General features: G+C 52.7%; 45 protein-coding genes and 1 pseudogene (1 of these 46 only partly in view). 22 read left to right on the top strand and 24 right to left on the bottom strand.

All coding sequences use genetic code 11. The features are described 5' to 3' along the window. Window positions 1–338: 338 nt before the first annotated feature. The 4 genes and pseudogenes from HF894_RS09750 to HF894_RS09735 all read right to left on the bottom strand — a co-directional run. A pseudogene (locus tag HF894_RS09750) lies at window positions 339–676 on the bottom strand (3-hydroxyacyl-CoA dehydrogenase NAD-binding domain-containing protein); the annotation flags it as partial. A gap of 74 nt (window positions 677–750) precedes the next feature. Then, entirely contained in the window at window positions 751–1,728 is a 978-nt protein-coding gene (locus tag HF894_RS09745) for a ComEC/Rec2 family competence protein (RefSeq protein WP_204971947.1), read from the bottom strand. Between the two features lie 178 nt (window positions 1,729–1,906). After that, window positions 1,907–2,557 (bottom strand): hypothetical protein, encoded by a 651-nt coding sequence (locus HF894_RS09740; RefSeq protein ID WP_204971945.1) that lies wholly within the window; start codon window positions 2,555–2,557, stop codon window positions 1,907–1,909. Between the two features lie 261 nt (window positions 2,558–2,818). Next, complete coding sequence (locus HF894_RS09735) at window positions 2,819–3,277, bottom strand: hypothetical protein (RefSeq protein WP_204971943.1); 459 nt, start codon at window positions 3,275–3,277, stop codon at window positions 2,819–2,821. Window positions 3,278–3,427: 150 nt separating this feature from the next. On the opposite strand from HF894_RS09735, the gene HF894_RS09730 reads away from it, so the two are divergent. From HF894_RS09730 to HF894_RS09705, 6 genes are all read left to right on the top strand, one after another. Continuing rightward, complete coding sequence (locus HF894_RS09730) at window positions 3,428–4,006, top strand: BT4734/BF3469 family protein (RefSeq protein ID WP_204971941.1); 579 nt, start codon at window positions 3,428–3,430, stop codon at window positions 4,004–4,006. Window positions 4,007–4,061: 55 nt separating this feature from the next. Further along, a complete protein-coding gene (locus HF894_RS09725; protein WP_204971939.1) occupies window positions 4,062–5,903 on the top strand; it encodes a DUF3987 domain-containing protein in 1,842 nt (613 codons plus the stop codon). A 144-nt stretch (window positions 5,904–6,047) separates the two neighbouring features. After that, the gene (locus HF894_RS09720) at window positions 6,048–6,260 is read left to right on the top strand and encodes a DUF4248 domain-containing protein (RefSeq protein WP_317196545.1); all 213 of its coding nucleotides are present in this window, start codon (window positions 6,048–6,050) and stop codon (window positions 6,258–6,260) included. A gap of 101 nt (window positions 6,261–6,361) precedes the next feature. Further along, on the top strand, window positions 6,362–6,874 hold the full coding sequence (locus tag HF894_RS09715) for an HU family DNA-binding protein (RefSeq protein WP_204971937.1): 513 nt from the start codon (window positions 6,362–6,364) through the stop codon (window positions 6,872–6,874). 42 nt (window positions 6,875–6,916) lie between these two features. Further along, window positions 6,917–7,027: a smalltalk protein gene (locus tag HF894_RS09710; protein ID WP_204971935.1), complete on the top strand. Its 111-nt coding sequence runs from the start codon at window positions 6,917–6,919 to the stop codon at window positions 7,025–7,027. A 13-nt stretch (window positions 7,028–7,040) separates the two neighbouring features. Beyond that, window positions 7,041–7,553 carry an N-acetylmuramoyl-L-alanine amidase gene (locus HF894_RS09705; RefSeq protein ID WP_204971933.1) on the top strand — a complete coding sequence of 171 codons (513 nt, stop codon included), beginning with the start codon at window positions 7,041–7,043 and terminating at the stop codon, window positions 7,551–7,553. A 20-nt stretch (window positions 7,554–7,573) separates the two neighbouring features. On the opposite strand, the gene HF894_RS09700 is transcribed toward HF894_RS09705, so the two are convergent. The 5 genes from HF894_RS09700 to HF894_RS09680 are packed head-to-tail and all read right to left on the bottom strand — an operon-like array spanning window position 7,574 to window position 13,179. Next, entirely contained in the window at window positions 7,574–8,263 is a 690-nt protein-coding gene (locus tag HF894_RS09700) for a tyrosine-protein phosphatase (protein WP_204971931.1), read from the bottom strand. Window positions 8,264–8,280: 17 nt separating this feature from the next. Continuing rightward, on the bottom strand, window positions 8,281–10,659 hold the full coding sequence (locus HF894_RS09695) for a GumC family protein (protein WP_204971929.1): 2,379 nt from the start codon (window positions 10,657–10,659) through the stop codon (window positions 8,281–8,283). Window positions 10,660–10,699: 40 nt separating this feature from the next. Next, window positions 10,700–11,485 carry a polysaccharide biosynthesis/export family protein gene (locus HF894_RS09690; protein WP_204971927.1) on the bottom strand — a complete coding sequence of 262 codons (786 nt, stop codon included), beginning with the start codon at window positions 11,483–11,485 and terminating at the stop codon, window positions 10,700–10,702. A 3-nt stretch (window positions 11,486–11,488) separates the two neighbouring features. Further along, a complete protein-coding gene (locus HF894_RS09685) occupies window positions 11,489–12,607 on the bottom strand; it encodes an MraY family glycosyltransferase (protein WP_204971925.1) in 1,119 nt (372 codons plus the stop codon). A 23-nt stretch (window positions 12,608–12,630) separates the two neighbouring features. Then, the gene (locus tag HF894_RS09680; RefSeq protein WP_204971923.1) at window positions 12,631–13,179 is read right to left on the bottom strand and encodes a UpxY family transcription antiterminator; all 549 of its coding nucleotides are present in this window, start codon (window positions 13,177–13,179) and stop codon (window positions 12,631–12,633) included. A gap of 476 nt (window positions 13,180–13,655) precedes the next feature. Between HF894_RS09680 and HF894_RS09675 the strand changes: the two genes are divergently transcribed. The 3 genes from HF894_RS09675 (at window position 13,656) to trxB (ending at window position 17,912) form a co-directional block, all read left to right on the top strand. Beyond that, window positions 13,656–16,193: a DNA translocase FtsK gene (locus tag HF894_RS09675; protein ID WP_204971921.1), complete on the top strand. Its 2,538-nt coding sequence runs from the start codon at window positions 13,656–13,658 to the stop codon at window positions 16,191–16,193. Window positions 16,194–16,308: 115 nt separating this feature from the next. Beyond that, window positions 16,309–16,932: a LolA-like putative outer membrane lipoprotein chaperone gene (locus HF894_RS09670; protein ID WP_204971919.1), complete on the top strand. Its 624-nt coding sequence runs from the start codon at window positions 16,309–16,311 to the stop codon at window positions 16,930–16,932. Window positions 16,933–16,976: 44 nt separating this feature from the next. Beyond that, on the top strand, window positions 16,977–17,912 hold the full coding sequence (gene trxB, locus HF894_RS09665) for a thioredoxin-disulfide reductase (RefSeq protein WP_021847397.1): 936 nt from the start codon (window positions 16,977–16,979) through the stop codon (window positions 17,910–17,912). 45 nt (window positions 17,913–17,957) lie between these two features. Here trxB and HF894_RS09660 read toward each other — a convergent pair whose 3' ends face one another. After that, on the bottom strand, window positions 17,958–18,659 hold the full coding sequence (locus HF894_RS09660; protein ID WP_204971916.1) for a Crp/Fnr family transcriptional regulator: 702 nt from the start codon (window positions 18,657–18,659) through the stop codon (window positions 17,958–17,960). A 164-nt stretch (window positions 18,660–18,823) separates the two neighbouring features. Then, window positions 18,824–21,013, bottom strand: coding sequence for a glutamine synthetase III family protein (locus HF894_RS09655; RefSeq protein ID WP_204971914.1), 2,190 nt, complete (start codon window positions 21,011–21,013; stop codon window positions 18,824–18,826). 205 nt (window positions 21,014–21,218) lie between these two features. Here HF894_RS09655 and HF894_RS09650 point away from each other — a divergent pair, with 205 nt between their 5' ends. The 7 genes from HF894_RS09650 to HF894_RS09620 all read left to right on the top strand — a co-directional run bounded on the left by HF894_RS09650 (window position 21,219) and on the right by HF894_RS09620 (window position 28,734). Next, window positions 21,219–23,375 (top strand): DUF5686 family protein, encoded by a 2,157-nt coding sequence (locus HF894_RS09650; RefSeq protein ID WP_394369842.1) that lies wholly within the window; start codon window positions 21,219–21,221, stop codon window positions 23,373–23,375. Window positions 23,376–23,469: 94 nt separating this feature from the next. Then, a complete protein-coding gene (locus tag HF894_RS09645; RefSeq protein ID WP_021847401.1) occupies window positions 23,470–24,171 on the top strand; it encodes an SIMPL domain-containing protein in 702 nt (233 codons plus the stop codon). 227 nt (window positions 24,172–24,398) lie between these two features. Continuing rightward, window positions 24,399–26,189: a 30S ribosomal protein S1 gene (rpsA, locus tag HF894_RS09640; RefSeq protein ID WP_204971912.1), complete on the top strand. Its 1,791-nt coding sequence runs from the start codon at window positions 24,399–24,401 to the stop codon at window positions 26,187–26,189. Window positions 26,190–26,298: 109 nt separating this feature from the next. Next, window positions 26,299–27,213, top strand: a complete 915-nt coding sequence (locus HF894_RS09635; protein ID WP_204971910.1) for a ribonuclease Z — start codon at window positions 26,299–26,301, stop codon at window positions 27,211–27,213. Window positions 27,214–27,267: 54 nt separating this feature from the next. After that, window positions 27,268–27,822, top strand: coding sequence for an RNA polymerase sigma factor (locus HF894_RS09630; protein WP_204971908.1), 555 nt, complete (start codon window positions 27,268–27,270; stop codon window positions 27,820–27,822). A gap of 48 nt (window positions 27,823–27,870) precedes the next feature. Further along, a complete protein-coding gene (locus HF894_RS09625; RefSeq protein WP_075318941.1) occupies window positions 27,871–28,245 on the top strand; it encodes a hypothetical protein in 375 nt (124 codons plus the stop codon). 21 nt (window positions 28,246–28,266) lie between these two features. Further along, on the top strand, window positions 28,267–28,734 hold the full coding sequence (locus HF894_RS09620) for a hypothetical protein (protein ID WP_075317230.1): 468 nt from the start codon (window positions 28,267–28,269) through the stop codon (window positions 28,732–28,734). Between the two features lie 86 nt (window positions 28,735–28,820). Here HF894_RS09620 and mazG read toward each other — a convergent pair whose 3' ends face one another. Next, window positions 28,821–29,615: a nucleoside triphosphate pyrophosphohydrolase gene (gene mazG / locus HF894_RS09615; protein ID WP_204971906.1), complete on the bottom strand. Its 795-nt coding sequence runs from the start codon at window positions 29,613–29,615 to the stop codon at window positions 28,821–28,823. A 224-nt stretch (window positions 29,616–29,839) separates the two neighbouring features. On the opposite strand from mazG, the gene HF894_RS09610 reads away from it, so the two are divergent. Continuing rightward, on the top strand, window positions 29,840–30,379 hold the full coding sequence (locus tag HF894_RS09610; RefSeq protein WP_021847409.1) for a transposase: 540 nt from the start codon (window positions 29,840–29,842) through the stop codon (window positions 30,377–30,379). 46 nt (window positions 30,380–30,425) lie between these two features. Here HF894_RS09610 and HF894_RS09605 read toward each other — a convergent pair whose 3' ends face one another. Beyond that, complete coding sequence (locus tag HF894_RS09605) at window positions 30,426–31,451, bottom strand: DUF3810 domain-containing protein (protein WP_246593198.1); 1,026 nt, start codon at window positions 31,449–31,451, stop codon at window positions 30,426–30,428. Between the two features lie 370 nt (window positions 31,452–31,821). Here HF894_RS09605 and HF894_RS09600 point away from each other — a divergent pair, with 370 nt between their 5' ends. The 3 genes from HF894_RS09600 to HF894_RS09590 all read left to right on the top strand — a co-directional run bounded on the left by HF894_RS09600 (window position 31,822) and on the right by HF894_RS09590 (window position 38,082). Continuing rightward, window positions 31,822–34,506, top strand: a complete 2,685-nt coding sequence (locus HF894_RS09600; RefSeq protein WP_204971901.1) for a valine--tRNA ligase — start codon at window positions 31,822–31,824, stop codon at window positions 34,504–34,506. A 142-nt stretch (window positions 34,507–34,648) separates the two neighbouring features. Then, complete coding sequence (locus HF894_RS09595; RefSeq protein WP_204971891.1) at window positions 34,649–36,295, top strand: sialidase family protein; 1,647 nt, start codon at window positions 34,649–34,651, stop codon at window positions 36,293–36,295. 5 nt (window positions 36,296–36,300) lie between these two features. After that, window positions 36,301–38,082: a DUF4091 domain-containing protein gene (locus tag HF894_RS09590; RefSeq protein ID WP_204971889.1), complete on the top strand. Its 1,782-nt coding sequence runs from the start codon at window positions 36,301–36,303 to the stop codon at window positions 38,080–38,082. Window positions 38,083–38,186: 104 nt separating this feature from the next. On the opposite strand, the gene HF894_RS09585 is transcribed toward HF894_RS09590, so the two are convergent. The 11 genes from HF894_RS09585 to cdd form a co-directional block, all read right to left on the bottom strand. Then, window positions 38,187–38,630 carry a hypothetical protein gene (locus HF894_RS09585; RefSeq protein ID WP_021847414.1) on the bottom strand — a complete coding sequence of 148 codons (444 nt, stop codon included), beginning with the start codon at window positions 38,628–38,630 and terminating at the stop codon, window positions 38,187–38,189. Between the two features lie 65 nt (window positions 38,631–38,695). Next, window positions 38,696–39,811: a DUF6340 family protein gene (locus HF894_RS09580; RefSeq protein ID WP_021847415.1), complete on the bottom strand. Its 1,116-nt coding sequence runs from the start codon at window positions 39,809–39,811 to the stop codon at window positions 38,696–38,698. A gap of 149 nt (window positions 39,812–39,960) precedes the next feature. Further along, entirely contained in the window at window positions 39,961–43,290 is a 3,330-nt protein-coding gene (secA, locus tag HF894_RS09575) for a preprotein translocase subunit SecA (RefSeq protein WP_021847416.1), read from the bottom strand. A 188-nt stretch (window positions 43,291–43,478) separates the two neighbouring features. Further along, window positions 43,479–45,047, bottom strand: coding sequence for an alkaline phosphatase family protein (locus tag HF894_RS09570; protein ID WP_075317220.1), 1,569 nt, complete (start codon window positions 45,045–45,047; stop codon window positions 43,479–43,481). Further along, window positions 45,044–46,285 (bottom strand): lipoprotein N-acyltransferase Lnb, encoded by a 1,242-nt coding sequence (gene lnb / locus HF894_RS09565; protein WP_021847418.1) that lies wholly within the window; start codon window positions 46,283–46,285, stop codon window positions 45,044–45,046. Before lnb ends, HF894_RS09570 begins: the two co-directional genes overlap by 4 nt. Before the next feature lie 171 nt (window positions 46,286–46,456). Then, window positions 46,457–47,266 (bottom strand): NAD(+) diphosphatase, encoded by an 810-nt coding sequence (gene nudC, locus HF894_RS09560; RefSeq protein WP_204971887.1) that lies wholly within the window; start codon window positions 47,264–47,266, stop codon window positions 46,457–46,459. A gap of 24 nt (window positions 47,267–47,290) precedes the next feature. Continuing rightward, a complete protein-coding gene (locus tag HF894_RS09555; protein WP_204971885.1) occupies window positions 47,291–49,174 on the bottom strand; it encodes a TonB-dependent receptor in 1,884 nt (627 codons plus the stop codon). Next, entirely contained in the window at window positions 49,171–49,590 is a 420-nt protein-coding gene (locus HF894_RS09550; RefSeq protein ID WP_204971883.1) for a DUF1893 domain-containing protein, read from the bottom strand. Before HF894_RS09550 ends, HF894_RS09555 begins: the two co-directional genes overlap by 4 nt. A gap of 16 nt (window positions 49,591–49,606) precedes the next feature. Continuing rightward, entirely contained in the window at window positions 49,607–50,995 is a 1,389-nt protein-coding gene (locus HF894_RS09545) for an aldo/keto reductase (protein ID WP_204971874.1), read from the bottom strand. A gap of 52 nt (window positions 50,996–51,047) precedes the next feature. Further along, the gene (locus tag HF894_RS09540) at window positions 51,048–52,532 is read right to left on the bottom strand and encodes a 4Fe-4S binding protein (protein WP_204971872.1); all 1,485 of its coding nucleotides are present in this window, start codon (window positions 52,530–52,532) and stop codon (window positions 51,048–51,050) included. Between the two features lie 340 nt (window positions 52,533–52,872). Next, window positions 52,873–53,355 (bottom strand): cytidine deaminase, encoded by a 483-nt coding sequence (gene cdd / locus HF894_RS09535; protein ID WP_204971870.1) that lies wholly within the window; start codon window positions 53,353–53,355, stop codon window positions 52,873–52,875. A 97-nt stretch (window positions 53,356–53,452) separates the two neighbouring features. On the opposite strand from cdd, the gene HF894_RS09530 reads away from it, so the two are divergent. Beyond that, complete coding sequence (locus tag HF894_RS09530; RefSeq protein ID WP_204971868.1) at window positions 53,453–54,373, top strand: glucosaminidase domain-containing protein; 921 nt, start codon at window positions 53,453–53,455, stop codon at window positions 54,371–54,373. A 157-nt stretch (window positions 54,374–54,530) separates the two neighbouring features. Then, window positions 54,531–55,319: the 5' portion of a sugar MFS transporter gene (locus HF894_RS09525; RefSeq protein ID WP_204971867.1), read on the top strand. Its footprint extends 441 nt past the window's final position; 789 of the gene's 1,230 nt are visible here — the first part of the coding sequence; it begins with the start codon at window positions 54,531–54,533; its stop codon lies beyond the right edge, outside the window.

Genomic DNA, 55,319 nt, shown 5'->3' with positions numbered 1-55,319 from the left:
CTGTTCGACAAGACTAATTTCAATGATGTCAAAGATCTAAATGATCCCCTGATTCCGGGGCTTTTTGATTAATTGTTTAACTCGTCCCATTTTAACGGGACACTAATGTTGGTGAATATGTAAATACAACATGCCCCAACACGACCAAAAGTATCCCATAAAATTTTAAAATTCTAATTTCTTTCATGCGTAAAGAACTTAGGCTTTAAAATAAACCGATATAATTTGCAACTTTTCATCACATCTCTCACTATTACGTCTAATGATTTTAACAGGATTTCTTGCGACAACGCAATTGTTAGGAATAGATTTACAAGCAACAGAACTAGCACCTATTTTTTTATATATAGCCTACGGGGGATGATACTCCTGATGACTATAATAGCACATGGATTGACACACTTTACCATGGCGTAGTTGGAGGAGCTGCGATCACCACAAAGTCGGCATCACTGTAGGCTTTTTCGCCATCTAGTGTGGCTGTCTGGTTCAGCTCTTTTTCAGCCAAATATTTCTTGATGTATTCGTCCTGGATGGGGGATTTGCGCTGATTGATCAAATCTACTTTCTCAGGTATGACATCTACTGCCGTCACCTGATGGCGCTGGCTCAACAGGGTGGCAATAGAAAGTCCTACATAACCGGTACCGGCTACGGCAATCTTATAGGTTCTCATAAGTTCGTTGATTATTTATTTTCGTATCAATATTTCTATGCCTTTTTTATTAAGGCACTTTCATGTTCGTGTTTTCATACATACGCTTTGGCGTTTCCGCTCAATATCACATTGCAGGATAAGTCTCGGATATTGAAGTCTGTTTCAATGCAACCGTATTTATGGGAGCCTTCAGAGGTTGAATATACATTTCCACAGAGCGATTGATATATACGGATAATTTCCTCTTCCGGTAAATTACACTTGGAAAAAGTGGTTGTCGTAGCTATTGAGTCAGCGACTTTTTGCATTTTCATCAATTGGGGCAACTGGCGGGTATGCGAAGAACCGTGATGAGGAATTTTGACGAATGAAACGTTTTTAAGAAAATCCTTGTCTAGGAACTGTACATCGTCTCCCATCAGATCACCACAGAACAGATAATCGAAATAGTTGATTCTTAGAGCAAACATGATAGACAACCGGTTGAGACCAAAACACTGGTTGGCGCAGGTATTTCGTAAAAGCCTTGCACCACAAGGAGCCAGGAAATAGAATTCTGCGGTAATCTTCCGCCCGCTTCGGCGTTCTTCAAAGGTCAGTTTATGGTCGCAATGAGTCACCGACGGGTTTTTTACGACCATGCTCATGTTATATTTTTTGCCCTTGTTATAATGTTCAAACAGATAGTCCATACCTGCCCGTGCTTCGTCAGTCATATCCAGTTCCTTGCTGAGCATAGCGGGGAGAAAAATCTTCGCGCGGGCCTCGCTGTCGGCTTCGGACAATAATTTCTGTATTCCTACGGAATGGTCGGTGTCCGGGTGTGTCCAGATGAAAGCGTCAATCGATGAAATCCCCAATTCCCTGATCTTCTCAAGCGTTCCGTTGAACGCGCTATCGTTCTCGTCGCCAATCTGGTACGAGTCAATCACGAATGAATAAAGATGCCGGTCACCGTCGTCAATCACACCCAGCACCGATTCGCCTTCCGAAACATAGCCGATGGTGAAAATCCTGAATCTTAACTTACGGAAATCTTCAATGGGAAACCTTTGGTGACAGCTGTTCATGACTGGAAAAACTTGGCTTATTTGCGGAAACCCCGCGTTCCGTTTGCCGATTTATGCGCAGAAACAGTAACACGGACACTGCGTGTAACCCCCGTAACGGAAGGATTCATCGTGCGCACATATTTTACGTTTACAGTAGAAGCACGTTTGGCTGATAGAGGTTTTGTGGATATTTTCATTATTTGTATAGTTGTTCTGAAAAACATAAGGTCGTTTCTTCTTCGGCGGCACGTATTGCACGCTCCAGACATTTAGGAGTGTGTTTCCCGTCCTGAGGAACTGGAAGATATACCATGGTCATAATGTGTGAAACATATTCTTCTTTGTCCGTTTCATCCGTAACTTTTCGTAAATCCCGGTTTAAATCAATGTCAAAGCCGCCGTCTTGGTATGTCTCCGACGATTGTCTGTTGATGGCATTGGTTCCCGTATTGGGGAAAGCTTCTGCATCCAACACAGACCACAGGTCTTCCTCAGAAACAGCTACAGCATGAAGCATCCGGCAGGTGTAAGAGGTGATATTCAGCAGCGGAGTGAAAGCAGACATATCAAGTAATGATGCCATTCCTTCGATATGTTTATCTTGGAATCTCTGCCCTTTAAGGCGGAAAATGAGAGCAGTGAAATAAGCACCGATATACAACGTCGCCTCATAGTCGGTAAAGTCGGCAAAGTCATTTATCACATAAACTTTTTTGCTGATAATGTCTTCGATGGTGATATCCAATTCTACGGAGATGTCGTCTACGTTTATGATTTGAGCTTCCTCTTGCGTGATAATACGTTCACGGAAAGAACACCCTTTGTTGTTTTCTCGGATTTGGGTCATATACTGATCCTTAAAATCAGGCAAACTTGAATATACAATTCGGATATTCAAATCTTCTGCAAACTGGCTGATTGTATCTGTATATACTTTCTTTTTGCACATGGATGTTCTTTTTATTTTAGACTGGAAATAACAGGTTTACAAAAATAGATGATTTTGTCGGTTTTGCCTAATTTTTCCTCTGTTTTTTGTGAGAAATTTCCGTAAACAGAGGGAGCAAAGCGTGTGATAATATATGCTAACGGCTAATACAGGGAGGCTTTACGCCTTCTTCTCCACCATAAACTTATTGATATGGCAACGCAAGTTGTCCGTCGACGTGCCCGTCTTAATCTGCCTGATGAAGGGATGCAGGCTCTCGATGAACTCGGCCGTCACGATGTTCTCCCGGGTAATGAAGACGTTGTCCAGCCGACGCCAGGCCAGCAGGGCGACGTCGTGGGCCGAGTCGCACAGCTCGATCTGAGCGATGAACTCGTGCAGGGAGGCGACGTTGGGGATGTAACGGAAGAGCTTCAACTCTTCTTTCGTCAGCCTGGACACTTCTTCGGCTTCCTCCGGAGTGACGGTGGGGAGGGTGCTGATGTGGTTGCCGTAGATGTGCTGGGTGACGTGCGGAGCGGTGGCGGCAAAGATGACGCTGCCGCCGTAGACGTTGAAGGTGTTGTGGACGGTCTTGCCGTCTTCACTCTCGTTCTGGAAGGTTTCTATTGTATGCATAGGGCGCTGTGTCTGGTTGTTTTTCAATCGTTATTCCACCGGCATTCAACCGTTTTTCAATGCCCGTCGGAATGCTTGGATGGAAAGATATTTTACTGTAACTTTACGTCAAATTAATCATCAACCGTTAACCTTTAATCGTTTGTTCGTATGATTGACACTGTCTTTTCTTTTTTCAAGGCTCCCATCCACAACAAGGTGCCTGCGGGAGTCTGTAGCGTGCGTAGCCTGCATGCTTATATCACGGGCGATGCCCACTTGCGAAAACTGACGGCCGAGGTTCGCTCCGTGGCCGGCGACCGGACGGAATACCGGCGACGGAAGGTGGCGTTGCTGCCTTACGTGACCCCGGCGGGCGTCTTCTCGTATTGTAAAGAATCGTGTGTGCTCGTTCCTTCGGGGCTGTTTGTGGTGGACATCGACCACCTGGCTTCGCCTGCCGAGGCTGCCGCGTGGCGCGACCGGCTGGCGGATGACCCGCTGCTGCGGCCCGATCTGGCGTTCGTCAGTCCCAGTGGTACCGGGGTAAAGCTCTTTCTGTCGTATCGGCTGGCTTCGGACGATGTCCTCGCCGAAGCGTTCGGACGGGCCATGCGTGCTGCCTGGGACTACCTGGAGCTGACGTATGGGCTCCAGCCGGACCAGGCGAACAAGGACCTGTGTCGGGCATGCCTGCTGGCCCATGACGCGGATGCCCGGATCCGCCAGCCGGAAGGGCAGCAAGGATAGCCCCTAATTATTAATTCTCAATTCTCAATTTTCAATTTTCAATTCTCAATTAACCATGGATTCCATCGAATCATTGCAGCGGCTGGTAGACGCTGTGGAAAAAGCGGGAGCGAACATCGCACCCACCTACCAGGAGTATATGCCGCTGGCTTTTGCCGTGGCCAACAGTTGCGGCGAGGAGGGCCGGAGCTATTTTCACCGGCTGTGCCGGCTGTCCGACAAGTACCGGCCGACGGAGGCGGACCGCCTCTATGACCGGGCGCTGAAAGACGGGCGACGGCAGAATTCGCTGGGAACGGTCTGGCACCTGGCCGAGCTGGCCGGCGTGAAGCCGGACCCGAAACTTGCAAACTTGCAAGCTTCCGAGGCGCCTCGCACACACCCACGCGCGTGCGCAGAAGGCAGCGGGGCGGAGACGGCGACAACGGGGGAGGCGGACAGCCTGCCCTGCTTCCCCGACTATGAGTGGCCGGGATTCCTCCGGCAGATGGTGGACTGTGGCGACACGGCTGCCCAGCGCGACGTCCTGCTGCTGGGAGGACTCACCGTGATCGGGGCGACCGTCAACAAGCTGCTCTGTATTCCCTACGGACGGAAACTGAAATATCCGTGCCTGCAGACCTTTGTCATTGCGCCGCCGGCCTCGGGAAAAGGCGTGGTGGCCTGGACCAGAAGGCTGGCCGAACCCGTGCACGACACCTGCCTGACCGCCTACCGACAGGCGATGGAGGCCTACCGGCGCGAACATGCGCAGTGGGAATGCCTGGGCAAGGAGAAGGGTAAGACGGACGAACCGCAGAAACCGGCTCTGAAGCTGTTCATCATTCCGGGCAACAACTCGGGAACGGGCGTCGTCGAAAACCTGATTGATGCCGACGGGGTGGGGCTGATCTGCGAGGCGGAGGCCGACACGGTCAGCTCGTCTATCGGTGCCGACTACGGGCACTGGAGCGACACGCTGCGCAACTGTTTCGACCACGAAAGGCTGGCCTTCAACCGGCGTACCAATCACGAGTACCGCGAGTGCCGGATGTCGCTGCTCAGCGTGCTGCTCAGCGGGACACCCGCCCAGGTGCAGCCGCTCATTCCCTCGGCTGAGAACGGACTGTTCTCCCGACAGGTGTTCTACAACATGCCGCCCATCTGCGAATGGGTGGATCAGTTCGACACCGACGGCGCCGACTACGACCGGCGTTTTGCCGACTGGGGCCGGCAGTGGGAACGGGTGCTCCGGGCGGTGCGCGGCGCGGTGGGCAGCATCTGTTTCGAGCTGGACGAGGCGCAGCGCCGGCGCTTCAACGAGCGGCTGGCACGGCTCTTCAGCCAGGCGGGTATGGCCCACGGCGACACGATGAAAAGCTCCGTGGCGCGTATTGCCATCAACCTTTGTCGCCTGATGAGCCTCGTGGCGCTGTTGCGGGCCCTGGATCCGCTGCTCTCCGCGGGCGAGGAGGCGGAAGATCTGTCCGCCCTGGGGGCCGGCGACCTGACGCGACGCCTGCTGGGCTGTCCGGGCCTGAGGCCCTGCGACGACGTACCCCGCGAGAACGTGGCCGACGGGGTGGTGTCCCGGCTGCTGCTGACTGTCGGCGCGGCCGACTTCGAGGCCGTGCTGGCGCTGGCCGATCCGTTGTATCGTCATGCGTGTCATGTCTTGTCGTTTTTGCCTGCGGCCGATGTGCGTCCGGCTCCGGCGGCAGGGCCCGAAATCCTGTTCGACTACCTGCCCCGGCAGTTCACCCGTCAGGAAGCGCTCGAGGAAGCCGTGCGGCGGGAGATTTCTCCCAATACACTGGACTCGCTGCTGAAGCGGTTTACCGACCGCGGACTGTTGCAGAAGACGGGGCGTGGGGCGTATGCTTTCTGCTCGCACGTGCGTACCCGTGGGCGTGGGTGAAGAGGCCCGCAAGTTTGCAAGTTGGCAAGTTTATTTTCTCCAGTCAGGAAAAAGTTTTTTTCCAGTCAGGGAAAAAACAGGGAGTAAACCTGCTACCCTCATTCTCAATTTTCAATTCTCAATTCTCAATTATCAATTATCATCGTGTTTCGAATCATTTCCCTCTCCAAAAGCCGCCTGGCGGGACTGTATTTCCCCGAATCGTCGCAGGCGGTAGCCACCAACCGGCTGATGCGCTGGGTGCATGGCTGCAGGCCCTTGATGGCCGAGCTGGAAGCGGCCGGTTACAGCCGGTCGCAGAAGTGGCTGACCGTGCGCCAGGTGGCGCTCATCGTGGCCCATCTGGGCGAACCGTAAACCGGCGGAACCCATCGGAACCCATAAGGACCGTTCCGGCGGAACGTATCTTTGCAGGGTAAATCAACCAATCAACGTTAACCCTTAATCATTCATTTAGTATGGCAATCAAAGTCAAAGCCCGCCAGACCAAACTGGCGGTGGGCCCCTCGAAGGGGCAGTATCGGTTCGTCATGTCGGCCGAAATCTACAGTACGCTCAAGGAAGACAAGGTGGTGAGCGAAGCAGCTATCCGCTCGGGTATCTCACGGGGCAGTATCAACGCGGCCTGGGAAGCCATCGGCGACGTGATCCGCGCCTGGGCTACGGAAGGTCATTCGGTCGCGGTGCCGGGGCTGGGTACCATGCGTTTCGGGGTGCAGGCCACGGCGGTGGAAAACGTCGAAGACGTCAGCACCAGCCTGATCAAGACCCGAAAGGTGATCTTCACGCCCAACACCGACATCAAGGACGAGCTGAAGAACACGTCCATCAACATCACCTGCTACGACAAAGACGGAAACGTCATCAAGCAAGTCACTTCTACCGATCCCGGCGAAGTGGAAGAAGGTGAAGAGACCACCGATCCTGACGGAACCGGCGGAGGTGAAGAGGAAGGCGGCAGCCCGCTGTAAGAATTGATAATTTGTAAAAACTAAAATTAAAATCTTTTGCTTATGGAAACAACCAACAAGAAAATCACCTGGCAATCCATCGTACATGCCATCATCCAGGCAGCCATTGCGGCCCTGACAGCCCTGGGCATCAGCAGCTGCAGCAACCTTTAAAACGCGGAGGACGATGATCGTAGAACATTATCCGATGACAGTAGGCGGGGAGGACGTGCGCAATGAGTACGGCCTCCTGGCTCGTATCGAGGACGGACCACTGATGGCTTCGGCCGAGTCGGTCCGCTACTTGATTCTGCACTGTTCGGCTACCCGGGCCGACCGGGACTACACCGCCGAACAGCTGGTGAAAGACCATCGCCGGCGTGGCTTCCGCACCGGGGGCTATCACTTCTACGTGCGGCGCGACGGGACGCTGACCCAGTTTCGCGGCCTGCTCGAGGTGGGGGCTCACTGCCGTCCCTACAACCGCTGCTCCATCGGCATCTGCTACGAAGGTGGGCTGGACGGGGAAGGCCGGCCGGCGGACACGCGTACGCCGCAGCAGACGGAGCAGCTGAGGGCGCTCTTCGGCAAGCTGAAGCACCTCTTTCCGCAGGCCCGTATCTGCGGGCACCGCGACCTGCCGGGGACGCTGCCCAAGGCTTGTCCGTGCCTGGACGCGGCGACTGTATTTGGCGAGTGAACGAACTTTTCTTGTTTTCTTTAACTTCTCCAATGGACCGGGGCCTGCAGGGCCTGGCGGAAAGCGCTGAGGCGGTGGGTGTCGTTGCCAGTCAGGTCGGCCAGACCTGACTTCAACAGCGCCTCCGCTTTTTTTTGTGCCTCGGGGCCGTAAGCGCCTGTCAGCGAAGGCAGGTTGACCTGCAGGGCGGTGCCGCTGTCTTTCAGGGCCCGGCAGTCGGCCAGGCTCAGGTAGCGGTAGCGTTCGGGATGGGCCAACAGGGGGACGTAGCCGCGCGAGCGGATGCGCTCGAGCAGGGCGTGGAACCCCATGGGCGGATTGAAGCAGGACGTCTCGACCAGCAGGTAGGTGCGCTCCTCGATCAGGGGGAGCACGTCGTCAGCCTCCAGCCGGGCGGCGAACAGGTTGTCCAGCATGTATTCGGCTGCCAGGGCCAGCCGGACCGGACCCGTATAGGCGTCCTGCAGCCGGGCGAACCGTTCCCGCAGCCGTTCGGTGGTGTTGGGCATGTCCTCCATGACGTGGGGCGTGAGCCACACCTTCCGGATGCCGGCCGACTCCATGTCGGCCAGGATCTGCAGCGACTCGTCCAGGCTGCGCACGCCGTCGTCGACGCCGGGCAGCAGGTGGGAGTGGCAGTCGGTGAGATCCCGGAGCAGGCCGCTCGTGGCCAGGGTGCGTTTAGACCGTTTCCAGAATGTCCAGTTCATTCCTTATGCTTTGTATCTCAATCTTCCTTTTCGCTGTAGTTTCCGTAGCCGTAGTGGTAGCCGTAGCGATAGCCGTAGCGGCCTCCGTGGGCAGCTTCGGTGCCGTTGAGCAGCAGGGCCATGTTCTGGAACTTGCGTTCATCGTAGTAGCCGTCGATGACGGGCAGCATGTCGCGCTCCAGCAGGCCGGCACGCACGATGAACAGGGTGAGATCGGCCCAGCGGGCAATGATGCTGGCATCGGCCACCACCTCGACGGGCGGACAGTCGATGAAGATATAGTCGTAGTGGCTGCGCAGGGTGGCGATGAGCTGTTCCATGCGCGGGCTGAAGAGGAGTTCAGACGGGTTGGGGGGCAGGGTGCCTACGGGGATGACGTCCGGAGTGCCTTCGGACGTGCCGGGCACGAGGACCGAACGCCAATCGGACACCTGGCCGTTCAGGTAGTTGGAGATACCGGTGTGGGGCGACTGCACGTAGCGGCTGAGCGAGGCGCGGCGCAGGTCGAGGTCGAGCACCACGACGCGCTGCTGCTTCAGGGCAAAGCTGGCGGCCAGGTTCATGCTGATGAAGGTCTTGCCGCTGCCGCTGTTGATGGAGGTGACCATCACGACACGGCTGTCCGTATGGGCACCCATCATGAACTCGAGGTTGGTGCGCACCACGCGGAAGGCTTCGTTGATGGTGTTGCGGCTGCGGCTGCGGACCACGAGGGTGGCGGGAGCGTCGGCGGCTTTCTTCCGGGAGGCCTTCTTGCCCGACTGGGGTATCTCGCCGATAAAGGGCAGGTGGAGGTGTTCTACATCCTTGCGGCCGCGCACACGGGTGTTCATCATTTCGCGCAGGAAGATGCCGGCAGCCGGCAGCAGCAGGCCGACGGCGAAGGCTACGAACAGAATCTGGCCCTTGCGGGGCGCCGTGGGGAAGGCGGAGCCGCGGGGAGCGGTGATGACGCGGGTGTTGTAGGCGGTGAAGGCCTGCGACAGCTCGTTCTCCTCACGCTTCTGGAGCAGGTAGAGGTAGAGTTCCTCCTTGACCTTCTGCTGACGTTCGACGGACAGCAGATACTTGGCCTGCGTGGGGTTGCTGGCCAGCTGGCTGACGGTGGCAGCTTCCTGCGTGCGCAGGTTGGCGATCTGGGTGTTGAGGGCCTTGATCTGGTTGTCTACCGACTGGAGGATGGCGGTCTGCATGTTGCGGAGCGAGGCGGTGAGGTCCTGCACCAGCGGGTTCTTTTCGCTACTGTTGGCCAGCAGGCGGTTGCGGTTCATCACGACGGCGTTGTATTCGCTGATTTGACCGCGGATGTTGTCGTTCTCGAGGCCGGAGCTGGCGGGCAGGGGCTGGGTGAGCGACTTCTTGACCAGCTCGCGGCGGATGTACTGGACAGTGCTGAGCTGGCTGTTCAGGGCCAGCAGTTCACGCTTGTTCTCGGCGCTCTGCGACAGATACTGCGAGGCAGCTGCCTGGACGTCGGGCAGGAGGTGTTCGCTCTTGAAGGAGGAAATGTTTTCGTCGACGTGGCCCAGCTCGCTCTCGATGACGCCGAGGCGGTCGGTGATGAACTGCGAGGTGCTGACGGCGATCTGGTTCTTGTCCTGGATCCAGTTTTCGTTGTAGACCTCGATGAGGGTGTTCAGCAGGTCTTCGGCCTTGCGGATGGAGGGATCGCTGATGCTGAGGTCGATGATGGTGGACTTCTCGTCGCCCAGGCTGGCCTGAAGGGCGGCGGTGTAGGCATCGGTGGCGCCCTTCAGGCTGCCCTGGCTGTAGGTGATGTCGCGGCCGATCCACTCGGCGGGGAAGGGGGTGGCGGTGACGGTCAGGGTGCCGACGGGGGTCGGCAGGGAGTCGCCGGGCTGGACGCTGAACGCCTCGTCCCATTCACGGCCGCCCTTGCGGAAGCCGGAGACACGGACAGTGTTGGCATCGGTAGGGCGGAGAGTCAGCGAGACGCCGACACCCTCTTCGGGGCGCAGGAAGCTGACGTAGAGGGGCGACTCCCGGTAGAGCTCACGGCGGCGCAGCCCCTCGCGCACGGTATAGGTTTCGTTCAGGCGAAGGCGGCGCACTACTTCGGTCATCAGCGTGGGCGACTTCAGGGTGAGCAGCTCGTTGTTGATGTTGGTGTTGCTCTGGAAAAGGCCCAGGTCCTGGAATTCGCTGCTGAGGTTGCTGCTGCCGCTGTTCTTGCCGTCGTCCTTGATGAGGATGGAGGCGGTGCGGGTATAGAGCGGGGGAGTGGACACCAGGTAGAAGACGGCGACGCCCAGGGCGACGCAGACGGAGAGAACGAACCAGTACCACTTGGGCAGGAACAGGGCCCAGAGGTCCTGCAGGCGCAGAAAGTCGTCGGCAGGACGGGCTTTCTGGGAAGGAGAAATGTTTTCGGCCATATCGGTTGGGGATGATAATACGGGGTTAAAAGGTAAAATTTTACTTGAACAGCAGGACGCCCAGCGAGGAGAGGAACGAGGCAATGCTGATCCAGAGGCTGACGGACTTCACGCTGTTTTCGTTGATGGTAGACTGTCCGGCACGCACCTTGTTGGGCTGCACGTAGATGACGTCGTTCTGCTTGAGGTAGTAGACAGGCGAGTGGAAAAGATCCTGTGTGCGCAGGTCCACCCAGTGGGTGACGCGCTGGCCGTCTTCCTCGCGGACCACGAAGACAGCGTCCCGCTTGCCGTAGATGGTGAGGTCGCCCGCCATGCTGATGGCTTCGAGCAGGGTGATCTGGTCTTTGGTGATCATGTACTTGCCGGGGTTGTTTACTTCACCCAGGATGGAGTAGTAGAGGTTCATAAACTCGACGGTGACCACGGGGTCGTTGATGAGGTTCTCGTCCATCAGCCGCTTCTTGATGAAGGAGGCAATCTCGCTCTTGGTCATGCCGGCCACGTAGAGACGGCCCAGGACGGGAAAGTCGATGTAGCCTTCGGTATCGAGGGTATAGCCGGACACATCGCCGCTGGTGTTCTGCATGTTGTTGTCGCCCACCCGGTACTGAACGCGGGGCAGGTTGAAGAGGGCGGCCAGCTGCGGGTCCTTGCTGCTGACCAGGATGGAAATCTGGTCTTTGGGCTGCACGGTGATGTCGCGGGCCTCGGTGATGGCTTCGGGACGGTTGACCTGGATGTCCTGGAAGTAGACGATCTTTTTCGATGTGTTGCACGAGGCCAGCGCCAGGGCCAGCATCGCCATAAGAAGGATTTTCTTCATGGTTTATTTTTTCAATGTTGAATTATGTTGTATGATTTTTTTTCTCCAATAGAGGTTGAGGGCGGTCCAGACAACGACGTCGGCCAGGAACAGGGCCGTGATGGGCACGAAGTGGATGGCGACGACGTTGACCACGACAAAGGCCAGCGAGAGGCCGACGATGCTCATCATGGCCTGGCGGTGGCTGAAGCCCATGTCGAGGAACTTGTGGTGGATGTGGTTGCGGTCCGGCAGGAAAGGGCTGCGGCCGCAGCGTATGCGGTGGATGAAGACCCGGATGACATCGAGCATGGGAACCAGCAGGAACGAGAAGGCCAGGACGATGGAACCGGGCAGCCGGGCGTCCTTGACGGGTTCGGCCATGCTGAGACGGACGCTGAGGACGCTGAGCAGGAGGCCGATGGTCAGCGCGCCGGTGTCGCCCATGAAGAGCTTGCGGCCGCGGCTGGCCTGGCCGAAGACGTTGCTATGGAAGAACGGGATGAGGACACCCAGCGCGGCGAAGCTGAGGAGCGCATGCAGCCGGTCGCCCAGGTAGGTGAAGAGGAGGCCGAACGCCAGAAAGGCGATGCCGCTCAGGCCGGAGGCCAGGCCGTCGATGCCATCGATGAGGTTGACGGCATTGAGGATGAAGACGACGGTCAGAACCGTGAACGGAAGGCCGACCCACAGGGGGAGGGCATGGATGCCGAACAGGCCGTAGAAGTCGTTGAAATACAGGCCGGAAAGGGTGACGAGGATGCCGCAGATCAGTTGTATGAGGAATTTGGACCGGTAGCTGACGCCGATGAGGTCGTCCATCAGGCCACAGAGGAACAGGATGAACAGCGCACTACTGATGGTGAACACTTCGAGCGTCAGAATCCTGCCCAGCATGGGAGCGCCGGTCAGCTTGTTGTAAAGCAGGATGGCCATGAACAAAGCGATGGCGATGCAGGGGAAAAAGGCCAGGCCGCCCAGGCGGGGCACATTGCCCTTGTGGAGCTTGCGTCCGTCGTGCGAATCGAACAGGCGACGGCGGGCGGCCACCAGGGCGATGCGGGGCAGGACGAAGCGGCTGCCCATCAGACCCACAATGAACGCAAAGGCTGCGCACAGGTAGAATGTCGTGGTTGTATCCATAGGTATTTATTAAGGGGTTGCATCTATTGAACGATCCGGACGTATTCGGGGCTGACCTTGATGGCAGCAGCCAGCAGGTTGGGGATTTCGACCAGCAGCTGGGGCGACCGGGCGCCGCGTATCTTCAGCAACCGGCCTGTATAGCCGTCCATGGGACCTCCGATGATGGTGACCTCGGCGCCGATGGAAGCCGGCGTCAGCTCAGACGGGAGGAGGTAACGGGGGGTAGGGGTGCCGGTCACGGCATGGATAAAACGGTTCATCTCGTCGTCGGGCACAACCATTCCTTCGCGGTAGGCGCCCCCACGCCGGTAGCGGTACTGGAGGGTGGGGATGGCTTCGACCAGAGGGTCGAGCATCGCACGCGAAGCATGGGCAAACAGGAGGTCGGGGATGAAAGGGCGTTGCTGGCGCATGCGTTTCCCCTGACAGAGGGTGACGTGCCATTGCATCGGTGTAAAAATTTCAATTCCCTTTTCGCCAAGCTCCTTGTAGGCAGGCAGCAGGCTGTTCGGCCTCTTCAGGTCGCGCATGACATACCATTGGATTTTTTCTTCTTTGGAGGAAATCATAAGATAAGGGTATACCTTCTAGTCCTGCTGTCTGGTATAAGTTATTGAGACAGAAGTGATTAATTGTCTTTTTTGTAGAAATTTGCATGACATACGTTTCTGCTGTCTTTTGCAAATCTGCCTTATTTTGCCTGTTTGTAATTCGTCTTTCTCTTTGTAAGAGAAGGATTAAGACGGCGCAAAGATACAAAAAGTATTGATTATAGTCATGTTTAGGGCTAAATTATTTAATATAATATAATTTGTGTTTCATCTCCTCTATTATAAAATTTACGCCTCTAAAGCCACTCACGTGAATGTCAAATCACAGTTATAATAGCTTACCGTTGTTCTTGATGCGGCCGGTTCGGTCGTGGCTTTTTTGTAGTTTTAATAAAATAGGATGCGGTTCAGTAATAAAAATAAGCGAGCTTATTTTGTATTACTTTCACCTTTCACTACTTTTGCATTCGAAATACTAACCGAATACAAAGACAATGAAAAAAGAAAAAGACAAATCGGACAAAAAAGATACAGCGGCTTCGCCTTCCTTCTTCCGCAAGGTGGCGGCGACCTGGCACAACGAAACCTTGCGCTTCATCGTGGGGTTGATGCTCGTCATCTTCTCCGTCTACCTGCTGCTGGCGTTCTCGTCGTTCTTCTTTACGGGGGCGGCGGACCAGAGCATCCTCGACTCGGGTAACGGAAAGGACCTGATGGCCGTGGACAACGGCGTGAAGAACTATGCCGGATCGCGCGGCGCGCAGCTGTCCAGCTACCTGATCAATGACTGCTTCGGCATTTCGTCGTTCTTCATCCTGGTGTTTCTCGCCGCTGCAGGCCTGAAGCTGATGAAGGTGCGCCATATCCGCTTGTGGCGATGGTTCATCTGCTGCTCGCTGCTGCTGGTGTGGTTCTCGGTGTTCTTCGGCTTTGCCTTCGCCAGCTTGTATGAAGATTCGTTCATCTACCTGGGCGGTATGCATGGCTACAACGTCAGCCGCTGGCTGGCTTCGCAGGTGGGAGCGCCGGGCGTGTGGCTGTTGCTGCTGGTGACGGCCATCTGCTTCCTGATCTACTTCAGCGCACGGACGGTGGTGTGGCTGCGGGGTGTCTTTGCCCTGAACTTCCTGAAAAAGAAGAAAGACGGACAGGAGAAGGCGGAAGGCGAAGTGCCTGAAGAGTTTACGACCTCGTGGACGGCAGAAGGCAAGAAACGTCCGACTCCGACGCCGACACCTGCCGTGGCCGAAGAGCCGAAGCCTGTCGTAGAAGAGAAGGCCGAAGAGGAACCCGAGCCCGAAGAAGAGCCTGAGGCAGAGCCTTCGCAGGAGATTTCGCTCGACCTGGGCGGCCCCTCGCGTCCGGCTGCGACCGGCAACCGTGGGGGCGAAGTGGAGATGACGGTAGAGGCTGCCGAGCCGGAACCTGCCGTGCCGCTGGAGCCCGCAGCGGCCCCACATGCGGACGATCCCGAATTTCAGGTGGAGACGCACGAAGAAGAGGAGTATCAGGGCCCTGAGCTGGAGCCTTACAATCCGCGCCTCGACCTGGAGAACTACCATTTCCCCACGCTGGACCTGATGAAGCACTACGACAACGCTGAGCCTACCATCGACATGGACGAGCAGAATGCCAACAAGGACAAGATTGTGAGCACACTGCGCAGCTTCGGCATCGAAATCAGCTCCATCAAGGCGACCGTAGGACCTACGGTGACGCTCTACGAAATCACTCCCGAACAGGGTGTGCGCATCTCGAAGATACGCGGACTGGAGGACGACATCGCCCTGAGCCTCTCGGCGCTGGGCATCCGCATCATCGCGCCCATACCGGGCAAGGGTACCATCGGTATCGAGGTGCCCAACTCGAACCCCAAAATCGTGTCGGGGCAGAGCATCATCGGCAGCAAGAAGTTCCAGGAATCGACCTACGAACTGCCTATCGCCTTGGGTAAGACCATCACGAACGAGGTGTTCATGGTGGACCTGGCCAAGATGCCCCACGTGCTGGTGGCGGGTGCCACCGGTCAGGGTAAGTCCGTGGGTCTGAACGCCATCATCACCTCGCTGCTCTACAAGAAGCACCCCGCCGAGCTGAAGTTTGTGCTCGTCGACCCCAAGAAGGTGGAATTCAGCATCTACTCCGTCATCGAGCACCACTTCCTGGCCAAGCTGCCCGACGAGGCCGAACCCATCATCACCGACGTCACCAAGGTGGTGCAGACGCTGAACTCCATCTGTGTGGAGATGGACACACGCTACGACCTGCTGAAGGCGGCCCACGTGCGCAACATCAAGGAGTACAACGAGAAGTTCATCAACCGCCGCCTCAACCCCGAGAAGGGCCACAAGTACATGCCCTACATCGTGGTGGTGATCGACGAGTTCGGCGACCTCATCATGACCGCGGGCAAGGACGTGGAGCTGCCCATAGCGCGCATCGCCCAGCTGGCACGTGCGGTGGGCATCCACATGATCATCGCCACGCAGCGACCCACGACGAACATCATCACGGGTACCATCAAGGCCAACTTCCCCGCGCGCATCGCCTTCCGCGTGTCGGCGATGGTCGACTCGCGCACCATCCTCGACCGGCCGGGCGCCAACCAGCTGATAGGCCGCGGCGACATGCTCTTCCTGCAGGGGGCCGACCCCGTGCGCGTGCAGTGTGCCTTCATCGACACGCCCGAGGTGGCCGAGATTACGAAATTCATCGCCCGCCAGCAGGGCTACCCGACGGCCTTCTACCTGCCCGAATACGTGGACGAGAACGCCGGTGGCGGCGACCTGGGCGACGTGGACCTGGGACGCAAGGACCCGCTCTTCGACGACGCCGCGCGCCTCATTGTGACACATCAGCAGGGCTCCACCTCGCTCATCCAGCGCAAGTTCTCCATCGGCTACAACCGTGCCGGCCGCCTGATGGACCAGCTGGAAAAGGCGGGCATCGTAGGGCCTGCGCAGGGCAGCAAGCCGCGCGACGTCTACTTCACGGACATCGTGTCGCTGGAGGATTTTTTGAGTAAAATGTAAATATCAATGGAGAATTGAAAGTTGAAAATTGAAAATGAAAGCCGCTTGACGGACAATTTCAATGAATTAAAATTTTCAATTTTCAATTCTCAATTCTCAATTTTCAATTAAATAAATGCTGAACAAAATACTTTGCCTGCTTGTTGCTCTTTGCATGGGGCTGACGGCGGCTGCACAAGAGAATAACGAGGCCCGCCAGTTGCTCGACCGCGTGGCCGACGCGTTCCGCCAGGCGGAAGGCGTGGAAATCGCTTTCGAGGTGCGCGCACCCGAAGGGACGTCCGAGGGACGCATCCGCCTCAAGGGCGAGAAGTTCCGCCTCGATACCGAAGGCATCACGACGTGGTTCGACGGGCGGACGCAATGGACCTACCTGGAGAACAGCGACGAGGTGAACGTCTCCGAACCCACGGCCGAAGAGCTGCAGAGCATCAATCCCTATGCCTGGCTGTCGCTCTACAAGAACGGCTACATGCTGAAGATGGGCGAGCAGGCCGATCCGCGCCTCCACAAGGTGATGATGACCGCCAGTCGCCAGGGCAGCGAGCTGCAGTGCCTGATCCTCTACGTCGACAAGCAGACCTTGCGTCCGGCAAAGCTGAGCCTTGTCCGCAAGGGCGACCGCGAGGCAGTTGTCGTGCTGGTGCGCTCCTATCAGACAGGGCAGAAATACGACGATGCGCTTTTCACCTTCGACAAGCGGGCCTATCCGACGGCGGAGGTGATTGATCTGAGATGAACGAAACTTGAATGAACCTAAAAATATAATTTAGTAAATACAGTATGGAAACAGAAAAAGTGAAATGCCTGATCATCGGTTCGGGTCCTGCCGGCTATACAGCCGCCATCTATGCAGGACGCGCCAACCTGGCTCCTGTGGTATATGCCGGCCTGCAACTGGGCGGACAGCTGACAACGACCACCGAAGTGGAAAACTTCCCCGGCTATCCTGCTGGCATCGGCGGCCCTGAGCTGATGGAAGACTTGCGCAAGCAGGCCGAACGCTTCGGAGCCGACATCCGCTACGGTGTGGCTACGGCAGCCGACCTCAGCGCGAAGCCCTACAAGATAACGATCGACGACGAGAAGGTGATCGAAGCCGAAACCATCATCATCGCCACAGGTGCCACAGCCAAGTACCTGGGCCTGGAGGACGAGAAGAAATATGCCGGCATGGGGGTGAGTGCCTGTGCCACGTGCGACGGCTTCTTCTACCGCAAGAAGGTGGTGGCCGTTGTGGGCGGTGGCGACACGGCTTGCGAAGAGGCTTCCTACCTGGCCAGCCTGGCCAGCAAGGTGTACCTCATCGTGCGCAAGCCCTATCTGCGTGCGTCGAAGGTGATGCAGGAGCGTGTGATGAACAACGAGAAGATCGAGGTGCTGTTCGAGCATAATGCCGTGGGCCTCTTTGGCGAGAACGGCGTGGAAGGCGTGCATCTGGTGAAGCGCATGGGCGAGGCCGACGAAGAGCGCTACGACGTGGCTATCGACGGTTTCTTCTTGGCCATCGGACACAAGCCCAACTCGGACATCTTCAAGCCTTACCTGGATACTGACGAAGTGGGCTATATCCTGACCGAGCCGGGTACGCCGCGCACCAAGGTGCCGGGCGTGTTTGCCGCAGGCGACGTGGCCGACCCGCACTACCGTCAGGCCATCACGGCAGCAGCCAGCGGTTGTATGGCGGCTATCGAGGCGGAGCGCTACTTGCAACAATAAAAAAAGAATCGGTTAGTGGTTTCCTCCACTAACCGATTTTTTTCTTTATCCAATCTTGCTGATTTTCTTCAGCTTTTCTTCGTCAATGATTTTGATTTTTCGTCCGTCGATGGTGATGAGCCGTTCGGTGGCAAACTGGGAGAGTGTTCGGATGGCGTTCGAAGTCGTCATGTTCGAAAGGTTGGCCAGATCCTCGCGCGAGAGGTAAATACTCAGTGTAGAGCCGTCTTCCTCCAGTCCGTAGCTTTCCTTGAGGAACAGGAGCGATTCGGCCAGACGGCCGCGGATATGCTTCTGAGTGAGGTTTACCGTACGTTCGTCGGCGATACCCAGGTCTTTGGACAGCTGTTTGATGAAGAACATGGCCAAGCCGTTGTTTTGCGTCACGAGGGTGGTGATGACATTCATGGGAATCTGGCAGATGACCGAAGGCTCGAATGCGGCAGCGGCCGTGATATAGTCTTCGCCGGAAAAATAAGCGCGGTAGCCGAAGTATTCGACGGGTTTGATCATGCGGATGATCTGGCTGCGGCCGCCCACACCGTCTTTATAAATTTTGACTTTCCCACTTAGCAGGCACATCAGGTGCGTGGGAGTCTCGCCTTCACAATGGATGACTTCATTTTTTTTGTAGTTTTGAAGTGTGAAATGATCAGCGAGAAACTCCCGCTGCTCTTCGTTCAGGGGAGACCACATGTCGGCGATAAGCTCCTGAACCTTTATTTCTGACAAATTTGTTTTTACCATGAGTGCTGCAAAACTGTGTTCTATAGCACAAAAGTAGGAAGAATAATTTAAAAAAAAACACATTCGCCTCAAAAATGTGCATTTGGAGTGGAAAAGAGGCTTAAAATGAAAAAAAATAAGCGGTGAACGGAGATTGTATCCGTTCACCGCCAAGTGTTTGGTTCTTATTTCGTGAACAGCAGTTCGCGATACTTGGGCAACGGCCAGATTTCGTCGTCCACTTCCATTTCGAGGTGGTCGATGTGGTCGCGGATGCTTTCGAGGTAGGGACGTACCGTTTCCTCGTAGGCGAAGGCCTTGTCCTTGTAGTTGTCCATGTGGTTGGCCACCTTGCGGGCTTCGGTCATCTGGCGTACCTGCATCTTGATGGCCGTCACGCGGCGGGAGATTTCGCGGATGAGCTCCTTGCGGTCGGCACTGAGGGTTTCGTACTCTTCGGGCGAGAAGGTCTCGCGCAAGCCGCGGAGGTTCTCCAGCAGGCGGTTCTGGTAGCTGACAGCCGTGGGGACGATGTGGTTGATAGCCAGGTCGCCGAGGACGCGGCTTTCGATCTGCACCTTCATGGTGAATTTTTCCAGCTCTACTTCGAGGCGGCTGGCCAGCTCGGTCTCGTTGAAGATACGTTCGCCGATGAAGACGGAACGAGCCTGGTCGTCGACGTAGTGCATCAGCGCTTCGGGTACGTGGCAGATGTTGGTCAGGCCGCGGCGGGCAGCTTCCTGTTTCCATTCTTCGGAGTAGCCGTCGCCTTCGAAGCGGATGGGCTCGGAAGCGATGATCATTTCCTTGAGGGTGCGGAAGATGGCTTCATCCTTGGTGGCGCCTTCTTCCATGGCTTTGTCGACCGAGGCCTTGAATTCGTTCAGCTGGTTGGCCATGGCGGCGTTGATGGCAATCATGGCAGCGGCGCAGTTGGCTGAGGAGCCTGCGGCGCGGAACTCGAAGCGGTTGCCGGTGAAGGCGAAGGGCGACGTGCGGTTGCGGTCGGTCGTGTCGAGCAGGATTTCGGGGATACGTCCGATGCCCAGCTTCAGGGTGGTCTTCTCATCGGCGGTCATCTTGCTGCTGCTGGCCTGCTTGGCGATCTCGTCGAGAATGGACGAGAGCTGGCGACCCAGGAAGATGGACAGGATGGCGGGTGGCGCTTCGTTGGCTCCCAGACGGTAGCTGTTGCCGGCACTGGCAATGGAGGCACGCAGCAGGTTCTGGTTCTTGTAGACCATCATCAGTACGTTGACGAGGAACGTGAGGAAGAGCATGTTGCTCTTCGGATTGCTGCCGGGGCCAAAGAGGTTGATGCCTGTATCGGTGCAGAGCGACCAGTTATTGTGTTTGCCGCTGCCGTTGACGCCGCTATAGGGCTTTTCGTGGAGCAGGACGGCAAAGTTATGCTTGCGGGCAATGCGTTTCATCAGGTCCATGACCAGCTGGTTGTGGTCGTTGGCCAGGTTGACGTTCTCGAAGATAGGTGCCAGCTCGAACTGGTTGGGCGCCACTTCGTTGTGACGGGTCTTGACGGGGATGCCCAATTTGTGGCATTCGATCTCCAGCTCCTTCATGAAGGCTGTGACACGCGGCGGAATGGAGCCGAAATAGTGGTCTTCGAGCTGTTGGTCCTTGGCCGAGGAGTGTCCCATCAGCGTACGGCCCGTCAGACAGAGGTCGGGGCGGGCATTGTAAAGGGCCAGGTCAACGAGGAAGTATTCCTGTTCCCAGCCGAGGTTGGCGTATACGCGGTTGATGTTCTTGTCGAACAACTTGCAGACGTCGGTTGCTGCCTTGTCCACGGCGTTCAGGGCTTTCAGCAGCGGGGTCTTGTAGTCCAGGGCCTCGCCGGTATAGGCGATGAAGATGGTGGGGATACAAAGGGTGGTATCTACCACGAAGGCAGGTGAGGAAACGTCCCATGCCGTATAGCCGCGAGCTTCGAACGTGTTGCGGATACCGCCGTTGGGGAAGCTGGATGCGTCGGGTTCCTGTTGGATGAGCAGCTTGCCCGAGAAGCGTTCGATGACGTCGCCGTCTTCGCTGAACTCGATGAAACCGTCGTGCTTCTCGGCGGTACCGTCGGTCAGTGGCTGAAACCAGTGGGTGTAGTGGGTGACGCCCATTGATTTGGCCCAGCTCTTCATGCCGTTGGCGATGAGGTCGGCCATTTCGCGATTGATGGGGGTTCCTTTTTCGATGGCGTCGGTTACGGCCTTGTAGGCTTCTTTGGGCAGGTATTCCTGCATTTTCTTGCGGTCGAATACGTGGCTGCCATAGTAGTCGGACAGCTTTCCAGAGGGGGGAGTTACTTCCAACGGCTTACGGTTGGCAAGTTCCTGCAGAGCGAAAAAACGCATTTTTGACATATCAGACTCTTCTTTTATTGATTTGCCTGCAAAAGTACATGTTTTTTTCTATATTTGCCCCCAAACATACGAAGATATTGCAAAGTTGGTACGCTGGTTGTGGATAGGATTGGGTATTTTACTGCTACTTTTTCCATTGGGAAAGGTACGGGCAGGTTATGCTCCATATCCCTATCAGGGCAAGCTGATCTCGGCGGACTCCATCATGGAAAAGGTCATTTTCTTTGCGCCGCTCTACGAACGCATCGTGGACAGCTACAATGCCGAGCTGTATATCAAAGGAAAGATCAACATCAAGAAGCAGAACAAGCTGCTCCGCTATATTCCGACTTTGTTCCGTATCCGGAAGGGCGTGAAGGAGTATATGATGGAGACTTACAACGAACTGAGCTTTACGGCGCCCGATATCTATGACCAGAAGGTGACGGCTACCATGGGAACGGCCAATGAGTTCTGGGACCTGAACGGGCAGCTGCCCCAATATTTCAGGCTCAATATCTATTCGCCGACCATCCTGACCGACAAGTTGCTTTCGCCTTTGGCGCCTAATGCAAAGAAATACTACAGGTATCGGATTGATACGATCCGTGGACGGGCACACGACCTGCAATATGTTATCCGTTTTATTCCCAAAAGTAAGAGTTTCCAGCTGATAGGCGGCTATATGGTGGTGAGCGACAATGTGTGGAGCATACGCGAGATCCGTTTCTCGGGCCGTTCGGAGATTCTGGCCTTCAGCAATCACGTGCGGATGGGCGAGGTGGGCTGTGCGGATGAGTTCCTGCCGATTTATTCGGACTTTGAGGTGAGATTCAAGATGGCGGGAAACGTGATTGACGGCAGCTATATGGCGGTGCTTCAATATAAGAAGATAAAGCAGCGCGATCCGGCTACTAAATTGCGCCGGTCAGACAAGAGCCGGTATGATTTGTCGGCTTCCTATACCTTGCGTTGCGATACGAATGCCTGTGTGCGCGACACGGCCCACTTCAAGAGTCTTCGTCCCTTCCCGCTGGATGGACATGAGGATTCGCTGTATCGGGCCTACTTCCTGTATCGGGATACAGTGGCGCGGAAAGAGCGGGAAAAGAAACAGAAGATCAATAAGAATCTGGAATTTTGGGGAACGGTTGGCGATGCGCTGGTGAGCCGTTACACGCTGGATCTGGCCAGTGTGGGCAGTGTGCGCTGTTCGCCCTTGCTCAATCCGCTGCTGTTGAGCTATAGCCATTCCAACGGCATTTCCTATCGGCAGGAGTTCCGATACAACCGGCTGTTTCCTGGCGACCGTCTGCTGCGCATTTCGCCCCGCATCGGTTATAACTTTACGCGAAACGAGTTCTACTGGTCGGTGAGGGGACAGTTGGACTACTGGCCGCGGAAGCGTGCTTCCCTCCATTTTGATGTGGGTAACGGTAACCGGATCTACAGCAGTGACGTGTTGGATGAACTGAAGGCTATGCCGGACAGCTTGTTCGATTTCAGTCAGATACACCTGGATTATTTCAAGGACTTGTATTGCCGCGTCACTCACAGTTGGGAAATCGTGAACGGGCTGACGCTGGATGTGGGTCTGTCCATTCACCGTCGTACGGAGGTGGAGCGCTCGAACTTCAAATTGTTGCTGCCTGATAGCGGTGACCTGATCGCATCGACCCGTGCAGGAGAGGAAGAAGAAGGACAGAAAGACCGTTCGGAAGTGTGGGATCTCAGTGTTCTCAGCAAGCTCCGTCATACGTATAGCAGTTTCGCTCCTCGTGTGACCCTCCGCTGGACACCGGGGCAGTATTACTACATGAACGGCGACCGAAAGGTGAACCTGTATTCCCGCTATCCGACCCTGACAGTGGACTGGGAGCGAGGTATCAAGGGGGTTCTGCCTGGATCGGGTGCTTACGAACGTGTAGAAGTAGACCTTCAACATAATATCCCGTTGGGACTGATGCGCGACATTTATTATCGCATCGGCTGGGGTAAGTTCACCAATCAGGAAGAATTGTATTTTGTGGATTTTGCCAACTTCACCCGCTCCAATTTGCCTGTGGGATGGAACGATGAAATCGGCGGCGTCTTCCAGCTGCTCGACCGACGGTGGTACAACTCCTCGCGTGAGTATCTGCGGGCCCATCTGACCTATGAAGCCCCTTTCCTGCTGATGAAGCACCTGATGAAATATACCCAGTATGTGCTGAACGAACGTCTGTACCTGAACACCTTGCTGGTGCCCCACCTGATGCCTTACGTGGAGGTGGGTTATGGCATCGGTACGCATATTTTCGACTTCGGTGTCTTTGCCAGCTTTGCCAACTGGAAGTATCAGGAAATCGGCTGCAAATTTACGTTCGAGTTGTTTAATCGTTAAAAGGTTTCAGGTTAACATCTTTTATCCGAAACTCTTTGTAGTTGACAGCTTTATTCCATTCATTTGCAGATAAACTCTTTTAAAACAATTGTGCATGAAAAATTGGAGACTGGAAGCCGCTATCATGGCAGTGGGACTGCTGTTGCTCGGCTGGATGCTGAGGGGCGGTATCAATGATTTTAGAGACAGAGAGCGCGTAGTGACGGTGAAGGGACTGGCCGAAATGGAAGTACCGGCCGACAAGGTGATCTGGCCGTTGATGTACAAGGACATCGGCAATGATCCGGTTCTTCTCTACACGAACATGGAAAAGAAGAATGCGGCTATCGTCAGTTTCCTGAAGAACAACGGCATTTCGGACGAAGAGATCAGCATCGTCCCGCCGGAGATCATCGACATGCAGGCCGAACGCTATGTCAACCAGAACGTGACATACCGCTATAATGCGACTTCTGTCATCACCGTGACTTCGAAAAACGTGGAGAAGGTGCGCAAGCTGATGGCCGAACAGGCCGAACTGCTGAAGCAGGGCATCGCCATTGCCGGTGGCGACTATCGCTACAACGTGTCCTACGAGTTTACGGGGCTGAACGACATCAAGCCTCAGATGATCGAAGACGCTACGAAGAACGCCCGTGCCGCTGCCGAGAAGTTTGCCAAGGACTCGGACAGCAAGCTGGGAAAAATCAAGAGCGCTTCGCAGGGGCAGTTTACCATTGCCAACCGCGACGAGAATACACCTTATATAAAGAGCGTACGCGTGGTGACGACAGTGACCTATTATCTGAAAAACTAAAACACTGTTTTCCATAACGTAAAAGTGCCGTTTCGGACAGGTAAAGCATTGCTTTACGGTGCCGGAATGGCACTTTGTATGAAAAGACAGGGGGAAGAGGAGGTCAGGTGCCACTTTTTTGGACCGAACGTTTTGTTGTTCAAGAAAATAGTCCTATCTTTGCGCCCGATTTATTGAGTCAACATAAAGTCTCACTTAATTAATTATTAAAAACAACTTATTTATTAATGGAAAAATTTGAAAAAGTAGCTCCGGTTGAAGACTTCAACTGGGATGCGTATGAGAATGGCGAAACACTCTCCACTGTTAGCCACGAAGACATGGAAAAGGCGTATGACAATACGCTGAACAAGGTAAACGACCGTGAGGTTGTAGACGGTACCGTAATCGCAATGAACAAGCGTGAAGTAGTTGTGAACATCGGTTACAAATCAGACGGTATCATTCCGATGAGTGAATTCCGTTACAATCCTGATCTGAAAGTAGGTGATACGGTAGAAGTATACATCGAAAATCAGGAAGACAAGAAAGGACAGCTGGTTCTGTCACACCGCAAAGCACGTGCTACCCGTTCTTGGGACCGCGTAAACGCAGCTTTGGAAAACGAAGAAATTATCAAGGGTTACATCAAGTGCCGCACGAAGGGTGGTATGATCGTAGACGTATTCGGCATCGAAGCATTCTTGCCGGGTTCTCAGATCGACGTGAAGCCTATCCGCGACTACGATGTATTCGTTGGCAAGACGATGGAATTCAAGATCGTTAAGATCAACCAGGAATTCAAGAACGTCGTTGTTTCTCACAAGGCTCTCATCGAGGCTGAGTTGGAACAGCAGAAGAAGGAAATCATCAGCAAACTCGAGAAGGGACAAGTACTCGAGGGTGTTGTCAAGAATATCACATCTTACGGTGTATTCATCGATTTGGGTGGCGTAGACGGTCTGATCCACATCACCGACCTGTCTTGGGGCCGCGTAAGCGATCCGCACGAAGTTGTAGAACTCGATCAGAAGCTGAACGTAGTTATCCTCGACTTCGACGACGAAAAGAAACGTATCGCATTGGGTCTGAAGCAGCTGACTCCGCATCCTTGGGATGCACTGGATCCTAACCTGAAGGTTGGCGACCACGTGAAGGGTAAAGTTGTTGTGATGGCTGACTACGGTGCATTCATCGAAATCGCTCCGGGCGTAGAAGGTCTGATCCACGTATCTGAAATGTCTTGGAGCCAGCACCTGCGTTCTGCTCAGGACTTCATGAAGGTAGGCGACGAAGTAGAGGCTGTAGTGCTGACACTGGATCGCGAAGAGCGTAAGATGTCTCTGGGTATCAAGCAGCTGAAGGCTGATCCTTGGGAAACTATCGAAGAGAAGTATCCTGTAGGCAGCAAGCACGTTGCCAAGGTTCGCAACTTCACTAACTTCGGTGTATTCGTAGAAGTAGAAGAAGGCGTTGACGGTCTGATCCACATCTCTGACCTGTCTTGGACGAAGAAGGTTAAACATCCTTCTGAATTCACTCAGATCGGTGCAGACATCGATGTAGTGGTTCTGGAAATCGACAAGGAAAACCGTCGTCTGAGCCTCGGTCACAAGCAGCTCGAAGAGAATCCTTGGGATATATTTGAAACTGTATTCACTGTAGGTTCTGTACACGAAGGTACTATCATCGAAATGCTGGATAAGGGCGCTGTAGTAGCTCTGCCTTACGGTGTAGAAGGTTTCGCAACTCCGAAGCACCTCGTTAAGGAAGATGGTTCTCAGGCTCAGCTCGACGAGAAACTGCCGTTCAAGGTGATCGAATTCAACAAGGACGCTAAGCGTATCATCCTGTCTCACAGCCGTATCTTCGAAGATGCTGCCAAGGCAGAAGAAAGAGCAGAAAAGAAGGCTGCCAAGAAGTCTAACAGCAAGAAGGAAGAAGCTCCGATGATCCAGAATCAGGCTGCTTCTACTACGCTGGGCGACATCGACGCACTGGCTGCTTTGAAAGAGCAACTGGAAGGTAAGAAGAAATAATCTTTTATATCAATCTATAGGAAAGAGAGGGATCCCGTCGGGGATACCCTCTCTTTTTTTGAAGTAAATCCTGACAGGTATCGTGATTTATGCCTAAATTTGCGTCGTTATGGAGAAGTTTGAGTTACATATCCTGGGTTGTGGTTCGGCTTTGCCTACTACCCGCCATTTCCCGACGTCGCAGATCCTGAATGTGCGCGACAAGTTGTTCATGATCGATTGTGGTGAAGGAGCGCAGCTGCAGTTCCGCAAGTCGCGCCTGAAGTTTTCGCGCCTGAACCATATCTTCATTTCCCACCTGCATGGAGACCATTGTTTCGGGTTGCTGGGACTGATCTCGACCTTGAATTTGCTGGGACGTACGGCAGAACTCCATATCCATTCGCCACAGGGACTGGAGGAACTGCTGAAGCCGATGCTCGATTTCTTCAACCATCAGATGACCTATCCGGTCGTGTTCCATGCGTTCGAAACCAAAGAACCGACGCTGGTTTACGAGGACCGTTCGCTGACGGTGACCACTATTCCCTTGCGTCATCGGATGCCTACCTGCGGTTTTCTGTTTGCCGAGAAGCCGCGTCCCAACCACATCATTCGAGAGATGATTGACTTCTATCAGATACCCGTCTACGAGCTGAACCGCATCAAGAACGGAGCCGACTATGTGACCCCCGACGGTAAGACGATCCCCAACAGCCGCCTGACCCGTCCATCTGATCCTCCGCGGAGCTATGCCTATTGTTCGGATACACTGCCACTGGCTTCGGTTGTCGAACAGGTGAGGGGAGTCGACCTGCTGTTTCACGAAGCCACTTTTGTTGAGGAAGATGCGGCCCGCGCGAAGGAAACCTATCACACGACTGCCTCGCAGGCAGCTTCCATTGCACGTGAGGCAGGTGTGAAGCGTTTGCTGGTAGGCCATTTCTCAGCGCGCTACGACAACGAAGAACTTCTGCTGGAGCAGGCCCGTGCTGTGTTTCCTGAAACCTTGCTGGCGAAAGAAACACTTTGTGTTCCTATTTGATTAAACTTTTTGTATCTTTGTCCGTCTAACTTCTATAAATGCGAATAAAAGTATATGAATACTCCCTATGATGAGCGCGAGGTGTTGGCCTTGTTACAGGACGAGAAGACACAACGGCGCGGATTTGAAATGATTGTGGCGCAGTATAGCGAACAGCTGTACTGGCAGATACGTCGTATGGTTTATTCGCATGAAGACGCTAATGATTTGCTTCAGAATACCTTTATCAAAGCATGGACCAATATAGATTACTTCAGGGGCGATGCCAAGTTGTCTACCTGGCTCTATCGCATTGCCCTGAACGAATGCCTGACGTTCCTGAACAAACAGCGTGCACAAGCTACTGTCTCGCTGGACGATCCGGAAGCAGACGTGTTGCAGAAACTGGAAAGTGACCCTTACTTCTCGGGTGACAAGATACAGACAACCTTGCAGAAAGCTCTGCTGACCTTGCCCGAAAAACAACGGATGGTGTTCAACCTGAAATATTATCAGGATATGAAGTATGAGGAGATGTCCGAGATATTCGGTACGTCGGTCGGAGCACTGAAAGCTTCGTATTATCATGCAGTGAAAAAAATCGAGAAATTTTTTGATGATGAAGTTTAAACCTTTGTCGCAAACCATAGTCTAATTCTAATGAAAGGAGAAAAGCTTATGAAAGAAGAGGATAAATTACTGAAGAAGATTGGTACGGAAAATCCGTTCCGTGTGCCGGAAGGATATTTCGAAGGTTTCACTTCAGACTTGATGAGCCGTCTTCCGGAGAAAGAAAAGACAGATATCCATCGTGAGCCTACTACGTGGGAGAGGGTAAGGCCCTGGCTGTATATGGCGGCCATGTTTATAGGAGCTGCTCTGATTATCCGAGTTGCTTCGCCGGGCGAGACCGTATCGAACGGGCAGCAGCAACAGCAGATCGCTGCCGACGAGTCGGATATCGAAATGGAGTATATCAGAACGGCAATAGAGAACACCATGATGGACGACTATTCGCTGTATGTCTATTTGAGCGATGAAAATGCAGAATAATCAATATTGTAAATGATAACAATGAAAAAGTTGAGTGTTTTAATGGTTGCCTTGTTCGGGCTGATGCTTTCGGTATGGGCTGGTGACGGGACATGTCAGCAGTTGTCGCGCGAAGAATTCCGCGCCAAACAACAGGCTTTTCTGACTGAGAAAGCTGGACTGACTCGTGAAGAGGCTGCCAAGTTTTTTCCCTTATATTTCGAAATGCAGGACCGCAAGCAAAAGTTGAACGACAATGCGTGGAAGCTGTTACGCCAGGGTAAGAATGAGAATACAACCGAAAGTCAGTATGGTGAAATCTTGGAGGGCGTGTATGACGCACGTGTGGCTTCCAGCGAATTGGAACAGACCTATCTGAAGAAATTCCAGAAGATACTTTCTAACAAGAAAATTTATTTGATACAGCGTGCCGAAATGCGTTTCCATCGCGAACTGCTGAAAGGCATGCACGGCAAAAACGGTGGGAAACGGCCGGCTCCGAAAAAATGATGTGTCGTTTCCTGTAAAGTAAACAGGCTGGTTTCAGTTTTCAAGAGGTAAGGGCCTTCCGATGCGAGTCGGAAGGCCTGCTTTTTTTATTCTTTTCTTTCCAGTTTCTTGGCTTCTTCCCAGATGGCGTCCATCTCGGCCAGTGTCATGTCGTGCAGGTTGCGGCCTTCCTTGATGGTGTGTGCCTCGAGGTAGTTGAAGCGGCGGATGAATTTCTGGTTGGTGTGTTCCAAGGCGTTGTCGGGGTTGATCTTATAGAGGCGGGCGGCATTGATGAGACTGAACAGCACGTCGCCGAATTCTTCTTCGGCCTTCTGCTTGTCCATGTTGGCCACTTCGGCCTGAAACTCCTGGATTTCTTCCTTCACCTTGTCCCACACCTGTTCGCGCTCTTCCCAGTCGAAGCCTACGTTGCGGGCCTTGTCCTGTATGCGGTAGGCCTTGATGAGCGAGGGCAGGGCAGCGGGTACACCGGCCAGTACACTTTTGTTTCCACCTTTTTCCTTTAGTTTCAGCTGTTCCCAGTTCTCTACAACCTGGGCTGCCGTTTCGGCCTTTTCATTGCCGAAGACGTGCGGATGACGGAAGATGAGCTTCTCGCACAGGCGGTCGCACACGTCCTTGATGTCGAAGTCGCCCGTCTCGCTGCCTATCTTGGCATAGAAGGCCACGTGCAGCAGGACGTCGCCCAGTTCCTTGCAGATGTCCTGCTTGTCGTCGCGCATCAGGGCGTCGCACAATTCGTAGGTTTCTTCGATGGTGTTGGGGCGCAGGCTTTCGTTGGTCTGCTTGCGGTCCCAGGGACATTTCTCGCGCAGTTCGTCGAGGATGTCGAGGAAGCGTCCGAAGGCTTCCATCTGTTCTTTACGGGTATGTTGCATATTCGTTCCTGTTAGATATAAAGTGTTGCAAAGTTACAAAGATTTATATCTCATTGATGTTTTGCACCCAAAACTTTATTAACTTATCCGGACGCACCGTGGTGCGTCCCTACAACGTATGGGGTGCATGGTACGTCCGGTTGTTATTATACGTATGTAATTTGTCTTTCCCTTGTTCGAGATGTTTGCATGAAAAGGTTACATTTGCACAAAAGAATATTATTATGGAAAACATACATGTAGGGACGCACCATGGTGCGTCCGAATACGATTCATCCAACGTATGCAATGCATCTCACCCATCCCGCAAAAGTCCTCGGGTCGATTTTCACGATTACAGCGGAGGTGAATATTTTATCACTATCTGTACGCAGGGAAAAGAACACTATTTAGGTGAAATTGCAAATGGGCAGATGGAGTATTCGTTGATTGGGCGATTTGCGGTTGATGCCTTGACTGAAATGGGAATGCATTACCCTTATGTAGAGATGGTGAGTTTCGTAGTGATGCCCAACCACGTGCATGCTATTATTCGCATACATCCGTCGGAAGATATACCCACGAAACGAACGGCTCTGAGCGTGGTGATAGGAGGGTTCAAACAGGCTGTGACGTGTTTTGCACGTAAGAATAATATCAGGTTTGGATGGCAGGGACGTTATCATGACCATATTATTCGAGGTGTGGAGGACAGGAACCGGATAGCAGAATATATCGAGCATAACGTGGCCCGGTGGGATTGCGATTGTTTTTTTCAAAAATAATCGTTTTCGATTGCATTGTTTTGCGCGGACGCACCATGGTGCGTCCCTACAACGTATCATGGTATGTTTGATACATCTCGTACGAGATGAGCAGCCCCACTACCTCGGAGTAGTTCTGGCGGCCGCTGTCTATCTTGTTGCCTTTCAGGTAGAGATCGTAGATCCAATCCTGCACGGCACCTACCAGCGGGCTGTACTTGGCTGACCAATAGGCTTGATGGTCCTTGGCCAGTTGGATGATTTCGGGGCGGATGCTCTCTACGAGTGCTTGGTAGGCAGCTTCGTCCATCAGGCGGCGGGCATTGCTCAGCACATGGAAGAGGATGGAGTAGTAGCCGCTGAAGCGCAGGGTGGGTACGCTGGAGCGGGTGCATACCTGATAGGCGTAGAAGTTGGCCTCGGCCTCGCTGGTGATGCCCAGCCGATGGGCCAGCTCGTGGGCATAGGTGGCGGGATAGTCGGCAGGCAGCAGGTCGCCGTTCAGGGTGAACTCGCAGAAGAAAGGCCCCATGCTGCCCGTGACGCCCACCATCGAGATGAGCGGGGTGAAGAGCATCGTCTTGGCCCGCGGACGGTCGGTCGTGGGCGGGAGTACACCCAGCGTGGGGCTGATGGCACGATAGCCGCGTACCACCTCGTTGCGTACCATGTCGGTGTCGATGCTGTCGATAGGGGTGTACGAAGCGTTCAGCCGCTCGATGTAGTCGTCCGTAAAGCGGGCGAAGTTCTCGGGCGTATAGGCCGTGTAGGCGATGCCCGTCCGTTGGTAGAAGTTGGGTTGCGAGTAGTTCAGTCCCCAGGCCAGGTAGAACCAGACGTATATCCAGAGCAGGAACTCCACCTCGCGACCAACAATGCGTCGCCAGGGCTTCTTGCGGCGGAGGCGGGCGTAAAAAGGCCAGACAACAAGCCAGGCGATGCTGAGGGCGATGAAGAGGTCGCCCACGGCGAAGGGGATGAGGTCGGACACGGCGGTCAGCACACGGGCTATGCTGGGGTAAATGTATCGGGCGTAACAGGCTCCCGCAGCGGGCAGGAGTTGTACGAGCCATACCGTCAGTATCAGTGCCATCAGTACAAAGTGGCGCTTTTGGAGGTTTCGGCGTCGCCTGTACAAAGGTCGGTCGGGCCTCTTTTGTTTATTTCTTAAAGTGTTGTATGTCAGCATACTATCAGTTTATTTTAGTTTATCAAAAATAAACTGCCAGTTTAATAGCGATAAACTGTCAGTTTAATGCGTTTAAACTGTCAGTTTACTCTGTTTAAACTGAGAGTTTAAAGCCTTTGAACTGGCGGTACACTCCGCTTGAACCGGAGCAAAACCGTCGTCTCTGCGCAAAGATAGACAAATCTTTTCGTTGCTTTTGCCGATGGAAAGCAATAAATTACTAATTTTGTGCCCATAATCGCAAACAATTTTAATTTTATAGACTTAAAGAGAAATGGAATTAGCAAGTAAGTACAATCCCGCCGACGTAGAGGGAAAGTGGTACCAGTATTGGCTGGATCATAAACTGTTCAGTTCGAAACCCGATGGCCGTCAACCGTACACCGTCGTCATCCCGCCCCCCAACGTCACCGGCGTGCTCCACATGGGACACATGCTTAATAATACCATTCAAGATATTTTGGTGCGCCGCGCCCGCATGGAAGGCAAGAACGCCTGCTGGGTGCCGGGTACCGACCATGCTTCTATTGCCACCGAAGCCAAGGTGGTGAACAAACTGGCCGCTCAGGGCATCAAGAAGACCGACCTGACGCGCGAGGAGTTCCTGAAGCATGCCTGGGAATGGACCGACGAACACGGCGGCATCATCCTGAAGCAGCTCCGCAAGCTGGGCGCTTCATGCGACTGGGACCGCACGGCCTTCACCATGGACGAGAAGCGCAGCGAGAGCGTCATCAAGGTGTTTGTCGACCTTTATAACAAGGGACTCATCTACCGCGGCGTGCGCATGGTGAACTGGGACCCCAAGGCGCTGACCGCCTTGAGCGACGAGGAAGTGATTTATAAGGAAGAGCATAGCAAGCTCTACTACCTGAAATACTACGTGGCCGACGACGACATGTCGGGCGAAACCGGCGCCGAGGGTGAAGTGGTTCACCGCGATGCCGAAGGCCGCCGCTATGCCGTAGTTGCCACGACCCGCCCTGAGACTATCATGGGCGATACGGCCATGTGTATCAATCCCGCCGACCCCAAGAACCAGTGGCTGAAGGGTAAGAAAGTCATCGTGCCCCTCGTAGGTCGTGTCATCCCCGTCATTCAGGATGATTACGTGGACGTAGAGTTCGGTACGGGCTGTTTGAAGGTGACGCCTGCCCACGACGTGAACGACTACATGCTGGGCGAGAAGTATAACCTGCCAAGCATCGATATCTTCAACGATAACGGCACCCTGAGCGAAGCAGCCGGCCTCTATGTAGGCATGGACCGCTTCGACGTGCGCGAACAGATTGAGAAAGACCTCGCCGCCGCCGGCCTGTTGGAGAAGGTGGAGGCCTACACCAACAAGGTGGGCTTCTCCGAGCGTACCAATGTGGCCATCGAGCCGAAGCTCTCCATGCAGTGGTTCCTCAAGATGCAGCACTTTGCCGACATGGCTCTGCCGCCTGTCATGAACGACGAACTGAAGTTCTATCCCGCCAAGTACAAGAACACGTACAAGAACTGGCTGGAGAACATCAAGGACTGGTGTATCAGCCGCCAGCTGTGGTGGGGACACCGCATCCCTGCCTACTTCTTGCCCGAAGGCGGATACGTGGTGGCCGAGACGCCTGAGAAAGCGCTCGAACTGGCCAAGGAGAAGACCGGCAAGGCCGACCTGAAGCTGGAAGACCTGCGTCAGGACGAAGATTGCCTCGACACGTGGTTCTCTTCCTGGTTGTGGCCCATCTCCCTGTTCGACGGCATCAACAACCCCGGCAACGAGGAAATCAAATACTACTATCCGACGAGCGACCTGGTGACAGGCCCGGACATCATCTTCTTCTGGGTGGCCCGCATGATCATGGCCGGATACGAATACATGGGCGACATGCCTTTCCGCAACGTATACTTCACAGGTATCGTGCGCGACAAGCTGGGACGCAAGATGTCCAAGTCGCTGGGCAACTCGCCCGATCCGCTGGACCTCATCGAACGCTATGGTGCCGACGGTGTGCGCATGGGTATGATGCTTTCGGCTCCTGCCGGCAACGACATTCTGTTCGACGATGCCCTCTGTGAGCAAGGCCGTAACTTCAACAACAAGATATGGAACGCCTTCCGCCTCGTCAAGGGCTGGGAAGTGAGCGCCGAGGTCGAAGTGCCTGAGGCAGCCGCCCTGGCCATGAAGTGGTTCGAGTCGAAGCAGAATGCCGTAGCCCTCGAAGTGGCCGACCTCTTCAGCAAGTACCGCTTGAGCGAAGCCCTGATGGCTGTCTACAAGCTCTTCTGGGACGAGTTCTCCAGCTGGTATCTGGAGATGATCAAGCCTGCTTACGGCCAGCCCATCAGCAAGGTCGTTTACGATACGACCATCGGTTTCTTCGACAACCTGCTCCACCTGCTCCATCCGTTCATGCCCTTCATCACCGAAGAGTTGTGGCAGCACATCGTGGACCGCAAGGACGGCGAGAGCCTGATGGTGAGCCCCATGCTAGCTCCGGGCAAGGTGGACGAAGCTATTGTACAGCAGTTCGAGGTAGTGAAGGAAATCATCAGCAACGTCCGCTCCATCCGCTTGCAGAAGAACATTGCTCAGAAAGAAGCGCTGGAGTTGCAGGCCGTGGGCGAGAACCCTGTAGCTGCCTTCAACGCCGTTATCACGAAGATGTGTAACCTCTCGTCCATCGCCGTGGTCGAGGCCAAGGCCGATGGTGCCGCCGCCTTCATGGTAGGTACGACGGAGTATGCTGTACCTCTGGGCAACATGATTGATGTAGAGGCTGAAATTGCCCGCATGGAAGCCGAGCTGAAGCACAAGGAAGGTTTCCTGCAAGGCGTACTGAAGAAGCTCAGCAACGAGAAGTTTGTGAACAACGCTCCTGCCGCCGTCATCGAGCTGGAGCGCAAGAAGCAGGCCGATGCCGAAAGCATCATCAAGTCGCTGAAGGAAAGCATCGCTGCGCTGAAGAAGGCGTAAAATCGTGGTAAACTACAGGTTTGCAAGCGGAGCTTGTGCCTTGTAGCTTGTCACAGAATCATATAGAAACGTCGGGTGCGGCTTTCTGTAGAAGGAAAGCAGAGCTCGACGTTTGTTTTTTTAATCTTAAAACGATTGTATCATGAAAAAAGTCACTTCTTTTTTGTTATTGGCCGCTTTGTGTTGCCCCGCATGGCAAGCAGTTGCCTCCGTTACCGACACTGTATTCATCCGCGAAACCAATATTCCTGTGCTGATAGACCGTCAGGACAATGAGCTGTTTCATCTGCGCATCGACAATGGCGAAGGCAAGAAGCTGGACCGCGTGTCTCTGGATTTGGGTACGGAAGTCGATTTGGCTCAAGTAGAAGCCGTCAAGCTGTACTATGGTGGTACGGAGTGCATGGAGCGTACTGGTAAGGGATATTATGCTCCTGTAGCTTACGTGTCGGCTTATACCGTAGGACAGACCCGTGCAGCCAATCCTTCGTATTCCATCCTGAAGAGTGAAGTCCGTTCGCCGGGCCGTCAGGTGGTGTTCGATGTCAATCAGTCGCTCTATCCGGGTATCAATTATTTCTGGGTCAGCCTGCAGATGAAGCCTCAGGCATCGTTGCTTGCCAAGTTTTTGGCTTCCGTTTCGTCTGTCGAAATCGACGGACAGGCGGCTCCACTGAAGTTGGCTAACGGTCCGCGTGTCCATAGGATGGGCTTTGGTGTTCGTCAGGCAGGTGATGACGGAGTGGCTGCCTATCGTATTCCTGGCCTGGTGACCAGTAACAAGGGTACGTTGCTGGCTGTTTATGACGTTCGTCACAATAGTAGTGTCGACCTGCAGGAATATATCGAAATCGGCCTTAGTCGCAGTATCGACGGCGGACAGACGTGGGAGAAGATGCAGATACCCATGAGCTTCGGCGAATATGGTGGACTGCCCAAGGCACAGAATGGTGTGGGCGATCCGGCCATCCTGGTAGACAAACAGACAGGTACTATCTGGATCATGGCAGCTTGGACACACGGTATGGGTAACGCTCGTGCCTGGAACAATTCGGGTCAGGGAATGACGCTGGAAGAGACGGCACAACTGATGCTGGTGAAGAGCGACGACGACGGAAAGACGTGGTCCGAGCCTATCAACATCACCAGCCAGGTGAAGTCGCCCGAATGGTATTTCCTGCTTCAGGGTCCTGGACGTGGTATCTCGATGGTGGACGGTACCTTGGTATTTGCCGGCCAGTTTATCGGTGCGGACCGTATCCCTTGCGCCTGTATTATTTATAGTAAGGACCACGGAAAGACATGGCATATCAGCCAGCCGGCTCGTAGCAATACAACCGAGTCGCAGGTAGCTGAAGTAGAGCCGGGCGTACTGATGCTGAACATGCGTGACAATCGGGGAGGCAGCCGTGCCGTGGCTGTGACCCGTGACTTTGGGGCTACTTGGGAAGAGCATCCCTCTTCACGGAAGGCATTGGTAGAACCCGTTTGTATGGCCAGCCTTCTGCATGTGGCTGCCGAGGACAATGTAACTGGCAAACCTATTCTGCTGTTCTCCAATCCAGACAGTCCGAAGAACCGCCATCGCATGACTATCAAAGCCAGTCTGGACAATGGTCTGACATGGCTTCCCGAGAACCGTCTGATGCTGGACGAAGGAGGTAGCTGGGGGTATTCCTGTCTGACGATGATCGATCGCGAGACGGTCGGCATTCTCTACGAGAGCAGTACAGCCCATATCCTGTTCCAGGCCGTTAAGTTGGAAGATATTCTGAACTTAAATAAATAAACCTCATGAAAAAGAAAGAATTGTTATTTGTCTGGGCGCTCTTTGCGAGTTTGTGGTGTGGTGCCCAGCAGCCCACGGAAAGGTATCCGTTGGGCGCTTATGAAGAATTGACGGATACGAAGCCTCACGATGGTGAGGAAGTGTGGAACAAGATGCAGGCACCTGTGTCTTTGGCTTGGGGAAGCATTGATGTACGCTATCCCAAGTTGAGTATTCCTTTAGAAACAAAGAAGGGCACTACCCGGATGAGTGCCTGGAAAGGTGAGAGAGTGCATGCGCAGGCCGTATTGTGGACCCGTCAGGCCTTGAAGAACGTTCAGGTGAAAGTAGGTGAATTGAAGAACGGCAGCTCCGTCATTCCCGCTTCGGCTGTGAAGACTCATTTTGTGCGTTACGTTATGACCGACGAACTGAACAAGGACGGTAAGGGAGGTTGTGGCCATCGTCCCGACAAGACCCAGTGGGATTCTTCGTTGGTAGCCGATGTGCTCGACATTGCGCAGGAACTGGATGTCAGGGAGCGCTGTTCGCAGCCGATCTGGCTGACAGTGTGGGTTCCCTCTGATGTCAAGGCCGGTACCTACAAATCTCTCCTGACGGTTAGTGCCGAAGGTTTGGAACCGCTTTCCCTGCCTTTTGAAGTGAAGGTGGTGAACCGTACGCTTCCGTCTCCGCAGGACTGGAAGTTTGACCTGGATTTGTGGCAGAACCCGTATGCCGTGGCCCGCTATTATCAGGTGCCTCTTTGGAGCAAGGAGCATTTTGACGCCATGCGCCCCATTATGAAGATGTTGGCCAATGCCGGTCAGAAGGCCATCACGGCCAGCATTATGCATAAACCTTGGAACGGCCAGACGGAGGATCATTTTGACAGTATGGTGACCCGTATCAAGAAGCTGGACGGTTCCTGGGAATTTGGTTATGCTGCTTTCGACAAGTGGGTGGAATTCATGACCGAAGATATCGGTTTGAAAGGGCTGATCAGTTGCTATACCATGATTCCCTGGGCTTTGAACTTTGATTACTATGATGAAGCTACCAATCGTGTCGTTTTTCTGGAAACCAAACCGGGTGATGCCGCTTATGCGGAGTATTGGGGTACTTTCCTGAAAGACTTTGCCCGCCATCTTCGCGAGAAGGGTTGGTTCGAGCGTACAGCGATCTCAATGGACGAACGTCCGATGGAGGCTATGCGTGAAGCCATAAAGGTTGTTCGTGCGGCAGATCCAGAATTTAAGATAACTTTGGCAGGGAACTATCATCCGGAAATAGAACCGGATCTTTACTATTATTGCATTGCGCTCGGACAGAAATTTCCTGCGGACGTGAAGAAAGCTCGTGAGGCGAAAGGGCAAATCAGTACTTACTATACTTGTTGTTCAGAGGCTTTCCCAAATACATTTACTTTCTCACGTCCGGCCGAGGCAGTGTGGACTATGGTACATGCCGTGGCTGAAGGGTATGATGGATATTTGCGTTGGTCTTTCAACAGCTGGACGGCCGATCCTTTACGTGATTCCCGTTTCCGTACATGGGCAGCCGGAGATACATACAGTGTCTATCCCGGCCCTCGCAGCAGCATACGTTTTGAACGGATGACGGAAGGTGTGCAAGTGTGTGAGAAGATTCGTATCCTTCGTGAAGAATTTACCCGTAAGGGAGACAAAGGCAAGTTGTCTCGTTTGAATAAGATGCTTACCAAGTTTACGCTTGAGGCTCTTCCCGATGGACGCAATCATCCGGAGAAGGATGTGAACGAATTGCATGAACTGCTGAATCGTCTGTAGCAGTTCTTTTCGGATTGTTCCAAGAAACAAAAAACTCCCCTTCTTATTTTGCCATGCAGGCAGGAATTAGAAGGGGAGTTTTGTTGTATTTGATATCGGAAATATTATTCCAATAACTTCTTAAGGAATTCGTCCAGTTCCTCGTCCAGTCCTTTGAGCAATTCTTCGTTGACCAGCAGGGTGTCGTCATCTATCAGCAACAATTCGGCAAGTGTTTCCTTATCTTCATCTACCAAAACGAAAGAGAATGGTTTCAGAATAGTCATCTTATCGAAATCACCTGCGTTTTTCATGTCGTTCAGCAGGCCGGATAAGATACGCTCTATGTCTTTGTTGAAGTCATTACCGTCATAAGTTCCCCATTCTTCAATGGTTGTATTGGCCAAAACCTCGTCATCGTCGTTATAGATGGACAATTCGCCGATATTGGGAGTCACTTGTAGATGAATATCTGTCACGATGGCTTGATCGCAGGCACAATTGTATCTGCTTACAGCTTTTTTTATGGTATTCTCCAGTAGGGAGAGTGAGGTTTGACTGAGTTTCATAATCGCTTATATTCTATTATTCTTTTCAAAGGTAGGAAAAAAAAGATAACCTTTGCCGATTTTTACTAAAAATCATCATTAATTCTTTGCATTTGGACATTCAGGCGTACCAATCCGTTTTTACGTTCCTGTAATTCACTGACATAAGAACTTGTCATGAGGTAGTAGGAAATATCGCTTGAATAGCTGCCTCTTTCCACATCTTCTATATCTTTCACTGTGTTTTTAGCCATGCTTTTAGCTACTTCCTGTGCCTTGACGGCCCAATCATAGGCGGTATTTATGCTATCCTGCATTTCATATCCCAAAGCAATATTATAGGCTGCATACATTTTCTTTTTGCCTTTTTTACTGTTGTATTCGGTTTCCCACAGGCGTATGGCTTCCGGCCAGTTGTTTTCTTTGACGTAAATGGCTGCATCGCGCATGTTGACGGTACCTCCGGTGAAAAGATAACGTTTGGCTGTTTTCCAATAGGGAAGCAAATATTTTACAGGAACAGTACCAGCAAAGCTGGAAGCTTGTTCTATCATATCTTTTTCAGAAATCAGTTGGTTGAAGATTTGTGTTTCACTGCTGCTGGATGCATCCCAGAAAATACTATCGGTACAGTTTACGGTTACCATGGGTATTTTCCGATTAGGCAGATAGACTTTTACAGTCGGATAGACTTTAACATCTACGGTACCGTAGAATACTCTCCAGTCCGGCAGGTAACTTACTTTGCGTAAAGAGCGGAATTGAACATTTTCCAGCGCAATGAGGAAATCTACTCCCAAATCATGGGTCAACTGAACAACTTCTTCACTGGATAGGGTAGCTTCTCTGGGCGCTCTATCTTGGCTTCTTAGTGCTGAATCACAAATAACGACCAGATCGAAATAATTTTCATTGGCTATGGATTCTGCTAAGGTTTCGGTAGTGATTCGGGGATCGCCGTTATAGTAGTCTGTACGGCGGGCTATTTCTGTTTTATCTTTGTTCTTATCTTCTGAACTTGTAATAAGTTTGTTGTCTGGATTATCAGGCATATTGTTTACGATACCGACACGCCTCAAGTTGGCCGGAAAACTGACCTCTGCCGGTAGCATATAGTCTATGGATAGCTGTTCGACAGTTTGACAGGCGTTTAGGCACAGCAAACCGATTGTAGCTAAGCAATAAAGTAGTTTTTTCTTCATCGGGATATTACTTTTCTATTTATCTGGTAGCAAAAATAATCTTTTAAGTGGTAAAAGAAAAGCCTTGAACTGTTTTTTAACCGTTCAAGGCTTTTGTTAAATGGGTATAACAAGATTTTTTATTTGTTCTTGTTATCTTTTAGTTACTTTCAGAGATTTCTTCCGTGACAATTCTTGTATTTCTTGCCACTTCCGCATGGGCAGGGATCATTACGGCCAACCGTCTTTTCGGCACGGATGGGTTCGCGTTTAGGCTGTTCGCGTGTATCTCTTGCAGCGGCAGCTTGCTGATTCGGATCATTCAAGTCGACCTTCTGCTCACGGTATTTACTCATGTCCTGACGCTGTTCGGGAGCAGCTTGGCGTACCTCTACGTTGCGTTGAGGCTCTTGTTGGCTTTCGGCCGGAGCTTCTTGTACAGGTATCTGGCCGCGCATCAAGATAGAAATGGTTTGGTTATTAATCTTGTCAACCATGGCATCGAACAGGTTAACAGATTCCAGCTTGTAAATCAACAGCGGATCTTTCTGTTCGTAGCTTGCGTTCTGTACAGAGTGTTTCAGTTCGTCCAGTTCGCGCAGGTTTTCTTTCCAAGCTTCGTCGATAACATGGAGCAGGATGCTCTTTTCGAACGACTTCACCACTTCCTTACATTCGCTTTCGTAAGCAGCTTTCAGGTTACAGGAGATATTGTACATACGTTTGCCATCGGTGATGGGTATGAGAATATTCTCATACATGTGACCTTGGTTCTCGTATACTTGCTTGATGACCGGATAGGCTATCTGTGCCATGCGTTCAGTCTTGCGTTTGAAGAGTTCCATAGCAGCTTCGAATGTCTTGTCTGCCAATTTTTCCTTCTTCTCGTTCTTGAATTCCTCTTCGCTGAAAGGAGCTTCCATGGCCAACGTCTGCAGGATATCCATCTTGCAGTTTTCATAATCTGGTGCTTCAATAGCGTTGGCACAACGGTCCCAAATCATGTTGACGATATCCATACCGATACGTTCTCCCATCAAGGCATGGCGGCGTTTGGTATAAACTACGGTACGTTGCTTGTTCATTACGTCGTCGTATTCCAACAGACGTTTACGGATACCGAAGTTGTTTTCTTCTACTTTCTTCTGTGCGCGTTCGATGGACTTGGAAATCATGCTGTGTTCGATCATTTCGCCTTCCTTGAAGCCCAATTTGTCCATCACACCAGCGATACGGTCGGATGAGAACAAACGCATCAGGTCGTCTTCCAGTGAAACGAAAAATACGGATGAACCCGGGTCGCCTTGACGTCCGGCACGACCACGCAACTGACGGTCTACACGGCGGGATTCGTGACGCTCCGTACCGATGATGGCCAGACCGCCTGCGGCTTTTACTTCCGGGCTCAGCTTGATATCGGTACCACGACCGGCCATATTGGTGGCAATGGTCACCGTACTGCTCTGACCGGCTTGCGCCACGATGTCGGCTTCTTTTTGGTGCAGTTTGGCGTTCAATACGTTGTGGGGAATCTTGCGCATGGTCAGCATCTTGCTCAGCATTTCCGAGATTTCTACCGATGTCGTACCTACCAGCACGGGACGTCCGGCATGTACCATGGCTTCGATTTCTTCGATGACAGCTTTGTATTTCTCGCGTTTTGTCTTGTAGACACGGTCGTTCATATCCTTGCGGGCAATGGGGCGATTGGTCGGGATGACAACAACATCCAGTTTGTAGATATCCCAGAATTCGCCGGCTTCCGTTTCGGCTGTACCGGTCATACCTGACAACTTATGGTACATACGGAAATAGTTCTGCAAGGTAATGGTTGCGAATGTTTGCGTGGCAGCTTCTACCTTTACACCTTCTTTGGCTTCGATGGCCTGATGCAAACCGTCAGAGTAGCGACGACCTTCCATAATACGGCCTGTCTGCTCGTCCACAATCTTCACCTGTCCGTCTATTACAACGTATTCGTCGTCTTTTTCGAACATGGTGTAAGCCTTCAGCAGCTGATTGATGGTATGTACGCGTTCCGACTTGATTGCATAATTGGTGAGCAGGGCGTCCTTCTTCGCCAGACGTTCTTCTTCTGTCAGATCCTTTTCATTTTCCAGTTCAGAGAGCTGGGCTGTGATATCGGGCAGTACGAAGAGAGTGGGGTCGGCTGAGTTACCGCTGATGAGGTCCACACCCTTGTCGGTCAGATCTACACTGTTCAGTTTCTCGTCGATGACGAAGTAGAGCGGATCGGTCACTTCGTGCATACGTTTGTTGTTCTGCTCCATGTAGATTTCCTCGGTCTTCAGCATACCAGCTTTTACGCCCTGTTCGCTCAGGAACTTGATGAGCGGTTTGTTCTTAGGCAATGCCTTGTGGCTGCGGTAGAGGGAGAGGAAGCCTTCTTCCTGTTCTTTCTTGTCGCTGGAAGCGATGAGACGTTTGGCGTCAGCCAGATACTGGGTAGCCAATCTTTTTTGTGCCTCTACCAGTCTTTCTACCAGCGGACGGAGCTGTTCGAACAGTTGGTCGTCACCTTTGGGTACAGGACCAGAGATAATCAACGGCGTACGGGCATCGTCAATCAATACAGAGTCCACCTCATCGACGATGGCATAGTTGTGTTGACGTTGTACGAGGTCTTTCGGGCTGATGGCCATGTTGTCACGCAGGTAGTCGAAGCCGAATTCGTTGTTGGTACCGAATGTGATATCGGCCAGGTAGGCCCGACGGCGGGCATCGGAGTTGGGCTGATGCTTGTCGATACAGTCTACGCTCAAGCCGTGGAACATGTAGAGCGGTCCCATCCATTCGGAGTCACGCTTGGACAGATAGTCGTTCACTGTTACGACGTGTACACCGTTACCGGTCAGGGCGTTGAGGAATACGGGGAGGGTTGCCACGAGGGTCTTACCTTCACCGGTTGCCATTTCGGCAATCTTACCTTTATGCAGAACGACACCACCGAACAGCTGTACGTCGTAGTGTACCATATTCCAAGTAATTTCGTTACCACCTGCCATCCAATGGTTCTTGTAGATGGCTTTATCACCTTCGATACGGACGAAATCCTTGGTGGCAGCCAGCTGGCGGTCGAAGTCATTAGCTGTTACGGTAATTTCTTCATTTTCTGTAAATCGTCTGGCTGTCGACTTTACGATGGCAAAGGCCGCGGGCAGTACTTCGTCGAGTGCCTTTTCGTAGATTTCCAGTATTTCTTTCTCAATTTTGTCGATCTGGGCAAAGAGCTCTTCACGCTTTTCCAGTTCCGTAGTTTCTACAGTGGCCTTCAGTTCGTCCACTTTGGCACGTTGAGAGGCGGCAGAGTTGCGGATGTATGCCTTCAATTCTTCTGTTTTGGCACGCAAGGCATCGTTGTCCAGGCTGTCGATTTCCGGGTATGCGGCTTTCACCTTTTCTACCCACGGTTGTATTTCCTTCATGTCGCGGGTGGATTTGTTGCCGAAAATCGAGCTTAAAAATTCATTAAATCCCATTTTATAATTGTTTTTATTTTATTGCAATGTTGGTTGATAATTGTTTTTTGCTGTGCAAAGGTAAGAAATTCACTCCACTGGGCACAAAGTTACAGTGAGTTTTTTCCAATAATCCGTTATCAGACAAGAAAATGGTTACATTCAGGCAACGAAGCGGGGCTCTTGTCTGCTTGTAAGGAAAAAACAGGTCAAAATTCGAGCGGAGTGGCTGTGCATCCATTCGGAGCACGTATGCGCATCACACTGCTCAAAGTAGGGGCGATGCGATCGGCACTGACAGGTGTCCGCACTTTTCCTGCTTTGATTCCTCCACCCATGAGAATCAGTGGTGCGGGAATTTCGGCAGCTCGCACGGCACGGTTGTCATTGCCATTTTCCTGAACAATGGTCCATCCTGGCAGTACTTTGATCAGCAGGTCGCCCGAGCGCTTGCGGTGGTAACTGTTGCGGATGCGGTCTATCTGGGGAGACCAGGAACCCAATAGCAGCCGGTGTGAGGAATAGACTTGGTCTACACCACTGAACTGTACCAGGAATGCAGCTGATTTTTCCAGAATTTCCGTCAGGTCCAGCTGCTTGTCTTCCAGAAGTTTATGATTAAGATAAATTTGTTGGTCGTAATAAGTTTCCACATACTGTCCGGCGCCATAGGTTGCCATAAGATACATGTTGAGCAGAGTGGCACAGCGGTTCAGGTGGAACTCTCCTCCAGGGATGCGGTAGATTCCCGTATCTGCAGGATCGGGATCGGCATAACCGGTGGATGCGATGCACAGAATGAGGTTGTTCAGTCCTATTTTCCGGTCGAGCATGTCGAGCAGGGTAGCAATGCTTCGGTCCAGACGGGCATAGATGTCCTGCATTTCCATGGCGCATTCGCGGGTGCTGCGGTGATTGTAGTTGCCCGCATAGTAGGTGAGCGCCAGAAGGTCGGGGATATCATCTCTGCCTATTCCACTTTTCTCCAACAGCCTTTCTGTCAGCAGGTTGACCTCATCGTTTATGAGGGGGCTTGCTGCCAGTCGGTAGAACTTGTTTTCTCGTTCACTTTCAAAAATGTACTTGAATGGCTCTGTCCGCCAGTCGGACAGGTATTTGTAGCTGGATACCTGATGCAGGGGCATCCAAGTGATATCTTTAATGCGGAAATCCACGGAGCTGGAGTCATTGTATTGGTTCAGCCATTCGGGGAATTCCGGGTAATAGGTACTTCCACACCACTTTCCATTTGTCTTGTTAATCCAGAAAGCACCGTCGCCTGCATGGCCGGCACTCAAGACTGCTGCATCGCGGAAGGGTGCGATGGCATATACTTTTCCTGCATTGCGCGTGGCTACTTTCAGCTCGTCGGCAATGGTCGATGTCAGCAATTGGGCCGGAGAGCTGTTTTGGTTGGTGTAGTTGCCCATGAAGTTGGGATCCTCCACGCAATTGCGCGGTGTCAGGGTAGACACGTCCATCCATTTGGTAGCGATGATTCCATGTGTAGAAGGTGAACAGCCGCTGAATAGTGTCGCTGTAGCCGATGCGCGGTCGGGTTTGTCGAAGGGCATTTCGGCTTGCATGTAGACTTTGCCTTCACGCATCAGCCTTTTGAATCCTTTTTCCCCGTATAAGGCCGAAAATGCCTCCAGATAATCTGTGCGGAGCTGGTCGATGGTCAGAGTTACGACCAGTTTGGGCGTAGACGGTAGTGGCTGAGCCTGCAGTCCGCCGAAAGTCAACACTAATATGGAGGTTATCAGTCCTTTTTTCATCTCTTTATTCTTCTTCTTAAGCCTTGTTTATGGGATAAAATCAAGTTGCTTGCTGAACGTACCAGCAAACAAAGTGCCAAAGGTAGCATTGTCGGATTGATTTTTTGCGGAATTATAGCCCATAACAATATAAATAATGTTAAAACGACAAAATTAGCCTGCATGTAGCGGCTCGTTTGTCTTTTTCGCACCTTTTTTATCATCCAGGGCAGACAGAATAGATGCAGGGGATGGAGTGCGAAAAGTATATAGTTGGAACTTACTGTCGGATGGGATGAGAACAGTGCCAGGAATGCCAGGATGCATCCGCTGAGTCCGGCAACTGTAAAAAGAATAAGGTCGATGCCCCATAGACTTCTTTGCCTGCGAACTCCATACCAAGAGCAGGCACACACAAACAGGAACAAAAGCGTGGCTGTCAGTAAAGGCGTAAAAAGAGTCGTTTCCGTTTGTTTGTCTTCATCGGGAATGACAACGGGCTGTTCAGTCTGACTCACCAAAGGACGTGTACCGATACCTGTACTGTCGGCTAGGGTGGCGGTAGCGAAAAAATCTTTCAGATAAAAGGGGGCAAACATCATCTGATGTCGGCTGATGGGGCGGTCTGCCTCGCTGCCGAGACAGAGGTCGATACCAAACTGTGACCATGGATGTCCCTGACAATATTGATGGACGATGTCTCGGAAGCTTCGTCCTGTATCGGTCGTCGTCATATCGTCGGAATAGCGCAGGCTGTTGTTTACGGCACGTTCCACCTGATCGCGCGGGCGTGTGGCGCAGTTGTCATAGAAGAAATTATAGCGGTAGACACGGTTTTCCGGCCGATAGTTTTCCTCCAATTGATTTATCAATTTTTGTTTTTCTTCCGTAGTCAGGTTCAGGGTCTGTTCCCAGACGTCGCGGTTGTCCAGCAGGTATTCCGAAAGAAAGTATTTGTATTCCGTTGCTCCAAGCCGGTAGTCCGTTTCGCCAAGGGTGAAACGAAGGATGAAGTTGGACGACTGAAAACTGAACAAACCGTAGTTGAATACCACATCGATGCCCTTCCGACGGTTTTCATAACGGATGGCTGTATGTCCGAAGAGGGAATAGATTTCCTTGCCGGGGCCACAGGTCAGCAGGCTGAGACGGATGCCGTCATCTTGGGGTTGCATTTGCTCTTCTGTTGCTTGCAGAGAGTGGCATGCCAGGCAGCATAAAAGTAGGGATATGATAAATGTCTGAAATCTCCGTTGCATCGTCTTTATGGGTTTGCGCCACAAAGGTAATGTTTTATCCAATAAAGACCAATACTTTTCGGTTACGAAAAGGCTGTTTTTCCAAAGTCCTACTTTACGCTTCCAAAGTTCATAGTTATGGCGCTAAAGTTCATAGTTACATCGCTCATGTAGGTAGTTACGTTTCGGATGTCAACGGTTGGTGTGGGTGTCTTTTCCTTCCAGCCAGGCATCGATCAGTCTGCGGGCGATGCTCAGCTTGCGCGGTAGTTCCGGCAAGTTGTTGCGATGGTAGAAGGCACCGGCACTGAGTTCATCTTTCTGCAGTTTGATGTCGCCACTTTCGTAGTCGGCAAAGAAACCTACCATCAGACCGCTGGGATAGGGCCAGGGTTGGCTGTCGAAGTAGGTGATGTTACGGATACAGAGCCCCGTTTCTTCCATAACCTCACGGCGGACACATTGCTCCAACGTTTCGCCAGCCTCGAGGAAGCCGGCTACGAGGCCATAGAACGTGCCGCGGAAATTATGGGCATGTACCAGTAGGATTTCTTCGCCGCGGCGCACCAGTACAATGATGGCAGTAGAGATGGGTGGGTATAATTCATTGCCACAGTGGGGACATTTCTTCATGATATCGGTCTGCTGTTCCGTAGGCGTACCGCATACGGGGCAGTAGCGGCTGTGCAGGTCCCAGTAGAGTATCTGATAGGCCTTGCCGGCGGCTTTGTATGCGTCCAAAGGCAGATGATCGAACGAGGCGCGCAGGCCGGTCATCATCCACTGGTTGGTTTCGGCCACAGGGTAGTCGATGGCAAACGTATAGACCTGCTGTCCTGTAGGCAAGGTGACACGGTGGACGGTCTGATCCTTTGCGGGAGCTACAGGCAGCTGCTGTCCTGCAGGCAGGGTGCAGGTGCCGTCAGCGAGTTTCTGCATCAGCAGGTTGTCCTTGAAGAAGACACACCAGCAAGCGGTACGGTCATATTCCATCTCTTTCATACTTACTTATGTCTTTTTTATAAGTCAGAAATTCACGTTGACGCCTCCCATGAAGGTAGCCTTCGGCATGGGGTAGCCAGCATTGATTTCGTAGCGTTGTGCCAGCAGGTTCTCGCCTTTCACGAAGAGGCTTGCAAAGTTACACAGACGGTAGCTGATATTCAAATTCCAAAGAACGAAAGTTTCCTGCTTTTCCTGTCCTTGCGTGACGGAAGTATAGAGGCCACGGATGTACTGCATGCCGCTGGCGGCTGTCCATCGTCCCTGATGGTAGTTGACACCGACATATAGCTTGTGTTCGGGGGCAGCCAGTACGGGATTTTCCATGTGTAGCCAGCTGTAGTTGGCGTTGGCTTGCCAGCGGGAATTGAAGCGGTAGGCTACGTTGGCTTCTGTACCCCAGTTCTCGATATGCCCCGTGTTTACGTTCTTTCGCTGGGCGGGATCCACCTGAATGATGTTCTTTCCGTCGATGTAGTAGAGGTTGAGTCCGTAAGACAGGGCACCGTCGAAGAGGCGTTGTGTGTAAGCCAGTTCGTAGCTGACGAGGCTTTCGGGCTGCAGGTCGGGATTCTTGGAGAACATGAACAGTTCGCGGATGGTAGGGTTACGGAAGCCTTTGCCTACCATGGCTTTTAGTTCTGCTTGACGGGGCAGGTGGAAGGCCAGGCCACCTTGCGGTATCCATTCTGTGCCTGTGTGCGAGTGGTGGTCTACACGCAGTCCGGCGTCGAGTGACAGCCAGTGGCCGATGTTCTGTCGGAAATCTACGTATCCGGCCAGTTCGTCCAGCTGCTTGTCTACTTGTGGTTGCTTCTCGCCTGTGGCCAGTACCTTGTACCACGACTCTCCACCGAAGTGCTGATAGTCGAAGCCGGCGGTGATGCGGTTGCCTTCGAACAGCGTGAGGCTTTGATACCACGAGAAGCCCATCATTCGGTCCTTGGAGTTGAAATGTGATGCCTGTGGTTCTTCGCCCGGGTGATAGCCGTCGTTTATCTTATGGTGTCCCCAGTTGTAGAAGAAACTCAGCGCACCTGAGGTTCGTTCGTAATGATTCTCGAGAGCTGCCGAAGCCATTCCGCGGGTAATGCGCGAGTCGTTGTCGATATAGGGTGCCGCTATAGTACCCGGGTTGGAGGCGTTGAAGTGAGTCACGTTGATGTCTCCCCATAACTTCCATTGGTCACTGAAATCATAGCCCAGCTTGGCATAGCCGCCATATTGTTCGAAATCCATGTCGGGCCGATGTCCATCGCTTCGATTGTACGAGCCGGTGGTGATGCTGCTGAATCGTCCGCGCTTCAGGCGGTTGGTCACTTCGGTTTGCAGGGTGTTATACGAGCCATATCCTACTTGCAGGTCGGTTTTCGAACCTTCTTCTTCCATCTGCCGTGTGACGATGTTGATGACACCGCCCATGGCATTCGAGCCGTAGAGTACCGAAGCCGGTCCGCGCAGCACTTCCACTCGTTCTGTCATCATTGTCTGATAGGCGTCGGCGATGGGATGTCCCATCAGTCCCATATATTGTGGATGTCCGTCGATGAGCACTAGCAATCCTGCTGTGGGGCTTCCACCGATACCTCGCAGACTCATGCCTCCGGCCGCTCCGGTCGATACACCATAGCCCATAATGCCGCGGCTGGTGGTGAAAAAGCCAGGTACTTGTTCGGTTAGGGCGGGTAGTACGGAAGGCTGGTAATTGCTTTCCAGTTGTTTCCGACCTACGACAGAGATGGTCATAGGCAGGTGGCGGATATCGGTTTCATTACGGGTACCGGTTACGACGACCTCGTCTGTCGTCAAGTTACGGGCAATACGAGTGGTGTCTTCCTGTCCTTGAGCGGCGGAAGTTGTCAGGAGGAGAAAGGCAAACAGGCCTTCCTTCAAGTTCAGTTCTTTCATATGTTTTTTCTCTGACTGGAGATAAATTTTTCTATAACTGGGAAAATTTCTTTGGCTGACTGGAGGTCACGGCTGGCTTGTTCCAGCGGGCACCAGCCTGTGTGGTCGCGGTTGATGATGTGGTCCACGATCTCATCGCAACTTACCGTGACACCGGCTTCCTGCAACAGGCGGAGAGCAGGCTGGCTGATGGTACGAGTATATACCTGCCGTACGTCACCCAGTAACATGAGCGAGGCTGCCGCCTTGCCGATGACCTTGTCGGCTACAAACGCACCATGTAGGAATTCGGGTTCTTGTACCAGCAGGTCGTAAAGGTCGGCCACACCCCGCCGTGTGAACGTGCGGATGCGGTCACCATTGGCTATCACGCAGGAGTATCCTCCTGCGTGAAGCATGTCTATGAGTTCTTTCATTCTTTGTCTTTTCGGGTTACAGCGTTTCTTGTTTCAGTTGCTCCACATAGCGATCGATGCGGTGCAGCTCTTCGGGAATATCAATGCTTTGCGGACAGTGGGACACGCATTGGCCGCAGCCGATGCAGTGGCTGGCCTGGCGCAGGCGAGGTACACTGCGGTCGTACCCGATGAGGAAGGCCCGGCGTGCCTCACGGTAGTTGGCGTGTTCTTGCGAAGTGGGCAGATTACCCTCGTTTACACATTTATTATAATGTATCAGCACGGCGGGGATATCGATACCGTAGGGGCAAGGCATGCAGTACTTGCAGTCGTTACAGGGGATAGTAGGGTACTGCTTCATCAGGTCGGCCGTCTGCTGCAGGAATTCCAGGTCGTCGTCCGTCAGGGGTACCAGCGGCGAATAGGTGCGCAGGTTGTCCTGCAGATGCTCCATGTAGGTCATGCCGCTCAATACTGTCAGTACATTAGGGAACGTGCCTGCAAAGCGGAAAGCCCACGAGGCGACGCTCGCTTCGGGGCCGCGTTGCTTGAGGCGTGCCACGAGGTGTTCGGGCAGCTTGGACAGACGTCCGCCCAGCAGCGGTTCCATGATGATGGCCGGTATGTGGCGTTTCTCCAGTTCGGCGTAGAGGTAGTCGGCGTTAACGTTGCGTCCCGAGGCATATTTCCAGTCTACATAGTTCAGCTGAATCTGTACGAAGTCCCAGTGCACCTGGTCGTGCATGGCCAGAACTTCGTCGAACACATCCTGTGTGCCGTGGAAAGAGAAGCCCAGGTTACGGATGCGACCTGCCTCGCGTTCCTTCATCAGGAAATCGATCATGCCGTTTTCAATGTAGCGGGCGCGGAAAGTCTCGATGCCGCCGTTGCCAATGGAGTGCAGCAGGTAGTAGTCGATGTAGTCCACCTGCAGTTCCTTGAACGAGCGGTTGTACATGGCGATGGAGTTCTCGCGCGTATAGTTGGAGAAGTTGGACAGTTTGGTAGCCACGAAGAACTTCTCGCGTGGATGACGCTTCAAGGCGATGCCAGTCGATTTTTCCGACCAACCTTGTACGTAGACGGGCGACGTGTCGTAGTAGTTCACACCATGAGCCATGGCATAGTCTATCAGTTCGTTTACAGCATCCTGATCGATGACGTTGCCTCCTTTTTCGGGAGCGGGCAGGGTGGGCCAGCGCATACAGCCGTAGCCCAGCAGTGATACTTTCTCTTTGGTTTTCGGATTCTCGCGCAGGGTCATTTTGTCAGTGGGGATTTCTCCTTCGGCCTGCAGGGAGGAGGAAGCGGAGTCTTTCGGCCCGCATCCAGCTAATACCGCGGTTGTGGTGGCCGTACTGATACCCACAATTTTCAGAAACTCGCGGCGAGACATATCGTTGGAATGATTCTGGTCGTTCATTTGTATATCGTGATAAAGAAGTTATAGAAATAAAACGTTTACCGTTCACCGCTTAAATAATCCGGTGTCGTTCGTGTCCTTCCACATAAATGGCACTGAAGGGACGGGCCGGACAGAGGTTTTCGCAAGCACCGCAACCGATACAGCGTTCCGTGTCGATGGCTGGGAACTTGAGCGAGTCGGGGTTCTTGGGGTCCGACGGTACCATGGTGATGGCACCTGTGGGACAATGGCGCGCACAGTTACCGCATTCCACCTTGTCGGTCTTTACTACGCAGTTGCGCTTGATCCATACGGCGTGTCCTATCTGGATGGACGATTTGTCGGCTACGGTGATGGGTTTGATGGCTCCCGCGGGGCAGACTTCCGAACACTTGGTACACTCGGGGCGACAATAGCCGCGTTCGTACGAAGAGAAAGGTTGCATCAACGTCATCAGGCCGGTAGAGGGGCGTAACACTTCGTTGGGACATACCGACACACACAGCTGGCAGGCTGTACAGTGCTGTGTAAAGTGACGGGCGCTTTGGGCTCCCGGCGGCAAAATGGGTGTCTTTCGATTAGGGATTTTCTTGTCTTCGATGGTAGCCAATCCGCCGTCCACCTTCATCTCCTGAGCCTTCAATACGGCAGCCGAGGCTGCCAATGCTGTCGATGTCAGGAAGGCACGGCGTGAACTGCCTTCTTCAGGCTTCTTCTCGGTTGCTTCAACCTTTGTTTTGGAAGGATGTGCGTAGCGTAATGCCTGGTGTTTGCACTTGTCCAGGCAGTCCATGCAGGCCACGCAGCGGCTGTAGTCTATCTGGTGATTCTTGATGTCGATACACGAGGCTTTGCAGTTACGGGCACAGAGGTTACAATTGATGCACTTGTCTGTGTCGATGACCGGCTTCAGGTAGGCATACTTTGACAGGAATCCCAGCACGGTACCTACAGGGCAGATGGTGTTGCAATAAGTACGTCCGCCTCTCCAGGCCAGTACGACGAGCACTACCAGTGTGACGGCGGCGATGACAAACGTGGGCAAGCTTTTCAGCCAGACAGTGGTGTCGTAAAAAGCATAGCTGTCAGCCCGTTCAGCTAGATAAGCCAGCAAGTTGTTTCCCCACTGGTAGACAGGGGCGAACAGGTTGCTTGCGATGCGTCCGTACGAACTGTAGGGTGCCAGCAGTGCGACAAACGAATGTACGCCTGCCACCAGCGTGATGACGAACACGCCCAACACGCCGTAGCGCAACCACGACAGGGCGGGCGAATGGCGGTAGCGGTTCTTCTTGCTCTTCTTTGCGAACCAGGCTACAATGTCCTGGAAGACGCCCAACGGGCAGATGACCGAACAATAGACACGGCCCAGCAGCAGAGTGAGGATCACCAAGGCTAGTACCACTCCCACATTCAGTGCCAGCAGGGCAGGGAGGAATTGAATCTTGGCCATCCAGCCGAACCATGCATGCAGTGTTCCTGTGAAGTCGAGGAACAGCAGGGTAATCAGCGTAAAGAAAACGATAGCCAGGGTCAGTCTGATTTTACGTAACATAATAAAAGGTGTCTGTTTTTAATAAGGTAAAATTGTCGTGTATCGTTCTTTGAGTGATACGCTGCAAAAATAAGGAGAAATTTGGAAAACCGGGATACCCGAATTACGGTTATTTGTGAGCTTTCCCATTTTTTATGTAGGCAGGTAATAGGCCTGATGCCTTTAGAAAGTAAATGATGAGGAGGTGACACAGTGCTTCGTGATAGTCCGACGAAGTGCTTTGTGAGGTGCTCATGCAGTGCTTCGTCAGGGTGTCAGGAAGCACTGCATGAGAGGGCCAGAAAGTGCTGCGTCAGAACGGGTGCCTGTGATGGTATCTGATAGGGCATGCAAAACTCTTTCACTGCATGGCCGAAGCGTCGAACGACAGTGGTAGCAGGTCGCCTACCTTTTTTACTTCGTAGATGCCTTTGCTTCCGTATAGCAGGATGCGCATGGTCTGGTTGTACCTTGTCTCCGTCTCGAGCATTACTTGGCGGCAAGCTCCGCATGGCGGAATCGGGTCTTCCAGAAATTCCCCCTGCTCGTTGCGGGCAGCGATAGCCAGTGTCTTTACGGCCTGATCCGGGTAACGCGAATTGGCATAGAAAAGGGTGGTGCGTTCGGCACAGAGCCCTGACGGATAGGCGGCGTTCTCCTGATTGCTGCCGCATACGATGGTGCCGTCTGCCAGGCGAGCGGCAGCTCCTACCGAAAAGTGGGAATAAGGGGAATAACTGCGGAAAGTAGCCTCACGGGCGGCGTCTATCAGCTCACGGTCGGCTGCATTCAGTTCCTCGTATGGGAAAATACGGATGTCGATGTGGATATTCAGTTCTTTCATAAGACAAGGTTTCTGTAATTAATGTTACAAAGATAAGGAAGTGATTGGAATTTTCAATTCTTTTGCAGACTTTTGTGCCCGAATCAATGACAAAGACATGAAATATACGTTCCGACTGCTGGCCCTTGTGGCTTTTCTTATGATGCTTCTGCCTGCCCATGCACAGCGCAGGAACTCCCGTTACAACGAATATATCAAGCAATATGCTCCCATTGCAGTGGAGCAGATGAGGTTGCACAAAATACCGGCCAGCATTACACTGGCGCAAGGCTTGCTCGAGAGTGGAGCGGGGCAAAGTGTACTGGCTCGGAAAAGTAACAATCACTTTGGCATCAAGTGTCACAATAACTGGCGCGGAGGTCAGGTCTATCACGATGATGATGCCCGTGGCGAATGTTTCCGGGCCTATCGTAATGTGCGCGATTCATACGAGGACCATTCCAAGTTCCTTACCAGTGGCGCGCGTTATGCTTTTCTGTTCAAGTTGAAGATAACCGATTACAAAGGATGGGCCAAAGGACTGAAAAAGGCCGGTTATGCCACCGACCCTTCGTATGCCAACCGTCTGATAACGATTATTGAAGACTACGAACTCTATAAGTACGATAATGAAGGCCTGGGACGTCGTGAAGCCCGCAAATGGGAGAAGGAAATCAAGAAGAAACCTTGGTTGTTGAAACCACACCAGGTATATATAGCCAACGGTTTGGCGTACGTCGTGGCTCGCGACGGTGACAGTTTCGAGTTGTTGGGTGGAGAGTTTGGCATTAGTTGGAAAAAACTGGTTGACTATAACGATCTACACCGTGAATATACCCTCGAAGCAGGTGACATTATCTATCTGAAAAAGAAGAATAAGAAAGCGCAGAAGCCTTATACAGTCCACGTCGTTCGTGACGGCGATTCCATGCACAGCATTTCGCAGAAGTACGGTATCCGCTTGAAGAATCTCTACAAGATGAATCGCAAGGACGGAGAATATGTACCTGAGGTAGGAGACCGTTTGCGGTTGAGATAGGCTCTATCTTGGCCATTTCAAGGTTTGTCGTCCGTTGTATGGGCGACATGCCTGTCTGTTTCTTTAACGTTCACTTTGAGGATGCTTATTCTTCTGGGAATATAAATAATGTGTATCTTTGCGGCCGATTATTCCGGTTTTTATACTGTATGTTATTATGATGAATAAAAGAACACCGCTGGTAGGGGAACAGTATATGGTCCCCTTTATTTTGATTATTTCTTTGTTTTTCCTATGGGGATTTGCCCATGCCATACTTGACGTTCTGAACAAACACTTTCAGGAGCTACTGCACATCAATAAAACTGTGTCGGCTTTTATACAGGCTATGATGTATATGGGCTATTTTGTGATGGCTATTCCTGCCGGATTATTTATTTCCCGTTTTGGCTATAGGAGGGGAGTGGTATTTGGATTGGTACTTTATGGAATAGGTTCGTTACTTTTTATTCCCGGGCAGCAGTGGATGTCTTATCAGGTATTTCTGTTTGCCTTGTTCGTTATCGGGTGTGGATTGACGTTTCTGGAAACAGCGGCCAATCCTTATGCTACAGAATTGGGTGCACGTGAAACGGCAGCCAGTCGTCTGAACTTTGCACAATCTTTCAACGGTTTGGGCTGTATCTGTGCTCCTATCGTGACGGGATTATTGTTGTTCTCTGAAGATGGAAATACCGGTTCGGGTAACGTGGCACTTCCCTATGCTTGTATGGGAGTGGTTGTGTTGCTGGTTGCGGTTCTTTTTTCACGTGTCCGTCTGCCGGAGATTGTACACGAGGACGAGGTAAATGCCGACGGACATAAAGTAGGATTATGGAAACACAAGCTGTTTGTATTTGGATTGATGGCATTGTTTGCTTATGAAGTCGGAGAGATTTCCATTAACAGCTTCTTTATTAACTATGTGTTGGAGCAGGGATGGATGAATGCACGTACAGCTTCATTG

It is taken from the genome of Caecibacteroides pullorum (assembly GCF_019239235.1).
Taxonomy (GTDB): Bacteria; Bacteroidota; Bacteroidia; order Bacteroidales; family Bacteroidaceae; genus Bacteroides; species Bacteroides pullorum.
This window is presented reverse-complemented; position numbering and strand designations above follow the sequence as displayed.

Excerpts from the sequence above, each read along its gene's own strand:
- HF894_RS09620 (WP_075317230.1), top strand. The coding sequence starts at position 28,267 with ATGAAAAAGTTGAGTGTTTTAATGGTTGCCTTGTTCGGGCTGATGCTT.
- trxB (WP_021847397.1), top strand. The coding sequence starts at position 16,977 with ATGGAAACAGAAAAAGTGAAATGCCTGATCATCGGTTCGGGTCCTGCC.
- HF894_RS09545 (WP_204971874.1), bottom strand. The coding sequence starts at position 50,995 with ATGAACGACCAGAATCATTCCAACGATATGTCTCGCCGCGAGTTTCTG.
- HF894_RS09740 (WP_204971945.1), bottom strand. The coding sequence starts at position 2,557 with ATGACCCAAATCCGAGAAAACAACAAAGGGTGTTCTTTCCGTGAACGT.
- lnb (WP_021847418.1), bottom strand. The coding sequence starts at position 46,285 with ATGCAACGGAGATTTCAGACATTTATCATATCCCTACTTTTATGCTGC.
- HF894_RS09635 (WP_204971910.1), top strand. The coding sequence starts at position 26,299 with ATGGAGAAGTTTGAGTTACATATCCTGGGTTGTGGTTCGGCTTTGCCT.
- HF894_RS09595 (WP_204971891.1), top strand. The coding sequence starts at position 34,649 with ATGAAAAAAGTCACTTCTTTTTTGTTATTGGCCGCTTTGTGTTGCCCC.
- HF894_RS09585 (WP_021847414.1), bottom strand. The coding sequence starts at position 38,630 with ATGAAACTCAGTCAAACCTCACTCTCCCTACTGGAGAATACCATAAAA.
- HF894_RS09530 (WP_204971868.1), top strand. The coding sequence starts at position 53,453 with ATGAAATATACGTTCCGACTGCTGGCCCTTGTGGCTTTTCTTATGATG.
- HF894_RS09655 (WP_204971914.1), bottom strand. The coding sequence starts at position 21,013 with ATGTCAAAAATGCGTTTTTTCGCTCTGCAGGAACTTGCCAACCGTAAG.
- HF894_RS09695 (WP_204971929.1), bottom strand. The coding sequence starts at position 10,659 with ATGGCCGAAAACATTTCTCCTTCCCAGAAAGCCCGTCCTGCCGACGAC.
- HF894_RS09610 (WP_021847409.1), top strand. The coding sequence starts at position 29,840 with ATGGAAAACATACATGTAGGGACGCACCATGGTGCGTCCGAATACGAT.
- HF894_RS09735 (WP_204971943.1), bottom strand. The coding sequence starts at position 3,277 with ATGCATACAATAGAAACCTTCCAGAACGAGAGTGAAGACGGCAAGACC.
- HF894_RS09670 (WP_204971919.1), top strand. The coding sequence starts at position 16,309 with ATGCTGAACAAAATACTTTGCCTGCTTGTTGCTCTTTGCATGGGGCTG.
- HF894_RS09630 (WP_204971908.1), top strand. The coding sequence starts at position 27,268 with ATGAATACTCCCTATGATGAGCGCGAGGTGTTGGCCTTGTTACAGGAC.
- HF894_RS09625 (WP_075318941.1), top strand. The coding sequence starts at position 27,871 with ATGAAAGAAGAGGATAAATTACTGAAGAAGATTGGTACGGAAAATCCG.
- HF894_RS09745 (WP_204971947.1), bottom strand. The coding sequence starts at position 1,728 with ATGAACAGCTGTCACCAAAGGTTTCCCATTGAAGATTTCCGTAAGTTA.
- HF894_RS09550 (WP_204971883.1), bottom strand. The coding sequence starts at position 49,590 with ATGAAAGAACTCATAGACATGCTTCACGCAGGAGGATACTCCTGCGTG.
- HF894_RS09680 (WP_204971923.1), bottom strand. The coding sequence starts at position 13,179 with ATGATTTCCTCCAAAGAAGAAAAAATCCAATGGTATGTCATGCGCGAC.
- HF894_RS09645 (WP_021847401.1), top strand. The coding sequence starts at position 23,470 with ATGAAAAATTGGAGACTGGAAGCCGCTATCATGGCAGTGGGACTGCTG.
- HF894_RS09710 (WP_204971935.1), top strand. The coding sequence starts at position 6,917 with ATGGAAACAACCAACAAGAAAATCACCTGGCAATCCATCGTACATGCC.
- nudC (WP_204971887.1), bottom strand. The coding sequence starts at position 47,266 with ATGAAAGAGATGGAATATGACCGTACCGCTTGCTGGTGTGTCTTCTTC.
- HF894_RS09705 (WP_204971933.1), top strand. The coding sequence starts at position 7,041 with ATGATCGTAGAACATTATCCGATGACAGTAGGCGGGGAGGACGTGCGC.
- HF894_RS09600 (WP_204971901.1), top strand. The coding sequence starts at position 31,822 with ATGGAATTAGCAAGTAAGTACAATCCCGCCGACGTAGAGGGAAAGTGG.
- secA (WP_021847416.1), bottom strand. The coding sequence starts at position 43,290 with ATGGGATTTAATGAATTTTTAAGCTCGATTTTCGGCAACAAATCCACC.
- HF894_RS09685 (WP_204971925.1), bottom strand. The coding sequence starts at position 12,607 with ATGGATACAACCACGACATTCTACCTGTGCGCAGCCTTTGCGTTCATT.
- HF894_RS09540 (WP_204971872.1), bottom strand. The coding sequence starts at position 52,532 with ATGTTACGTAAAATCAGACTGACCCTGGCTATCGTTTTCTTTACGCTG.
- HF894_RS09555 (WP_204971885.1), bottom strand. The coding sequence starts at position 49,174 with ATGAAAGAACTGAACTTGAAGGAAGGCCTGTTTGCCTTTCTCCTCCTG.
- HF894_RS09605 (WP_246593198.1), bottom strand. The coding sequence starts at position 31,451 with ATGGCACTGATACTGACGGTATGGCTCGTACAACTCCTGCCCGCTGCG.
- HF894_RS09650 (WP_394369842.1), top strand. The coding sequence starts at position 21,219 with ATGGAAAAGGTCATTTTCTTTGCGCCGCTCTACGAACGCATCGTGGAC.
- HF894_RS09715 (WP_204971937.1), top strand. The coding sequence starts at position 6,362 with ATGGCAATCAAAGTCAAAGCCCGCCAGACCAAACTGGCGGTGGGCCCC.
- HF894_RS09590 (WP_204971889.1), top strand. The coding sequence starts at position 36,301 with ATGAAAAAGAAAGAATTGTTATTTGTCTGGGCGCTCTTTGCGAGTTTG.
- HF894_RS09660 (WP_204971916.1), bottom strand. The coding sequence starts at position 18,659 with ATGGTAAAAACAAATTTGTCAGAAATAAAGGTTCAGGAGCTTATCGCC.
- HF894_RS09700 (WP_204971931.1), bottom strand. The coding sequence starts at position 8,263 with ATGAACTGGACATTCTGGAAACGGTCTAAACGCACCCTGGCCACGAGC.
- mazG (WP_204971906.1), bottom strand. The coding sequence starts at position 29,615 with ATGCAACATACCCGTAAAGAACAGATGGAAGCCTTCGGACGCTTCCTC.
- HF894_RS09675 (WP_204971921.1), top strand. The coding sequence starts at position 13,656 with ATGAAAAAAGAAAAAGACAAATCGGACAAAAAAGATACAGCGGCTTCG.
- HF894_RS09580 (WP_021847415.1), bottom strand. The coding sequence starts at position 39,811 with ATGAAGAAAAAACTACTTTATTGCTTAGCTACAATCGGTTTGCTGTGC.
- HF894_RS09570 (WP_075317220.1), bottom strand. The coding sequence starts at position 45,047 with ATGAAAAAAGGACTGATAACCTCCATATTAGTGTTGACTTTCGGCGGA.
- HF894_RS09730 (WP_204971941.1), top strand. The coding sequence starts at position 3,428 with ATGATTGACACTGTCTTTTCTTTTTTCAAGGCTCCCATCCACAACAAG.
- HF894_RS09725 (WP_204971939.1), top strand. The coding sequence starts at position 4,062 with ATGGATTCCATCGAATCATTGCAGCGGCTGGTAGACGCTGTGGAAAAA.
- rpsA (WP_204971912.1), top strand. The coding sequence starts at position 24,399 with ATGGAAAAATTTGAAAAAGTAGCTCCGGTTGAAGACTTCAACTGGGAT.
- HF894_RS09690 (WP_204971927.1), bottom strand. The coding sequence starts at position 11,485 with ATGAAGAAAATCCTTCTTATGGCGATGCTGGCCCTGGCGCTGGCCTCG.
- cdd (WP_204971870.1), bottom strand. The coding sequence starts at position 53,355 with ATGAAAGAACTGAATATCCACATCGACATCCGTATTTTCCCATACGAG.